This window comes from Vibrio sp. R-1, from assembly GCF_035615595.1.
Classification (GTDB): Bacteria; Pseudomonadota; Gammaproteobacteria; order Enterobacterales; family Vibrionaceae; genus Vibrio; species Vibrio cholerae.
In genome coordinates this window covers 1-57,671 of sequence record NZ_WPDC01000007.1, presented here as the reverse complement: position 1 = coordinate 57,671, position 57,671 = coordinate 1, and the positions used below count along the sequence as shown (strand labels likewise).

Below are 57,671 nucleotides of genomic sequence, written 5' to 3'. Positions count from 1 at the left end.
ACTCGCCATTAATATTCTACAACGTTATCCTGATATTTCACCAACAAATATCATAGGTCATAGTGATGTATCACCTGGTAGAAAAAGTGATCCTGGGGCTCTCTTTCCTTGGAAAGAACTCCATTTATCAGGAGTTGGAGCTTGGTATGACGAAGAAAGTAAAATCAAGTATTGTAAGCAATTTAAAAAAAATCTTCCCAATAAAAATGATATCCTCGAAAAACTAAAAACTTATGGTTATGACACAACCAAAGCAGAGGATAATCAAGTGTACCAACAATTGATTCGATCGTTCCAGTTACACTTTCGACCGGAGAATTATTCAGGAAATGTTGATGTAGAAACAGTAGCAATTCTTTACTCTCTTGTTGATAAATACAAATCCTAGGCAAATAATATATAGACCATTCTCTCATTTTATTATTAACAAGTAAGTGCGAGAAGGAATAAACACAGAAAAATCACTGACAAGACCGTAAATTAAATCGACATAAATGAAATGCAAGCGTCTTTAAATTAAACGGAGATAGAATCTTATTCTATCTCCGTTTAATTTTTTATATAAAAATGTTTATTTAAAAATCATCTTGAATAATTCGCTCAATATTTCTCTCGGCAAGAGCTGCAATCGTAAGAGATGGATTTGCTCCTCCTGTATTTCCAGGAAGTAACGAACCATCCATCACATATAGACCTGATACATTTTTCACTCGCCCGTAAAGATCCGTCGCTTTACCTATCTCCATACCGCCAACAGGATGAGCCCCCGTGAAAATAACATCATCAAAGCCTGGAGCGCCGAGACGCTGCCAATTTACTCTTGCCATCGTGTTGTTAACAGCTCTCACAGCATTCGTAGCATCAGCTTCCAAAGATTTCGGGTAATGCAATACTGCATCATCTTTATCAGCATCATAATAAAAATAACCACGATTCTTGAAATCAGCAGTAACAGCTAGCGTCATAGATACCCCAACATCAGCAATCGCTGCGTTCGCCCAATTCTCAGCGATCACCGGACTTTTTCCGTCTTGAGTAACATAGATTGCCGATGCAGAAGGAGAACCTTGTGGAAGTCCTTGAGGTAATCCAAACCAAGATTGACGAAATGCCATGCGATTCCCATTGTCTCCCCAGTTTTTGCCAACGTATTCGTTTAGATCTGAGAGAAAACCTTTCGCTTTGGCCCGTACTAATATTCTTGGTGTATGATATGCTCCAGCCGCCATAATGAGTTTGTCACAAGTGACGACTTTTTCTTTAATTACCTTACCATAGGGATCTAACTCAACTACATCGATCTCATAAATATCACCATTTTGGCGAATTTCATTCACTTGATGATTATGATGAACTGTTACATTTCCGGTCGCTTCTGCCATAGGAATATAATTCTGATCTAGACTATTCTTACACCCATTACTATTACCAAAGTTAGTCAAACCTATAGTAGCTGATGGAAGTGAATGACCATTCATTTCTTCTCTAATAATATCCCAATTCCAATTTCCATCAATTTTATAAGGCTTATACCCGGCTTTAACGGCCTCATTATCCCAATCACGTGAATGTTTGAAAGACGGACTATAATATATATCATCTGGCATATAACTGTAATGGAGAATGGACTGAACTCTAGGGTAATAGATATCAATCATTTCTTGATAAGATATTTCTGATGGAAAAAGGCGTTCGAAATATTTTTCTTTTGGGATTGCTTTTACGCCAGTATAGATAACAGAACCTCCACCGACTGCAGTTCCCAATAATATATCTGAACCACCTTTATAATTTTCTCCTTCACGATCAATGATATCTAGGACACCACAAAACTTATCTATACTACGTGAGTCAATTACATTAAAAAATGGCAGTCTATAAGTTAAAGCCGGAAACGTTGTTGAAGTGCGATGCCAAAACATCCTGCCATCTGCCAACATATCATGAGCAAATATTTTACGTTGTTTACTTAAAGGCCAACGGTTACCTCGCTCAAGAATCGCTGTTTGAATACCAGCTTCCCCTAACCTTAGAGCGCTCACTGCTCCTCCAAATCCACTACCGATAATAATCACTGGATAATGGTAATGAAGTCTAGGAGGTGGATTGAATAACTCTGGTATTAATATATTAAAATCCAATATCTTATTTATTGCTGTAGCATTAGACTTTGGAGAATATGGAGCTAAAGCTGTAGCCACAGACATATAGATTATGGATTTAACAAATGTACGTCTATTTATTTCCTGCATGTCTTTCACCATCTGATTTATTGGTAAACAAAAATTTCTCATCATAGGAAGTAAAATACTAAATTTATATACACATTGGAAAATCAATAAAAATTCAACAATGCACAATAAGTATTACATGCATAGAAAAAACAAAGTAAACGCAAGATTAAGAAACTTAAGAAATTCATTAGTAAGTTAATAAAAAATTCAAACTCCAAACCAATTGGTTAGTTTGAATATAAAAAACCTCAAAACAATAACAATTACTGCATAAAAAAGTCCGCAATTACGCGGACTTAGATATGATTTAGTGCCTGTTAGTGCCAGCCCCTTCTTAAAGGAGCATTATTCCCACTCAATGGTCGCTGGTGGCTTACCTGAGATGTCATACACTACGCGAGAAATGCCATTCACTTCGTTGATAATGCGGTTGGAAACTTTACCCAAGAACTCATAAGGTAGATGCGCCCAATGTGCGGTCATAAAGTCGATGGTTTCGACGGCGCGCAATGACACAACCCAATCGTACTTACGGCCATCGCCCATGACACCAACTGAACGCACTGGCAAGAACACAGTAAAGGCTTGAGAAACTTTGTTGTACAGATCCGCTGCGTGCAGCTCTTCAATAAAGATTGCATCTGCACGGCGCAGTAAATCACAGTACTCTTTCTTCACTTCACCCAGTACACGTACACCAAGGCCAGGGCCTGGGAATGGGTGGCGGTAAAGCATGTTGTAAGGTAAACCAAGCTCAAGGCCAATCTTGCGCACTTCATCTTTAAACAGTTCACGCAGTGGCTCAACCAAGCCCATTTTCATGTCATCCGGCAAACCGCCCACGTTGTGGTGCGATTTGATCACATGCGCTTTACCGGTTTTTGAAGCGGCAGATTCAATCACATCTGGATAGATGGTGCCTTGCGCCAACCATTTTGCGTTGCTGAGTTTTTTCGATTCTTCATCAAATACTTCAACAAACACACGGCCGATGGTTTTGCGTTTTGCTTCAGGCTCATCAATGCCTTCTAGCGCTTTTAGGAAGCGCTCTTCTGCATCGACTTTAATGATGTTGAGGCCAAATTTATCACCAAACATCTCCATCACTTGCTCGCCTTCGTTTAAACGAAGTAGCCCGTTATCCACAAACACACAAGTGAGCTTACTTCCAATCGCACGGTGTACCAGCATGGCAACCACAGAAGAATCCACGCCGCCAGAAAGACCAAGGATCACTTCATCGTCACCCACTTGTTCTTTGATGCGCGCAACCGCATCTTCGATGATGGATTCAGACGTCCACAGACGCTCACAGCCACACACGCCCAAAACAAAGTTCTCCAGCATCTGTAAACCGTTTTTGGTGTGTGTCACTTCGGGGTGGAACTGCACGCCGTAGTATTTCTTCTCTTCATTGGCCATCGCAGCGTATGGGCAGGTATCGGTCTCACCGATTTTCACGAAATCCGCTGGGATTTCGACCACTTTGTCACCGTGGCTCATCCAAACGTCTTGCGTGAGATCGAGATCTTTAAATAGCGCCGATTCGCCAGAAATTTTTACCTGAGCATAACCAAATTCACGCTCATTAGAAGTCGCAACACGGCCTCCTAACTGCTCAGCCATGGTCTGCATGCCGTAGCAAACACCAAAGACAGGCACACCACTGTCAAACACATATTGCGGGGCACGTGGTGAATTAGCTTCGGTCACGCTTTCAGGGCCACCCGAAAGAATAATGCCGTCCGGATTGAATTCGCGAATGTCTGCCTCTTCTACATCCCAGCTCCACAGCTCACAGTAAACACCGATTTCGCGCACGCGACGGGCTACTAGCTGGGTATATTGAGATCCGAAATCGAGGATCAGAATTCGTTGGTCATGAATATTCTTAGTCATTGTTTAGCAGTCTTATCAGCCGAGTATTAATACGGGGGATTCTTCAACGGAGGCGAGTCTACTCGCCTCACATTCACTCATCAAGCATTTAAGCAAACGTTTACGCTTAGCCCAGACGGTAGTTTGGTGCTTCTTTGGTGATCTGCACGTCATGTACGTGAGACTCTTTCATACCCGCACCAGAAATGCGTACAAATTGAGCTTTAGTACGCAGATCTTCTACTGTGGCTGAGCCAGTCAGCCCCATACAAGAGCGTAGGCCGCCCATTTGTTGATGGATGATCTCTTTCAGATGGCCTTTATAAGCGATACGACCTTCGATGCCTTCTGGAACCAGCTTGTCTGCCGCGTTATCGGTTTGGAAGTAACGATCTGATGAACCTTTTGACATCGCACCCAGTGAACCCATTCCACGGTAGGCTTTGTAAGAGCGGCCTTGGTAAAGGATCACTTCACCTGGGGCTTCTTCAGTACCAGCAAACATTGAGCCAACCATAACGCAAGAAGCACCCGCCGCAATCGCTTTCGAAATGTCGCCAGAGAAACGAATACCGCCATCAGCAATAACAGGAATACCGTACTCGTTAGCCACACCCGCTGCATCAGCAATAGCAGTAATTTGTGGAACGCCCACGCCTGTGACAATGCGCGTGGTACAGATTGAGCCAGGACCGATACCGACTTTCACTGCGCTTACGCCCGCTTCAATAAGTGCGCGCGCACCTTCAGCTGTCGCCACGTTACCACCGATGATTTCAAGGTGTGGATAAGCTGCGCGAGTTTCGCGAATACGCTGTAAAACCCCTTCGGAGTGGCCATGAGAAGAGTCGATCAGTAGAACGTCAACCCCGGCTTCAACCAGCGCTTTAACACGCTCTTCGTTACCCGGTGCTGCACCGACAGCGGCACCCACACGCAGACGGCCTTGCTCATCTTTACACGCATTAGGCTTGCTTTCGGCTTTATGGAAATCTTTCGCGGTGATCATGCCCTTGAGTTGGAACTCATCATTCACCACCAGAATTTTTTCAACACGCGCTTTGTGCATTTTTTCTTGCACTTCTGCACCCGTTGCACCTTCTTTGACTGTCGCAAGGCGCTCTTTTGGCGTCATCACAGCAGCCACGGATTTGGTGAGATCAGTAACGAAACGAACGTCACGGCCAGTGATAATACCAACCAGTTCATTGTTTTCAGTGACAACAGGGAAACCCGCAAAACCGTGGTAATGGGTAAGTTCCATAACATCAGCAATGGTTTGTTCTGGACGGACAGTGACAGGGTGAGTAACCACACCCGCTTCAAAGATTTTCACTTGGTGAACTTGAGCCGCTTGCTGTTCAATCGACATATTCTTGTGAATAAAGCCAATGCCGCCTTCTTGAGCCAGAGCGATCGCAAGACGTGCTTCCGTAACAGTATCCATAGACGCAGAAATCATAGGGATGTTCAGCGCAATATTTTTGGTTAACCGAGTGCGAAGATCGGCAGTGTTTGGAAGAACGGTGGAATGAGCAGGGACGAGTAAAACATCGTCAAAGGTTAGAGCTTCTTTTGCGATTCGTAGCATGTGCAATATCTCACAACAGGAGTGTTAACAACGGAAATCCACTTCATCGTTTCGCGTAACAAAGGGATTTATATTTGATATTGCGGACGGATTATACGCCCGAGGCAATCGGTTGACTACACATTTTTTCATTTTTTATTTGCATTTCACCCCTTGATATGTATTATATTGAGGCTAATTTCCATACCCACGTCTGAGGAATCAGCGTTGTCTTCTTCTCTCGCCAATCGAAATATCTACACTGTTTCCCGTTTAAATTCTGAAGTTCGTTTATTACTGGAAAATGAAATGGGGATCGTCTGGTTGGTGGGTGAAATTTCCAACTTCTCCGCTCCCGTCTCTGGTCATTGGTATCTCACTTTAAAAGACAGCCAAGCGCAGGTTAAATGCGCCATGTTCAAAGGCAATAACCGTCTGGTGAATTTCAAACCGCAAAATGGTCAGCAAGTATTAGTCAAAGCTCGACTTTCTCTTTACGAACCGCGCGGTGACTACCAAATTATTCTTGAAAGCATGCAACCGGAAGGGGATGGCCGTCTGCAGCAGCAGTTTGAACAACTGAAGATGCAGCTCGCCGCCGAAGGTTTGTTTGCTCAGACACGTAAAAAACCATTGCCGGAAAATCCACGCTGCGTGGGGATTATCACCTCACGGACTGGCGCGGCTTTGCACGATATTTTGCACGTGCTTAAGCGCCGTGACCCGAATCTGCCTGTAGTGATCTACCCCACTCTCGTACAAGGTGAAGAGGCAGCTATTCAAATCGCCCAAGCGATTGGTCGTGCGAATACACGCGCCGAGTGCGATGTGTTGATAGTCGGTCGTGGTGGTGGCTCTTTGGAAGATTTGTGGTGTTTTAACCATGAAATCGTGGCACGTACTATCGCTGCGAGTGAAATCCCAATTATCAGTGCAGTAGGCCATGAAATCGATGTGACGATCGCTGACTTTGTCGCCGATGTGCGTGCCCCTACCCCCTCTGCAGCGGCGGAATTGGTCAGCCGTGATCATCGCCATAAACAGCAAGCACTCCATCAATGGCAAGCCAAACTGGCTAGTGCCATGCGCCATTATTTGGCGCAGCAAGATACGCAATTTGCCCGTTTACAACACAAGCTTGATAAACAGCATCCTCAAGCTCGTTTAGAGCGCCAGCAGCAGCAACTTGATGAACTCAGCTTACGTCTTGAGCAAAAGATACAGCAACGTCTGGCAACTCAGCAGCAACGCAGGGATCGCTTAAGCCATAAGATCGAGCTCCATTCGCCCATTCACTTGATCCGCCAGCAGCGTTTTAATCTGATCCAACAAGAGCAGCGAATAACTCAGTCGATCCAACGCTATTTGATCCAATCACGCCATCAACTCGCTTTGTTGAGTGAAAAGTTGGATGCGGTCAGCCCTCTTGCAACCTTAGCCCGTGGCTATTCGGTGACACGTACCACACAAGGTGAGTTAGTGCGCCAAAGCGCGCAAGTGAAACCGGGTGACACTTTAGTCACCCAGTTAATGGATGGTGAGATTCTCTCTACTGTGAATTCCCGTTAAGCGGTTGGAAGACAAAACGGATTTTGGATTTCGATTTCAGCTCATTACACTGATTACAGAAATAATTCGCCGCACCACAAGCCTGTAGCTTTTCTAATTCACTGCCACACTCAGGGCAAAATCCGACTTTACGGTAATCTACCGTACAAGCGCTGCAGTGGTACTGACCTGTCCATTCTAATTCTTGGCCACATGTTGGACATGGGTTGTCCATAGCACTCTCCTTATCATTTTGCGTTGTGTCACATAATTCATCGAGATGGGATCCGACGCCATGATCTTTATCACGCCTACTCAGATCGATGCGACTTAATTAACCAATAACTGATACTCTTTTAAGCAGGATCCTAACCGGATCTTCTGCTCAAAAGGTTTTGATCAGCGATCTGCCATGAAAAGAACTTTTATATAACCACCCACCGAAAGCATAAGTTACATATTCTGCATTTCAATTTTAAAAAGAATAAAAATCTAAAAACAAAACCATTTAAGACTTAAGACAGAATATAGTGAAAAGATCACTAAAATTCTGAGGGCTGCGCGCAAGTGACTGCCTCAATATGCTGTTCATCGACTTGTTTCAGTGTCACTTGGATCGACTGAAAGGCGGTTAAACCCTTGCAGTGTGTGCCTCCACAAGGAATTCGTGCGATATTGGCTTCATGTAAGTCACATTCCCAATAACGTGAATCGGTCAAGGTTGAGCCCGTGCACTCAAGACGAATTGGGCTGGCTAAAGCTAGCCACTGCGCAAGCTGTTCATTAGTCTTTTGTTCTATAAAACTTAAATCTCTCAGCACATCATCACTATTTAAACCGCGCTTACGCAGTGTTTTCCCCAAACGATAGACATCGGTTGAACAATCAGGAGTAACATCACTTGAGATTTGGGCATAGCTGTTGAAGTCAAAATAACCCTGCGGGTCTTTACGCTCTGCATCTTTACGCCAATACCCCTGTGCTAAGACTTTATTGAGCGCTAAATAAGCTAAATGCCCTGCGCTATGACCTCGGCTTAAACTTGCTTGATATTGGGTATCGACTTGCAACTGAACCTTATCGCCCACTTGGCATGCGGCTATGACTTCGCCAAGACGATGAACGACCACAAAGAGCCAGCCGCTCTCTTCACGTTTTACGGGGATATCATTTCCAACGTACAAATGACCCGAGGCTTGTTCAATCGCCCCCACGACACAGTCAGTGACGGCATACTCACTACCTTGCCAAATTAAGATTCCACGGTCAGCAGGATGATCGGGCCAAATATGACTGACAGGGTGAAAAGGCGTACTGTAGGTGACAATATCCATTCCATTTTGATGAGTCTGAAGCAACATCACTTGAGTCTCTAGTGACGTAATTCCTTGTGGAAAGGTGACTTCTGTTGCGCAATAGGTCATGCATCTCTCTCCTTCAGAGACAAAAAAGCCCAAGTAAACTTGGGCTTTATAAATTATTTTCTGCGGTTTTTCACCATGCTCATCAATCGCTTACGTTGTCGCTCTTGTGAGAGGGTCATTTTATTCGTCTTACCTTCAAATGGGTTTTCGCTATTTTGGAACTGGATACGAATTGGTGTACCCATGATTTCTAGCGATTTACGGTAATAGTTCATCAAATAACGTTTGTATGAATCTGGCAGCTCGTTGACTTGGTTACCGTGGATAACGATGATCGGTGGGTTGTAACCACCCGCGTGTGCATATTTCAGTTTCACACGACGCCCACGCACCATAGGCGGCTGGTGATCATCGGTGGCCATTTTCATAATACGAGTCAGTACAGACGTTCCCACACGCGTGGTTGCAGAGCGATACGCTTCTTGCACCGATTCAAACAAGTGACCGACACCTGTGCCATGCAGTGCAGAAATAAAGTGGATGCGTGCAAAATCAACGAAACCCAGTCGACGGTCTAGCTCTTTCTTCACGTGTTCTTTGACGTCAAGACTCAAACCATCCCATTTATTCACCGCAATCACGATGGAGCGGCCAGAATTTAGAGCAAAACCAAGCAGGCTAAGATCTTGATCTGAGATGTTCTCACGCGCATCGACCACCAACAATACCACGTTAGCATCTTCAATCGCTTGTAAGGTTTTGACTACCGAGAACTTCTCAACGGTTTCATTGATACGCTTACGGCGACGCACGCCCGCAGTATCAATCAATACATATTCACGCTCATCACGTTTCATTGGGATGTAGATAGAGTCACGCGTGGTTCCCGGCATATCGTAAACCACTACTCGCTCTTCACCCAGAATGCGGTTAGTCAGTGTTGATTTACCCACGTTTGGACGACCTATGATCGCGAGTTTAATCGGCAAGTCTTGCAGGCGCTTGTATTCGGCTTCCGCTTCTTCTTCGCTGTACTCTAGCTGCTCTTCTTCTGGATCTTCTTCGTTGGTCAGATCTTCAAGTTGAGCTTGCTCAGATTCCATTTGCTCAGCAAACGGATTCAGCGCACGGTCAATCAATGCGCCCACACCACGGCCATGCGCGGCGGCGATTTGGTACATCTGATCCATACCGAGTTGCCAGAACTCCGCCGAAGCGGCATCCGCATCGATACCATCCACTTTGTTCACAACCAAAATTGCTGGCTTTTCAATACGGCGCAGATGCTGAGCAATCGCTTCATCTGCAACCGTCAGACCCGCGCGGCCATCCACCATAAACAGCACCACATCAGCTTCGTCAATCGCAGCGAGCGATTGCTGTGCCATTTTGGTCTCAACGCCTTCTTCAGAGCCATCGATACCGCCGGTATCGATCACGATAAATTCGTGCTCACCCAACTTAGCTTGACCGTATTTGCGATCACGCGTTAAGCCGGGAAAATCCGCGACTAATGCGTCCCGTGTGCGAGTGAGTCGATTAAACAGCGTCGATTTACCGACGTTTGGACGCCCAACAAGAGCAACAACAGGTACCATAACAACCTCTACAAACTTTCATTTATGTAGTTATAGGTAAACACTCTGTCACAAGCGCTAAATTTTTACCTATAACCACTTTCATTATCATCATTATGATGGTCAGTTTCTCTCCATCAATCTGATGCCACTGGCAATAAAACGGCTCCTAACTGTTTCCAGCCAGGAGCCGCGTGTGAATCATATCACAATTTACTGTTGAATCGTCAGCTTCTTTATCTGGCCATTACGAGTCACGATGACGTAACCGTCATTCAGCGCGAGCGGACCCACTGCAAAGCCGCTGTCATTAACCAGTTGCTGGGCAATAAATTCCCCGCTATTGCGATCAATCCAGTGCAGATAACCTTCCGCGTCACCGACCACCAAATAATCATCAATCATTTTTGGCGCAGTGAGCAAACGATGCTCTAACTGAGTATTACTCCAAAGCTCGGTACCGCTGCGGGTATCGACCGCTACCAGATGATCTTTATCGGTAACCAGATAAAGACGGCTACCATCCGTCGCCATGTCGGTGGCTGACGAGTAATTGCGTTTCCAGATTGGCTGGCCTGAACGTAAATCGATCGCGATCAATTGCCCGTTAAATCCAACCGTAAACAACGTGCCACCGATGACCAATGGGGAGGCATCCACATCGACAAGGCGATCAATCTCGGTTGCACCTTTTGGCTGACCGACAGGTTGTTGCCAAATCAGTTGACCACGTTCAGCAATTGCCGCCGCTAGACGACCACTTGGGGTCCCCCAAAATACACCACCCGCAACCGCTGTTGGACGGCTATCACCGCGCAGCGTGAGGTTAGGCACTTCCGTACTGATCGTCCATTTCTGCGCCCCATCTTCTTGGTTAAGCGCAATCAGAGCACCACGGCTGGTGTTCACGATAACGATGTTGTTATCTGCCGCGGGGGCGGCTAACACTTCGCCTTCAATCGCTGAAGCCCATAGCGGTTCGCCGGTCTCTGCGTCTAAAGCATTGACTACGCCATTTTCGCTACCAATGAATAATTTACCAAACGCTGCGGTAATACCACCGGACAAGCGTGCCGAGCCTTCAATCTCAAGATCCGTGCTCCAAATCACTTTACCGTTTTGCGGATCAAGTGCTTTTACTACCCCATCTCGACTCGCCACGAAGACTTTGTCGTAAGCATAATCAGGAGCCAGTTTTGAGAAATAGTGCCCAACACCATCGCCCACCGAAGCGCTCCACAGCGTTTTCGGCGTAAATTCGCTTTTGACGACAGGCAACGGCGCCATAATGACGTTTTCTTCTTCACTAGCACAACCCGCGAGCAGAGCTAACACACCCGCAGCGACCAGCACTTGATTGAACAGCTTCTTCATCAGGGAGTGCCCTTACTTCGCGAGATCATCCAGTTTCATTTGCAGAGTTTGGCTAGCATCCTCTGCCTGTTGCGCTTCGGTGTAAGCGGCATAAGCAGCTGCACTATCCCCTTTACGCATCAAGATATCACCGCGCAGCTCTGCCACTCGGCCAGCCCAAGATTTCTCTTGAATGCTGGTTAGCTGAGTTAATGCGTCATCAAATTGGCCTTGCTCAGCCTGTAAGCGAGCAACACGGAATGTCAGCAAAGGTTTCAGTGCAGCATCCTTGGTTGCTCCTTTTGCCCACTCCAATTGCGCTAACGCTTCATCCAGTTGACCCGCGTCCACTTGAGCTTTGGCTAACTGCATTGCAGCCAAAACTGCGTATTCGGTCTCTTTATTGGCATCAATAAAAGTTTGGATAGTGCCTTCTGATTCAATGCCTTTTGCCTGCAATGCATCCATCGCTTTGCTGTAGCTTTGCGATGCCGCTTCTTGCGCAGCAACCACAGAGTCTTGGTAGTAGCGCCAACCAAATAGGCCACCAAGGCCAATTACCGCGCCAAAGATCACCGCTTTGCCGTTCTCTTTCCACCAATCTTTGATCGCTTCAACTTGTTGTTCTTCAGTATCGTAGAGTTCCACTTCCTGTCCTCTTATTTAAAACGTGCTGCAGGAGAATTAGGCTAAATGTGCCAGTAGTTTAGCTACTTCAGCTTGGGCAACAGTATTCTGCTCGCCTCCCGCCAAATCTTTTACCACAACGGTTTGGGCTGCCACTTCATCTTCACCCAAAACCAAGGCAATCGCCGCGCCCACTTTATCCGCGCGTTTAAATTGCTTTTTAAAATTGCCGCCACCGAAGTGAGTCATCACACGTAGGCCGGGCACTTGCTCACGTAACTGTTCCGCAAGCTTCATTCCCGCCATCATGGTGCCTTCACCTGCAGTCACCATATACACATCTACGCTGCGACGGACATCCGTATTACCGAGTGTTTCCATCATCAGCACTAAACGCTCTAGGCCCATAGCGAAACCTACCGCAGGGGTTGGTTTACCGCCCAATTGCTCAACCAAGCCATCATAGCGGCCGCCGCCACAAACGGTACCTTGCGATCCCAGACTTTCGGTGATCCACTCAAAAACCGTGCGGTTGTAATAATCAAGGCCGCGAACTAAACGTTGGTTTACCGTGTATTCGATACCCGCCGCATCCAGAAGTTCACACAAGCCAGCAAAATGTTGTTTTGATTCAGCATCGAGATAATCAGAGAGCTGAGGGGCATCACCTAAAATCGCTTGTACATCAGGATTCTTCGAATCGAGCACACGCAACGGGTTGGTGTACATGCGGCGCTTGCAATCTTCATCCAGCACGTTTTGGTACTGCTCAAGATAGTCAATCAAAGCGGTGCGATAATTAGCGCGAGCTTCTAGAGAGCCAATCGAGTTGAGCTCTAAACGCACATGTTGTGCAATACCCAATTCGCGCCACAGACGTGCCGTCATCATGATCAGTTCAGCGTCGACATCGGGGCCATCTAGACCAAACACTTCAACACCACACTGATGGAATTGACGGTAACGACCTTTTTGCGGACGTTCGTGACGGAACATTGGTCCCATGTACCACAAACGTTGCTCTTGGTTGTACAGCAAACCATTTTCGATACCAGAGCGCACACAGCCCGCCGTACCTTCAGGGCGCAGTGTTAAGCTATCACCGTTGCGATCTTCAAAGGTGTACATCTCTTTTTCCACCACATCGGTCACTTCACCGATGGCGCGGCTAAATAGATGAGTCATCTCAACGATTGGCATACGAACTTCACTGTAACCGTAAGCGCTGATTACATTTTTCACCACGCCTTCCACTTTTTGCCAAAGTGGAGACTGGGTTGGGAGACAATCGTTCATGCCTCGGATTGCTTGAATAGTTTTTGCCACAATTCTTACCGTTATATCGTTGAGATTAATCTTGCTCTACTTGTTTGATATCGATGCGATTTTTTTCATCTAATCGTGCCGCTTTAGCGCGAATTCGCGCTTCCAGTTGAGCGACGAGATCATCGTTATCAAATCGCTCTTTTTGACGCACGCCATCTTCATAGAACGCACTTTTCTTATTACTGCCCGCTAATCCTAAATGAGAAACTTCCGCTTCACCTGGACCATTCACCACGCAGCCAATGATTGACACATCCATTGGTGTCAGCACGTCTTCTAGACGCTGCTCAAGGGCATTCACAGTACCAATCACATCAAACTCCTGACGTGAACAGCTTGGGCATGCAATAAAGTTAATGCCACGCGAACGAATGCGCAGCGATTTTAAAATATCAAAACCAACTTTGATCTCTTCTACCGGATCGGCCGCCAGCGAAATACGCAGCGTATCGCCAATACCTTCCGCAAGCAGCATACCTAGGCCTACAGCTGACTTAACTGAACCAGCACGCGCGCCACCCGCTTCAGTAATGCCAAGATGCAGAGGCTGATCAATCTTTTTCGCCAGCAATCGATAGGAGTCTACCGCGAGGAAAACATCAGAGGCTTTTACGCTGACTTTGAACTGATCAAAGTTGAGGCGATCTAAAATATCCACATGACGCATCGCCGATTCCACTAAGGCTTCTGGCGTCGGTTCACCGTATTTCAGTTGCAGTTCTTTTTCTAGCGAGCCGCCATTCACCCCGATTCGAATCGGAATGCCTTTATCGCGCGCGCAATCCACCACTGAGCGGATCCGCGCTTCGTTACCGATATTGCCCGGGTTGATGCGTAGACAATCCACACCGTATTCCGCCACTTTTAGCGCAATACGATAATCGAAGTGGATATCGGCCACTAAAGGCACAGAGACTTGTTGTTTGATCAGTTTGAACGCTTCGGCAGCTTCCATAGTCGGAACCGAAACACGCACAATGTCCGCCCCCACTTTTTCCAAAGACTTGATCTGCGCAACTGTGGCAGCCACGTCAGTGGTTCGGGTGTTGGTCATTGACTGTACGGCGATGGGCGCACCATCACCAATAGGAACGTCGCCCACATAGATACGTGTCGAGGGGCGACGTTTGATAGGAGACTCATGTTGCATAGACATTTTTCTAAGGTAAGGTCAATCTTGCTACTTTGCCGGAAGTATACCCAGAAAGGTCGACGGGTTCACTCGCTAATGTGATTGAAACGCCTTCTGGTGCACCCAACACCAATTTATAAGGGCGCTGGCCACTCAAACTCACACTCTGCCCTGCTTTTTTCACACCCGTTGACAGTGTTTTGCCAGTAGCATCTTTGACTTGAATCCAGCAATCGGCAGAAAAATTCATCACCAGCAGCGCGGAAGCGCTCTCAGTGGAAGAGCTTACAGGTTGACTAGGTGCACTAGGCGCCGCTTCAGTTTGAGTCACAGGCGCAGCTGCCGCTGGAGCTTGAGACTGAACTGGAGTTTGTCCTTGAAGCTGAGCAGGTGCTACTGGTGCCGCCGCCGTTTCTTCAACCACAGGTTTATCTGTCACCACATCAGCTTCATTCGGTGCTGGCGGAGTCAATTCACTGGCCTCACCAGAAAGAGACTCTTGTCTCATCGGTGCCTCTTCACTGGCTGGCGCCGCATCTTGTAGCTCATTGAGTGGAGGAACGGTTGCGAAGTCTTCATTGGCAAGACTGGTGTCATTGCTAGACTGAATATCCGAAATAGCACTCGGCGCAATGGTTGTTTTATCCGGGATTAAGCTGTTCTTCTGGCTATTTTGCCACCACCACAAGGTCGACATGCCGACGATAACCGCTAAGATCACCCAAGTGATCAGCATGATTCGGCTGTCGTGCAACTGACGCTTGGTCTTTTTCGAGAAGCTTTTCATATCCGGCTGCAGTTCTGGCTTTTGGCAATAGCTGTCATCAAAAGCACACAAGATCTCAGATTCACGAATACCCACCGCTTTGGCATACGAACGCAAATAACCGCGAGTAAAAGTGGCGACTTGACCATCTTCAAAACGGTTCTCTTCAATGCTTTGGATAATAGAAAGGCGTAATCTGAGGCGGTCAGCGATTTGGCGCTGAGTCAGCCCCAAATCTTCACGTTTTTGCTTGAGTAAAGTGCCGGGAGCAACTTTCTCGATAGCAGGTTGATTTACTTGCTCGGTCGTCTCAGTTTGGTTGTAATCTTGCTGTTCAGTATTCATCCGTAATTTCAATCTCTTAGTCAGGACTAAGCCGCTGGGCCATTCACTTTTATTTTTGATTATAGGTAGTAATGGAACAACTTGGCTTAATCGGTGCAATCGGTTAGCGCGTCGCTTGGGTATAGCTCAAATCAAGTTTGAGAAATTTGCCTCATTCTAATAGATATTGTTGACTAAACAATAAAGAAATGGCCAATAAATCACAGTTAGCTCAAGGTTTTTCTTTGATTTGACATTTAAACGCAGTGATTTGTTGCCATATTAGGCAAAAATAAAGCCAGAGAAACATCTCTGGCTTATCTTATAACATCAATTACAGTGTTTTCACTGGAATCGCTTGTCCATCAAATTGTTTAGCTTTGGTTCGTTTAGTGCGATCAATGACATCTCCCACCAACTGCCCACATGCCGCATCAATGTCATCACCACGAGTTTTACGAATGGTGACGGTATGCTCATATTGCATCAAGGTTTTTTGGAAACGGTCAATGCGTGAATTACTTGGCTTCTTGTAGGGTGAGCCCGGATAAGGGTTAAACGGGATCAGGTTAATTTTACAAGGCGTCCCTTTCAGTAATTCCGCCAACTCGTGAGCATGCTCTGTACCATCGTTCACATGATCCAGCAGCACATACTCAACGGTCACCTTACCGCGGTTAGCATTTGAGGATGCAATATAGCGACGCACCACCTCTAAAAACGCTTCGATATTCCAGCGATCGTTGATCGGCATGATTTCGCTACGCAGCTTGTCATTCGGCGCATGCAATGAGATAGCCAAAGCCACATCGATTTGGCCAATCATCTGCTCTAAACCAGAAACCACACCAGAGGTAGAAACGGTCACACGGCGCTTAGAAAGACCAAAACCGAGATCATCGAGCATGATCTCTAACGCTGGGATGAGGTTTTTCATGTTGAGCAAAGGCTCACCCATGCCCATCATCACCACGTTAGTGATAGGACGACGCCCAGTTTCTTTCTCTAGACCGATTTCACGTGCCGCACGCCAAACCTGACCAATGATTTCTGAAACGCGTAGGTTACGGTTAAAACCTTGCTGCGCCGTTGAGCAGAATTTGCATTCCAACGCACACCCTACTTGGGAAGACACACACAAGGTTGCGCGATCATCTTCTGGAATGTAAACCGTTTCCACATCCTGATCACCCACACGCATTGCCCACTTGATGGTGCCATCCGCCGAGTGTTGCGCTTCCGAGACATAAGGTGCACGGATCTCACACTTGGCTTTGAGCTTTTCACGCAGCTGCTTGTTGATGTTATTCATTTGATCGAAGTCATCACAACCAAAGTGATAAATCCACTTCATGACCTGCTCGGCACGAAACGCTTTCTCACCCAGTTCTTCGGCAAAAAACGTGCGCAAACCCTTGCGGTCAAAATCGAGTAGATTGATTTTTTCTGTGGTCATGGTGCCTCTCAGGAAGACGGAACAGTAATTAAGGGCGCGAATTGTACAGCCTTTATTCAGCAACAACAAGGGCTGCAAAACCGCGTCTTTTCTAAGGTGTTAATTCAAGACAGGTTATGTTTTGTGCAAAATTTAGGCTCCACACTGGGAGCCTAATTAATCTGTCTTAAAGACTATGGACGAGGGCAGATTTCTGATTCTGGAAAGAAAAATTCAATTTCACGAGCGGCGGATGCAGGGCTGTCGCTACCGTGTACTGAGTTGTAACGCATGCTCAGTGCATAATCGGCACGCAGAGTACCGCAGGCGGCTTCTTCTGGGTTAGTTTTCCCCATCAATTCACGGTAACGTGCAATTGCGTTTTCACCCTCTAAGACCTGCACCATGATCGGGCCAGAGGTCATAAATTCTTTCAGCGGTTCAAAAAACGGTTTGCCTTCATGCTCAGCGTAAAAGCCACTCGCTTGCTCTTCCGACAGGTGAACCATTTTCGCGGCAATGATCTGCAAACCGGCTTTTTCAATACGGTGGTAAATCTCACCAATCAAGTTACGCTTCACCGCATCCGGCTTAATGATCGAAAATGTTCTTTCTAGAGCCATAAAATTTCCTTTTGTTTATTGTGCTTATGTTATACCCAAGCGACTTGGCGTCGCAGATAGTCGGCAAGGGAGTTCACCTCCATCAGCATAGACACACTATGTGATTAGGATGAACGAACAGAGCCAACACCGCTGCAGCATCAAATTGGAAGGGTATACTCTTATTAATAAAAACAAGGCAGCTATACAAGCTGCCTTTAAATTTATGCTTGCTGCATCAAAATACGTGCGAGCATTTTCACGCCCATGCCCGTGGCTCCTGCAGCCCATTTATCGCTGGCTGACTTGCGATACGTGGCTGAACAATCGAAGTGTAACCAACCTTTTTGGTAGCCTTCCACGAAATAAGAAAGGAAGGCCGCTGCGGTGCTGGCTCCCGGCGTGTAATCGCCGTTACTAATGTTTGACAGATCCGCAAAGTTAGAAGGCAGCATTTCACGGTGGAACTCAGCTAAAGGCAGAGCCCACAGCGCTTCATTCTCTTCTTTTGCCGCAGCTAATGCTTGTTGGCTCAGCGACTCATCATAAGAAAGCAGTGCGTGGTAATCATTACCCAGCGCGTTTTTCGCCGCTCCGGTTAAGGTTGCACAGTCGATAATCAATTGCGGTTTCTGTTCACTGGCGTAGATAAGACCATCGGCCAGCACCAAACGGCCTTCCGCATCGGTGTTCATGATTTCAACGGTTTTGCCATTTTTGTAGGTGATGATGTCACCAAGCTTCAACGCACGGCCGGAAACCATGTTTTCCGCGCAGCATAGAATGAGTTTCACGCGCTTGTTGAAGCCGCGCATGATAGCCAAACCGAGCGCACCAGTGATCATGCCTGAGCCGCCCATGTCCGCTTTCATCGCTGACATCATGTTGGAAGGTTTTAAGCTGTAACCACCCGAGTCAAAAGTGATGCCTTTACCGACTAAACACGCGAATACCGGTGCATTTTCATCGCCCGTTGGGTTGTAGTCGAGTTGCAGCATCGCGGACGTACGCTCAGAGCCACGGCCTACAGCGTAAATCCCCTCCCACCCTTCAGTGAGCAGATCTTTGTCTTTGACGATACGGTAAGAAACATGGTCAGGCGCAAGCGATTTGATGAACTCTGCTGCCATGGTCGCCAATTGGCGTGGTGCAACTTCTTCCGCGCTTTTGTTGATGATATCGCGTGTCCAATCCGTCGCTTTAATGCGCGCTTCTAGCTCTACTTGTTCAGCAGCCGCTAACGCTTTCCACTCGACGGTATTGCGCTTTTTCGCATCACGGTAACCTTGATAGAAAGCCCAAATGCTCTCCAGTTCCCAACCTTCTCCAGCCAGGAATGCCGTGCGGATACCTTGATTATCTAACTTACGAGCTGCGCGTTGGATCGCGCTGAAATCTTGTGTTTGTTGCAGGTGAATGGTTGCACCTTGCTCTGCAAAAGAAATGAGCGCTTTCTCTCCCCACTGAGGCTGGGCAGCTTGAGTACTCAAAAATACAGACATCTGTGTAGACATGGTTTCTCCTTGTCTTAAATATTGGCTTTGCCTGTGCCATCTCATTAAATCGCCAAGATGTTAGCATTATGTCGAGGCAAAATGTCAACCGAATAAAAAAACGGACCAAATGGTCCGCATTTTTTGCTAAGAAGTGTTAACTCTGTGGGGTTTCTCCCCCGGCTAAACAAAGCAAGCGCCATATTGATTGACCACTCACTTCATTTTGCATGAGATGAATTACTCGAATTCATCCATCCAGCACAGAATGACGGCTTCAAGGATTTTTTCGTTGGAATGATTCGGATCATCGTCAAAATCTTCCAACTCCATGATCCAACGATGCAGATCGGTAAAACGTACGGTTTTGGGATCGACATCGGGAAACTTGTCACACAGCTCAATCGCGATATCGCGTGAATCTGTCCATTTCATGGTTAGCCTTCCTATTGGTTTTACCTCGGCTGCGACCGAGGCTAAGAATTAATGATCTTCGCTTGCGTGGTTTAGCGTGTATTTCGGGATCTCGACGACGAGATCTTCATCCGCCACTCGAGCCTGACAGCTGAGACGAGATTCTGGCTCCAGACCCCAAGCTTTATCCAGCATATCGTCTTCCAGCTCATCACTCTCTTCCAGTGAATCAAACCCTTCTCGAACGATACAGTGGCAAGTAGTACAAGCGCACGATTTCTCACACGCATGCTCAATAGCGATACCGTTTTTGAGTGCCACATCAAGAATCGTTTCCCCGGTTTGCGCTTCTAACACTGCGCCTTCCGGGCAAAGGGTTTCATGAGGCAAAACAATAATCTTTGGCATGTTGGTAATCTCTTCAAATCTCGTCAACGGAGTGGCCAGCCAGTGCGCTACGAATCGATTTATCCATTCGTCTTGACGCAAAATCCTGACTCGCTTTGTCTGTGTCTTTTATTCCTTGCTCAATGGCATCCGCATTATCGCCATTGCGCAGTTCAATCAAGCGCTCTATCGCCTGTAATAAAGTTTGGCGCTCTTGCTCGTTCAGCAGCTCATCACCATCCGCTTGCAGGGCTGAAACTAAGCCTTCAATCACGCGATCGGCTTCTACGCGCTGCTCTGCCAACGCACGCGCCAGCATATCCTCTTTAGCATAGGCCATGGAGTCTTTGAGCATCTGGGTGACTTCGTCATCGCTTAAACCATAAGATGGCTTAACCTGAATCTCTGCTTGTACACCGGTGCTTTTTTCCAAAGCCGTTACGGAAAGTAGACCATCCGCATCCACTTGATAAGTCACGCGAATGTGCGCAGCACCTGCCGCCATCGGCGGTATACCTTTGAGTGAGAAGCGTGCCAGAGAGCGACAGTCATCAACCATTTCTCGCTCACCTTGTACCACATGCACACTCATCGCCGTTTGCCCATCTTTGAAGGTGGTAAACTCTTGCGCGCGAGCAACAGGAATAGTGGTGTTGCGTGGGATGATTTTTTCGACCAAACCGCCCATGGTTTCAATCCCCAAAGAGAGAGGGATGACATCGAGCAGCAACATTTCTGCATCCGGCTTATTGCCGGCCAGAATGTCCGCCTGAATGGCCGCCCCAATCGCGACCACTTCATCCGGGTTAATGCTGGTCAGTGGCGTGCGGCCAAAAAACTCGCCCACTTGATTGCGCACAAACGGTGTGCGGGTTGAACCGCCCACCATCACGACTTCAAGCACCTCATCCGCTGCAACACCGGCATCTTTCAATGCGCGACGGCAAGCAAGCAGCGTCTTTTTCACCAATGGTGCAATCAGGTTTTCCAACTCTTCACGAGTAAGCGTACCTTGCCAGCCAAGCACATTCAGCTCAGCCGTCATGTGTTCTGTTAGATCGATCTTGGCTTGTGTCGCGGCGTTAATCAGCGCGCGCTGCTGCTCAGCGGTTAAGCTGGTGAGTCCGATTTGTGCTTGCAGGTGATCGGCGATCAGATGGTCAAAATCATCACCGCCCAGTGCAGAGTCACCACCGGTTGCGAGCACTTCAAACACGCCGCGTGAAAGGCGTAAAATCGAAATATCGAAGGTGCCGCCACCTAGATCGTACACCGCGATCACCCCTTCTTGGCCTGAGTCCAAACCATAAGCAATCGCCGCTGCTGTCGGCTCATTGAGTAAACGCAGCACATGCAAGCCCGCTAACGCCGCAGCATCTTTGGTGGCAACCCGCTGCGCATCATCAAAATACGCTGGTACTGTGATGACCACTCCCGCCAATTCGCCACCTAAGGTGGCGGTGGCACGTTCTGCCAAGGCTTTCAAAATATCGGCAGAGATTTGAATGGGATTTTTATCCCCTTGCGCGGTTTGCACAATCGGCAAACCTTTCTCACTCGCTTTAAAGCGGTAAGGCAGATGAGGATAACGCTGGTTGATGTCTTGCAGTGAACGTCCAAGCAGACGTTTTACCGAAATCACAGTGTTGTGCGGATCGGTTTCAGCTTGTTCACGAGCAGGATAGCCGACGCGAGTCGCATCAGCACCATAGTTCACCACTGAGGGGAGAATACTACGCCCTTGGCTATCGACGAGTGTGCTTGCGGTTCCGCTGCGCACAGAAGCGACCAGTGAATTCGTGGTGCCTAAATCAATACCCGCAGCCAACTTATGCTGGTGTGGTGCCGAACTTTGCCCCGGCTCTGCAATCTGAAGTAATGCCATCAGTTGTTCCTTTGAATCTTGAATTAGCCAAGCAGTTGGTCTTCGACTCGTTCTACTTCATTTTTGAGTTTGGCAATAAATTTGAGCTTTCTGATCTGATCAGCCGCCGCTAACCACTCACTTTGAGCTAATTGGCCTTGTAGCTGTGCGAGATAATGACGCTGCATCGCGGTTACCTTAGTGTCAAAAGCGACTAAGGCGGCCTCTGGATCTGCACAAGCCGTCATGGACTCTAGTTCTTCGCGTAGCTCCATCTGTTCCATCAGAAACATCGGATCTTGCAGCGTCTGCTGCTCAGCGTTCATCTCTATGCCTTGTAACGACAAAAGATATTCCGCGCGGCGGAGTGGATCTTTCAGTGTCTGATACGCATCGTTAATTTGCGCGGCTTGCTGCACTGCCATTAGGCGGTCACGCTCAGAAGCGGTAGCAAAATTATCCGGATGGAATCGTTTCTGCAACGCTCTGAACTGAGAAGAAAGAAGGCTACCATCCAGTTCAAACTGGATCGGCAGCCCAAATAATTCAAAATAATTCATCTTGATAGCGGTCCTGTGATCGAGAACAGTCTCGATGGTCAGTTACCGTTAAACGTTGAAGCTTTCACCACAACCACATTCGCTTTTGACATTTGGGTTGTTGAATTCAAAGCCTTCGTTTAACCCTTCTTTTTTGTAATCGAGTTGAGTGCCATCTAAATAGACCATGCTTTTGGTGTCAATGATCACCTTCACACCATGGCTTTCAAATACGTGGTCTTCTTCGTTGAGATCATCAACAAACTCGAGCACATACGCCATTCCCGAACACCCAGTTGTCTTGACACCAAGACGTAAACCGATGCCTTTTCCACGATTATCCAGAAAAGTTTTTACTCGGCTTGCTGCGGTTTCGCTAAGAGTGACGGCCATACTTCAACCTTATGATTTCAATAAATTAAAGGGTGGGAGCGCTCGACGCTCCCAAACGAATTAGTGTTGATGCTTTTTCTTGTAGTCCGCAACAGCGGCTTTGATGGCATCTTCGGCTAGGATTGAGCAGTGAATTTTCACCGGTGGCAATTCGAGCTCTTCGGCGATTTCACTGTTCTTGATCGCAGCCGCTTCATCAATGCTCTTGCCTTTCACCCACTCAGTCACTAGCGAGCTAGAAGCAATTGCGCTACCACAGCCGTAAGTTTTGAATTTTGCATCTTCGATGATGCCTTCTGGTGATACTTTGATCTGCAAACGCATTACATCACCACACGCAGGTGCGCCAACCATGCCGCTACCTACAGAAGGATCTTCTTTATCAAATGAACCAACGTTACGTGGGTTCTCGTAATGGTCAATGACCTTTTCGCTGTATGCCATGTTCGTTACCTCGAATCCTTTATAACCTTGGAATGATTAGTGGTGTGCCCACTCAACCGTGTTCAGATCTACGCCGTCTTTGTACATGTCCCAAAGTGGAGACATCGCACGCAGTTTATCCACTGCTACGCGGATCAGTTCGATCGCATAATCAATCTCTGCCTCGGTCGTGAAACGACCAAAAGAGAAGCGAATTGAGCTGTGTGCCAGTTCATCGTTAAGACCCAGAGCGCGCAATACGTAAGAAGGCTCAAGGCTGGCTGAAGTACATGCACTGCCTGACGATACGGCCAGATCTTTCAGTGCCATCAGCAGAGATTCACCTTCTACAAACGCAAAACTGACGTTGAGATTGTGTGGTACACGCTGCTCCAGATCACCGTTAATGGTCACGGCTTCCATATCTTTAATGCCATCAAGCAGACGATTACGCAGCTTCAGTGCGTGATCGTAATCTTGCTGCAGCTCTTCCTTCGCGATACGGAACGCTTCACCCATACCCACAATTTGGTGAGTCGGCAGAGTACCAGAACGGAAACCACGTTCATGACCACCACCGTGCATTTGTGCTTCAAGACGAATACGTGGTTTACGGCGTACATACAAAGCACCAATACCTTTCGGGCCGTAAGCTTTGTGCGCAGAAAGAGAAATCAGATCAACCTTCATCTCTTGGACATCCATCGCTACTTTACCCGCGGATTGCGCTGCATCAACATGGAACACCACTTTACGTGAACGGCACAGTTCGCCGATCGCTGCGATATCTTGCACCACGCCGATTTCGTTGTTTACGTGCATGATAGAAACCAAAATAGTGTCATCACGCATCGCGGCTTCAAGCTTAGCCAGATCTATCAAGCCATTGCTTTCTGGATCAAGATAAGTCACTTCAAAGCCTTCACGCTCCAATTGGCGCATGGTATCCAGTACCGCTTTGTGTTCGGTTTTGCTGGTGATGATGTGCTTGCCTTGCTTGTTATAGAAGTGAGCAACACCTTTGATCGCGAGGTTGTCAGATTCAGTAGCACCCGAAGTGAACACAATTTCACGTGGGTCTGCATTCAGCAGGGCTGCGATTTGCTCACGCGCAGTGTCTACCGCTTCTTCTGCCTGCCAGCCATAACGGTGCGAGCGCGAAGCTGGGTTACCGAAGGTACCATCCATCGTCATGTACTGAACCATTTTTTCAGCTACGCGCGGATCAACCGGGCATGTCGCTGAATAATCTAGATAAATAGGCAGTTTCATTTTCTACTCCAGTGTAAACCTTGCCGCTATGAGCGAACATTAATACCAAAAGGCGCAGCACCAATGGTGACTGTATTTGAGTTGTTTTGCGAAACCCTTTGGCTGACCGCAAGATGAAGATCTTGACGATCTGAAACTTCGAGAACTTCGTTATCCATCATCAGCTCACCGAGCGTGATGTTGTTGAGAAAATCCGTAATGCGTGAGCTGAGATCACGCCACAGTGTGTGAGTCAGGCAGCGAGTCCCACCCTGACAATCCCCTTTCCCGTTGCATTTGGTCGCATCGACCGATTCATCAACCGCGGCAATCACAGTACCAATAGAAATGGCGTATGAGTCCATTCCTAAGCGATAACCGCCGCCCGGACCGCGCACACTGGCGACTAAGCCCGCTTTACGTAACTTAGAAAAAAGCTGCTCTAAGTACGAGAGAGAAATGCCTTGGCGCTCAGAAATGTCCGCCAACGGTACTGGGTTTTGTTGCGAATGCAGAGCCACATCTAACATGGCTGTTACCGCATATCTTCCTTTAGATGTCAGTCTCATAATCACACCGTATCCACACTGTTTATGTGGCTGGAAGTTTTCCATACTTGACTCTTTTGGTCAAGTATTTATTTGACTAATTTAGTCAGGTATTTAACCCTGAGACTTATAAGCTTATTCTTTGCGTGAGATTGACTTTTGTACTGACGTTAAGATCCCACGCAAGATATTGATTTCTTGAGCTTCTGGCCGAGCGCGCGTAAACATGCGGCGCAGTTTATTCATCACCTGTCCCGGCTGCTGCGCAGAAATAAACTCGGTTTGCATTACCACTTGTTCAAGATGGGCATAAAAACGCTCCAACTCTTGATGACGCGGATACTCTTCCTGCAATGTGCTGCTTTGCAAGCTCTGCTGCAAAGCAAGATAGGCCATCCGCACTTCATAACTCAGCAGTTGAACCGCCATTGCTAAATTCAGTGAGCTGTATTCTGGATTCGCAGGCACGCATACGTGGTAGTGACACAGTTGCAGCTCTTCATTGGTCAAGCCAGTGCGTTCACGACCAAACACCATAGCCACACTATGTTGGTTGGCTTCACTGATGAGTTTTTCTCCGCACTCGCGTGGCTCAAGCATTGGCCATTCAAGGGTACGTGAACGCGCACTGGTGCCCACGACTAACCCACAATCGGCAACGGCGGCTTCCAGCGTTGGATAAATTTGCGCATTAAGTGCAATTTCACTTGCCCCCGCGGCTAACGCGATCGCTTGAGCATCAACCTGACACTGCGGATCGACCAGCACCATCTGGCTCAGCCCCATGACTTTCATCGCCCGAGCGGCCGAACCAATATTTCCAGAGTGAGTTGTGCCGACCAATACGACTTTCACGCGTTCTAACATCATTTACTAAAATGTACTCCAAACAAAGCCGCGGGATATTAACACAAACCTGACCAAAATGGTCAGACCCTTTACCTTGACGGGCAACTAAGCGCACAAAAAATAACCACTTCCTTTTTTGATTTGTTTTGGTATACTGCCGCCCGCTTTTTCGTTCTTTAACATCCGTTGGGAAACTCGTATGCATCCAATGCTAAATATCGCTATTCGCGCCGCGCGAAAAGCAGGTAACCATATTGCCAAATCTCTGGAAAACGCAGAGAAGATTCAAACTACTCAGAAAGGCAGCAACGACTTTGTGACTAACGTCGACAAAGAAGCAGAAGCGATTATCGTTTCAACCATCAAAAGCTCTTACCCTGAGCACTGCATCATTGCAGAAGAAGGCGGCCTTATCGAAGGTAAAGATAAGGAAGTGCAATGGATCATCGACCCACTGGATGGCACCACTAACTTTGTAAAAGGTTTCCCTCACTTTGCTGTTTCTATTGCGGTACGCTTTAGAGGCAAAACTGAAGTCGCTTGTGTTTACGACCCAATGACTAACGAACTGTTCACTGCCCAACGTGGTGCAGGTGCACAGCTCAACAACGCTCGTATTCGCGTTCAGCCAATCAAAGATCTGCAAGGCGCAGTTTTGGCCACCGCATTCCCATTCAAACAAAAACAGCACTCAGAATCTTTCATGAAGATCCTCTCTGCAATGTTTGTTGAATGTGCAGATTTCCGTCGTACTGGTTCAGCCGCACTGGATCTGTGCTACCTAGCGGCAAACCGCGTTGATGGCTACTTTGAGCTTGGCCTAAAACCTTGGGATATGGCTGCAGGTGAACTGATTGCTCGTGAAGCGGGTGCCATCGTGACTGACTTTGCTGGCGGCACCGATTACATGCAATCGGGCAACATCGTGGCATCAAGCCCACGTGGTGTGAAAGCGATTCTGCAGCACATCCGTGAAAACGGTAACAGCGCAATTTTGAAATAATATCTGCTCCGTCACAGCTGATATCGCCCTGCCATTATGGCAGGGCTTTTTTTTGTTCTATCAACCGATCGCCTACTGCTTCATGATCAATCAGGTCATAGCGAACCAAGCTTGATAAAAAAACCGCTGACTTAGCAGCGGTTTTTTGTTTATGGACAAGAGAGATGCCTACGGCATTTCATCCAACTCTGCGCCTTCTTTCTCCACTTGTGGAGGCAACAAGTGCTCACGGGTGATCCCGAGTTTCAGCGCCAGTGCTGATGCCACATAGATAGAAGAATAAGTACCAACAGTAATACCCAGCAACAAGGCCAGCGCAAAACCGTGGATCATTGCTCCTCCTTGAGTAAAGAGGGCAATCACCACAAACAAAGTGGTACCTGAAGTGATCAAAGTACGGCTCAAAGTTTGTGTAATTGAGCTATTCATGATCTCTGCGGGTTCTTCTTTGCGCATCTTACGGAAGTTTTCACGGATCCGGTCAAACACCACGATAGTATCGTTGAGTGAGTAACCCACAACCGTCAGCAATGCTGCAACAATCGTGAGATCAACTTCAATCTGTAAGATAGAGAAGATGCCTAAGGTAATGATGACGTCGTGCGCCAATGCCAGCACCGCACCTGCAGCCAAACGCCATTCAAAGCGTACTGACACGTAGAGCAAGATACACAGCAAAGAAACCAGAATCGCCAAGCCGCCCGCTTCAGTGAGCTCATCACCCACGTTCGGGCCAACGAATTCGATACGGCGCATTTCCACGTTGCCGCCGGTACCTTCTTTGATCGCCGCGAGGATCTGGTTACCCAACGCCTCACCCGCCATATCATCACGAGGACGTAGACGTACCATTACATCACGTGCAGAACCAAAGTTTTGCACGGTAGCATCACCAAAACCTTTCGCTTCAAGGGCGCTACGGATTTGCTCCAGATTGGCAGGCTGCTCAAAGCCCACTTCAATCAATGTACCGCCCGTGAAATCCAGCCCCCAGTTCAGCCATTTGGTAGACAGAGTAAAAATCGATGCGGCAATCATCACCAGCGACAAGGCGAAGGCGAATTTCGACCAACGCATAAAGTCGATCATTTTGTCTGCTTTTAGGATTTGAAACATAACTTACCCCAGCCTCAGATCGACAGTTTGTTGATACGTTTGCCGCCATACAGCAGGTTCACGATACAACGTGTACCCACAATCGCGGTAAACATAGAGGTTAAAATACCGATAGACAGCGTCACTGCGAAGCCTTTAATCGCCCCTGTACCAACGGCAAACAAAATGATAGCCGTAATTAAGGTGGTGATGTTGGCATCGGCAATGGTACTGAATGCGTTAGCGTAACCTTGATGAATCGCTTGCTGCGGATTTTTTCCTTCGCGTAGCTCTTCACGAATACGCTCGAAGATCAGTACGTTGGCATCGACCGCCATACCGACCGTCAACACGATACCAGCAATACCTGGCAAGGTCATGGTTGCGCCCGGGATCATCGACATCACACCAATGATCAACACGAGGTTCGCCATCAGTGCGATGTTAGCGATCATGCCAAACTTACGGTAGTAAAGAACCGTAAACAGCATTACCGCCACCATACCCCAAATACAGGCCTGAATACCCATATCGATATTCTGCTGACCCATTGATGGACCAATGGTGCGCTCTTCGACGATAGAAATTGGCGCAATCAAAGCACCGGCACGCAATAGCAGAGCAAGGTTATGCGCTTCTGCCGGTGAATCAATCCCAGTAATACGGAAGTTACGTCCCAATGCCGACTGAATCGTCGCTTGGTTAATCACTTCTTCATGCTTGGTCAGAATGACTTTACCTTCAGGAGAGCGCTTACCGCTGTCTTTGTATTCGGCAAACACCGTCGCCATCAGCTTGCCAATGTTCTTTTTCGAGAACGCTGACATCTTGTTGCCGCCTTCGCTATCGAGCGAAATGTTCACCTGTGGGCGACCATATTCGTCGGCGCTTGAGCTTGCATCGGTAATGCTTGAACCACCCAGAATCACGCGCTTTTTCAGCACCACAGGACGGCCATTACGATCGAACTTGATTTCGCTGCCAGCTGGCACACGTCCTGCTGCCGCAGCGGCAAGGTCGGCTTTATCGTCCACTTCACGAAATTCAAGGGTTGCGGTCGCGCCTAAGATTTCTTTAGCACGCGCGGTGTCTTGTACACCCGGCAGCTCTACCACGATACGTGTCGCACCTTGGCGTTGAACCAGAGGCTCAGCCACACCCAGTTCGTTCACCCGGTTACGCAAAATAGTGATGTTCTGCTCAACGGCGTAGTTGCGAATTTCCTGTAAGCGAGCTTCGGTAAACTTAGCCACGAGCACAAAACGGCCATCGGATTCTGAAGTCGTAAAGGTCATATCACGGTGTTTCGACTCCAGAAGCAGCTTAGTTTGCGCAAGCTGCTCGGCATCACGCAGGGTCACTTCAACCGCATCCGATAATGGACGGATCGCGCGGTAACGAATTTTCTCGTCACGCAGATCACTGCGGAAAGCTTCTTCTTGTTGGCTGACCAATTTTTCCATCGCGGCATCCATATCCACTTCCATCAGGAAGTGCACACCACCACGCAGATCAAGGCCAAGTTTCATTGGTGCAGCACCAATTGACTCTAGCCAATCTGGCGTTGAAGGAGCGAGGTTTAACGCGACGATTTTATCCTTACCTAACGCTTCACTGATGATATCTCGGGCGCTGATTTGCGTATCCGTATCATTGAAACGAACAAGGATTGAGCCATTTTCAAGAGCAATGGATTTTTGGGAGAGTTGCGCTTTATTGAGCGCATCGGTGACAGCATCCAGCGTTGACATATCAACAGAGGCGCCACGCGCCCCTGTTATTTGGATAGCTGGATCTTCACCGTAGATATTTGGAAGTGCATACAAGGCTGCAACGGCGATGGTTAACATCACCATCAGATACTTCCATAACGGATAACGGTTTAGCACAGCGAGGATCCTATGGCTGTTTTAAAGAGATTTCAGCGTACCTTTTGGCAGCACTGCAGTCACGAAGTCCTTCTTGATCACAACTTCGTTGTTGGTGTTCAACTCGATTGTGATGTAAGCGTTGTCTTCAGCAATCTTAGTGATACGACCGACTAGACCACCAGAGGTCAGCACTTCGTCACCTTTTGCCATCGCAGCCATCAGGTTTTTGTGTTCTTTGACACGCTTAGCTTGTGGACGGTAGATCATGAAATAGAAGATCACTGCGAACATCGCGAGCATGATGATCATTTCAAAACCGCCACCTTGTGGGGCACCTTCGCCTGCGGCATGTGCTACAGAAATTAAACTCATTGAGAAACGTCCTCTAAGTTATTGTTGTTTAATGTTGATTCTATTGGGATGCACAGGGGTGAATTCAAGCGGCTTACCACGCAAATCCAACCCAGTGCACGAAATCAGGCTTTGTCTTTTTGTAGTGGTGGCACTTCGCGGTTACGACGCGCGTAGAACTCGGCTACAAATTGGTCAAAACGGTCTTCATCAATCGCTTTACGAATGCTTTCCATCAAGCGTTGGTAGTAACGCAGGTTATGGATGGTATTCAAGCGTGCACCGAGGATTTCGTTACAGCGATCCAGATGATGCAGGTATGACTTCGAATAATTTTTGCAAGTGTAACAGTCGCAATGCGGATCCAGTGGTGTTGTATCGGTTTTATGTGCTGCATTACGGATCTTGATCACACCACCCGTCACAAACAGGTGACCGTTACGTGCGTTACGCGTTGGCATCACACAGTCAAACATGTCGATACCACGACGCACACCTTCCACCAAGTCTTCCGGTTTACCGACGCCCATCAGATAACGTGGCTTGTCTTCCGGCAGTTGTGGACAGGTATGTTCTAGTACACGATGCATGTCTTCTTTCGGCTCACCCACCGCAAGACCACCCACAGCATAACCATCAAAACCGATTTCCGTCAGGCCTTTTACCGATACATCACGCAAATCTTCATACACACCCCCCTGCACGATACCAAACAGGTTGTTCGGGTTTTCGAGCTTATCGAAGTGGTCACGTGAACGTTTTGCCCAACGCAGAGACATTTCCATCGATTTTTTCGCTTCATCGTGGGTCGCTGGGTATGGCGTACACTCGTCAAAAATCATCACGATGTCTGAACCCAAATCTTTTTGGATTTCCATCGATTTCTCGGCGTCCATAAAGATTTTGTCGCCGTTTACTGGGTTACGGAAATGCACGCCTTCTTCGGTGATCTTACGGATATCGCCTAAGCTGAATACCTGAAAACCGCCTGAATCAGTCAAGATAGGACCTTGCCAGTTCATGAAATCGTGCAAGTCACCGTGCATTTTCATCACTTCTTGGCCAGGGCGCAGCCAGAGATGGAAAGTGTTACCGAGCAGAATTTGTGCGCCAGTCTCTTTCACTTCTTCAGGGGTCATCCCTTTTACCGTGCCGTAAGTACCCACTGGCATAAACGCAGGGGTTTGCACTGTGCCGCGTTCAAAAATCAATTGACCACGACGGGCATTACCGTTTTTCTTTTTCAGTTCAAATTTTAATTTCACGAAGCCTCCAATGTCAGAGAAACAGTCTGACCATTTTTACCCACCTAATCGCACGAACTTACGCTATCAGCAGGTCGATAATTCAAGCCTTATTGCCAGCAACAAGGCTCTTTGCGGAGCGGTCGCGTTTCCCTGCGAAAAAGGTCTGCACCTTTTCTGGCTACTGCCAGCACTCGTTTTCGTTATCCCTTGCCACCTGAAGTGACTACTCCAAGTGATTAGGGATGATTACGCTTTAGTCATCTGCTTACGAATAAACATCGCATCGCCGTAACTAAAGAAGCGATATTGCTCTTTGACCGCATGTTCATAAGCGGCCATGGTGTGCTCATAACCTGCAAACGCACTCACCAGCATGATCAAGGTCGATTCAGGCAAGTGGAAATTGGTGATCAAGCAATCCACCAACTGGTATTGATACCCCGGGAAGATGAAGATTTCGGTATCACCAAAAAATGGCTTTAACTCGGTGCCTTTTTGCAGCGCGTCTTGCGCCGCACTTTCGAGTGAACGTACTGAGGTGGTACCCACAGCAACCACTCGACCACCACGCGCTTTGGTCGCCGCAATCGCATCCACCACTTCTTGTGGCACTTCAACGTATTCCGCATGCATATGGTGATCGTGAATATTTTCCACCCGCACAGGCTGGAAGGTCCCCGCGCCAACATGCAGTGTCACATACGCCAACTCAACGCCTTTGGCTTGGATCTGCTCAAGCAGCGCTTGGTCAAAATGCAAACCCGCCGTTGGGGCAGCTACCGCACCCGGCTTTTGGTTGTACACCGTTTGATAACGCTCTTTATCCGCTTCTTCATCAGGACGGTCGATGTAAGGTGGCAACGGCATGTGACCAATTTGATTGAGAATATCCAATACCACGGTTTCCGCAGTAAAACGGATTTCAAACAATGCATCGTGACGCGCCTGCATCACGGCATGAAACTCATCGTTCTCGCCTAAATAAAGTTCAGTACCCGGTTTGGGCGGTTTTGATGAACGAACGTGCGCTAAAATCGTGTGCTCATCGAGCATACGCTCTACCAACACTTCTAATTTGCCACCACTGGCTTTGCGCCCAAACATGCGTGCTGGGATCACTCGCGTGTTGTTAAACACCAGCAGATCTCCCGGTTCAACCAGTTCGAGGACATCTTTAAAGGTGCCATCCACCAGTTGACCACTGTTGCCGTCAAGCTGTAGCAAGCGGCTCGCGGTACGTTCTGCTTTTGGGTAGCGAGCAATCAGCTCGTCTGGGAGTTCAAAATGAAAATCTGAAACTTGCATGGCTCTTTCTTGATTAAGTGATCAGTATCGTCGCCCGATTTCGCGGCGCGCCAGTATATACCTAAGTGCGCTCAAGATACAGGAATGCTGCGTGGTGATACACCTCTGGCAAGGTAACCTTTTGTAAAGAGCCATCAGGTTCGCCAGCGGATTCAACAATCCGCATATTTCGGTTTCACTTCGCAGAAGTTGCTGGCCAATCACACTATAGTTAAATAAGAAAGCGTTAATGGGAAAAGGGGTTAGAGACCCCGGCTCCGATGGTTCTCTGCGCAGAAAGGAGTTGGCTATGATCAAAGTTGAAGACATGATGACGCGTCACCCGCACACCTTATTGCGGACTCACACGCTCAACGATGCGAAACATCTTATGGAGGCGCTGGATATCCGCCACGTGCCGATTGTGGATGCGAATAAAAAGTTGCTGGGTATCGTCAGCCAACGCGATTTGTTGGCGGCTCAGGAATCCAGCTTACAGCGCAGTGCCCAAGGCGATTCTCTCGCCTTCGAAACTCCGCTGTTTGAGGTGATGCACACCGATGTTACGAGCGTCGCGCCGCAAGCGGGGCTCAAAGAAAGCGCAATTTACATGCAAAAACACAAAATTGGCTGTTTGCCTGTCGTCGCCAAAGATGTGTTAGTTGGGATCATTACCGACAGTGATTTCGTGACAATTGCGATCAATCTGCTCGAACTTCAGGAAGAGAGTGAACCCGATGAGTTGGATGAGGAGCAGTAAGCCAAGCTATCACCCGATTCATTCTCGGCTCGGCCAAATGATTTGCAGCGGCAGTGATATGTAGGAATGGGCTCGCCATACTCAAACAGAGTAAACGCTCACCCTAAAAAAGGCGGCCATTCGGCCGCCAAGGTTCGCACAGAATGGTGGATTATCGATTAGTGAAATTGATCTTCTTCGGTTGAGCCGGTCAGGGCCGTCACCGAACTGTTGCCGCCTTGAATGGTGTTGGTCATCTTATCGAAGTAACCCGTCCCCACTTCTTGTTGGTGCGCCACGAAGGTATAACCTTTGGATGCTGCTTCAAATTCGCGACGCTGTACCATTTCGACATAGTGACGCATACCTTCGCCTTGCGCGTAAGCGTGCGCTAACTCAAACATGTTGAACCACATGTTGTGAATACCCGCTAACGTGATGAACTGGTACTTGTAACCCATGTCCGACAGCGCTTGCTGGAAATGGGCGATGGTTTTCGCATCGAGATTCTTTTCCCAGTTGAACGAAGGTGAGCAGTTGTAAGCCAACAGTTGATCTGGGTATTGTGCATGAATCGCTTCAGCAAATTTACGCGCTTCTTCCAGATCCGGCTTCGCGGTTTCACACCACACCAAATCTGCGTAAGGTGCGTAAGCCAAGCCGCGAGAAATCGCTTGGTCAATGCCCGCGCGTACACGGTAGAAACCTTCGGAAGTACGCTCACCGGTCACGAAATCGGCATCGTACGGATCGCTGTCTGAAGTGAGCAAATCGGCGGCGTTAGCATCGGTGCGAGCAATCACTAACGTAGTCGTGCCTGCAACATCGGCAGCCAAACGTGCTGCAATCAGTTTTTGCACCGCCTCTTGAGTCGGTACCAATACTTTGCCGCCCATGTGGCCACATTTTTTCACCGAAGCCAATTGGTCTTCAAAGTGAACGCCAGCAGCGCCCGCTTCAATCATAGATTTCATCAACTCATAAGCGTTGAGTACGCCACCAAAACCGGCTTCCGCATCCGCGACGATTGGCAGGAAGTAATCAATTCCGCCTTCATCTTGTGGTGATTTGCCGTTTGACCACTGAATCTGGTCAGCGCGACGAAACGCATTATTGATGCGGCGTACCACTGAAGGTACTGAATCCACTGGATAGAGAGATTGGTCAGGATACATGGTGCCTGCGGTGTTGTTATCCGCCGCCACTTGCCAGCCAGAGAGATAAATCGCTTCAATGCCCGCCTTGGCTTGTTGCACCGCTTGGCCGCCAGTGAGTGCGCCCAAACAGTTCACATACCCTTTTTTCGCTGAACCATTCACCAGTTCCCACAGTTTGTCTGCACCACGTTGGGCGATGGTATTGGCAGGTACAACCGAGCCGCGCAAACTCACCACTTCTTCAGCGGTGTAAGTGCGTTTCACATTTTTCCAGCGTGGGTTGGTTGCCCAATCTTTTTCTAGTGCTTCAATTTGTTGGCGACGAGTCAGTGTCATAATCTATCCCTCTTGTATATTGGTTGCCTGTTGGCAGCTCGATTCCTTGTTCGATCAGTACTGCGCTCGCTGATCGTAAAGTGGTTTCACGTTACTGGTGTTTTTTCACCTTACTGGTGTTATAGAGGCCTACGGCAAGTAGTCGTAGCCCGGTATGGTTAAGAAATTCGGTAGCTCTTGACTGGTCGTTAAGCGCTCCATCAATTCGGCCGCTTCAGTAAAACGCCCTTGTGCAAAACGGGACTCACCCACTTCGCTTTTCACCACCTCAATCTCTTGTTTGAGGTAGTCGCGAAACAGTTCGTTCGTGACCACTTGCCCGTTATCTAACGTTTTGCCGTGTTGGATCCATTGCCAAATCGAAGCGCGTGAAATCTCCGCTGTCGCCGCATCTTCCATCAAGCCGTAGATCGGCACACAACCGTTACCAGAAATCCATGCTTCGATGTATTGCAACGCAACGCGAATGTTGTGGCGCATGCCATGCTCGGAGCGTGGCCCGTCGCAAGGTGCCAATAGATCGGCCGCGGTTATCGGAGCATCGGCCATTCGGCTTACATTAAGTTGGTTTTTGCGCTCACCAAGCACCTCGTTAAACACCGCCATTGCGGTATCCGCTAAACCGGGGTGTGCGACCCAAGTACCATCGTGGCCATTGGTCGCTTCAAGCATTTTGTCGCCGCGAATTTTTTGTAGCACTTGCTCATTGAGCGCAGGATCTTTGGCTGGAATAAACGCCGCCATCCCGCCCATCGCAAACGCGCCGCGTTTATGACAGGTGTAAATCAACAAACGGGAATACGCATTGAGGAAAGGCTTATCCATGGTCACCACTTGGCGATCCGGCAATACGCGGTCGGGATGCTTTTTCAAGGTTTTGATGTAGCTGAAAATATAATCCCAGCGCCCACAGTTCAGACCGACAATGTGCTCTTTGAGTGAGAAGAGGATCTCATCCATCTGAAATACCGCAGGCAGAGTTTCAATCAACACCGTTGCTTTGATGGTGCCAGTGTCTAAGCCAAAATAATCTTCCGTGAAATGGAACACGTCACTCCACCACTGCGCCTCTTGATAAGCTTGCAGCTTAGGTAGGTAGAAATAAGGGCCACTGCCTTTTTTCAACAGTGCGCGATGGTTGTTGTAAAAATAGAGCGCAAAATCGAACAGTGAACCGGGAATCGCCAAGCCGTTGTAAGTGACATGTTTTTCTTTGAGATGCAGACCGCGCACGCGGCAGATAAGCACCGCTGGGTTGGCATTGAGCTCATAACGCTTGCCATTTTCTGGATTGGTATAGCTTATGCTGCCCAGAATCGCATCACGCAGATTGATCTGACCATCCAATACCTTGTCCCACGCGGGCGACATCGAATCTTCAAAGTCAGCCATAAAGACTTTCACATTCGCGTTGAGGGCATTAATCACCATTTTGCGATCGGTTGGCCCCGTGATCTCTACGCGGCGATCTTGCAGATCGTCTGGAATGCCGAGAATCTTCCAGCTTCCTTCACGGATATCTTTGGTTTCGGCAAGAAAATCAGGTAGCTGGCCTTGGTCGATAAGCGTTTGTTTTTGTTCACGCAAGTTCAGAAATTCATCAACTCGCGGCGCAAAGCGCTCACAGAGTTGCTGTAAAAAAGTTTGGGCTTCGACAGGGAAAATCGCTTGATGTTCGGGTGAAAGGGTACCCACCACAGCAAGCTTGCCTTCGGTGATTTTGGTTTCCGTGGTGTGTTGGGTTAATTCAGCAGTATTGATTGACATAAATTCCTTCCTTGAAACACTCACCAAGAACATTTGTAACTTTAAAACTACAAATTTTCATTATTCAGTTGGCTTATCCGTTGTGATTTAAAGTCACTTAAATTGCGCACTTTTGCAAGACTCCGGGCACTAGACATAAGTCTTAACAACGCCAATAAACCTTAACCCACAAAGCACCAACAAGAAAGAGCAAAAGTTAACCCAAGGTTAAATTCGAAGTTTTATTCGGTTGCCACCCCCACACAATTCACACACCAAAATCCGTAAGTTATTACGTAATTTAATTACACAAAAATTAACATTGAAAATAGCACTTAAACAAGCGTTTAAATTTATCCTTACGGTATAAAAGGTCGGAATGACTGGCTTAGAGCGGAACCCATCGTCTGTAATTAAAACAGCGTTACGGTCAGGATATGTAAAATTCACATTGTGAATATTTACAATTTTATGAAAGCCCCACCAATTTTGACTTGTGAAATTTCACAATTAAAAAATTACTAACCACATAAAATGCTAAAAAGCGCATCGTTGACAATGCGCTTTCACTAGTCCATAGCGGAATTATCACTACGACCAATCGCTATAACAGTTCAGCCACTATCTCAGCTAACTGGCGAAAAGTGTGAATTCGGGAAGAACTTGGACGCCACACTAGGCCGATTTCTCGGTAAGCTTTTTGTCCAGGAGGGTCGATCACCACCAGATTTTGGTTATCCAGCAAACCGTGATCGATGGCCATTTGCGGAATAAAAGTCGTACCTAATCCATTGGCCACCATTTGCACTAAGGTATGCAAACTGGTCGCGGTAAATGGATTAATCTTCTCTTTATCGGTGAGCTTACAAGCCGATACGGCATGTTCAGTTAAACAGTGCTCGTTTTCGAGTAAAAACACCGATTCATCGGGTAGATCTGCGTAGCGGATCGGCACGCGGATCTGATTAACTTGGTTACGGCTGATCACCATACGAAACGGATCTTGCCCCACCACATAGCTCTCCATATTGCCAATATCGACGGGTAAGGCGAGGATCAACACATCCAGTTCACCACTGCGCAAGGCGGAGAGCAGATTTGCCGTGGTATCTTCACGCAACAATAAGTGCAATTTGGGGTAACGCTGGTTAATCTCTTGGACTAAATCACACAACAAAAACGGCGCAATGGTTGGAATGCACCCCAAACGCAATTGCCCTTCCATGGTGTCACCTTGGCACAACTTGCCAAGCTCGACTAAATCTTGCCCCTTGGCGAGCAATTCTCGCCCCTGCTTGACCACCAACTCTCCGACCCGAGTAAATACCAGAGGGCTTTTCTTATCTTGCTTTTCATACAAGGAGCAGCCGATCAACTCTTCAAGGTTTTGAATGCCTTTACTTAAGGTCGATTGACTGACAAAGCAACGCTCAGCCGCCTCACTAAAATGGCGGGTTTCATAAAGTGTCACCAAATAAGATAACTGCTTGAGGCTTGGCCATTTATTCATACATCTTCCATCCTCTCATCAAAAACCGCGCTAAAAACATCATGGTACCTAGGCACTACTGACCTCACCGAGACTTATCGCTTTTTTCGATTAACTTAATCTAATTAATTCATTTTTTACTTTGTCTACTTTGTACTATATTTCTCCTCGTTATTCACGGACTGAATTATGAACTCAACGCACATAGTTCAGTACTTACAAAATTGCTTAGGAGCAAAAAAATGGTACTAGTTGGTCGCAAAGCCCCTGATTTTACTGCAGCTGCTGTTCTTGGTAACGGTGAAATCGTTGATAACTTCAACTTCGCAGAATTTACAAAAGGTAAGAAAGCGGTTGTTTTCTTCTACCCACTAGACTTCACTTTCGTTTGCCCATCTGAACTGATTGCATTCGACAACCGTTACGAAGACTTCCTTGCTAAAGGTGTAGAAGTGATTGGTGTTTCTATCGACTCTCAGTTCTCTCACAACGCATGGCGTAACACTGCTGTTGAAAACGGCGGTATCGGTCAAGTGAAATACCCACTGGTTGCAGACGTTAAACACGAAATCTGTAAAGCTTACGATGTTGAGCACCCAGAAGCTGGCGTGGCTTTCCGTGGTTCATTCCTGATCGACGAAGAAGGCATGGTTCGTCACCAAGTAGTGAACGATCTGCCACTGGGTCGTAACATCGACGAAATGCTACGTATGGTTGACGCACTGAACTTCCACCAAACTCACGGTGAAGTGTGCCCAGCACAATGGGAAGCAGGCAAAGCAGGTATGGAAGCATCTCCAAAAGGCGTTGCAGCATTCCTGTCTCAATACTCAGCTGACCTAAAATAAGACTCTTAACCCCGCGCTCAACACGGGTGGTTGGAAATAATAAAGCGAAAACGCTACGCCAATCAGTTAAGAAGTAAAGTCATCAAAAGCCCAAAGCACTGCTTTGGGCTTTTTCTATTCTTCATTTCACCGAATCTGTCCCACACTTAAACGAGATGACTTGCTATGTAGTGGCCGCTAAGCAGCAGGAATGGGATATCCCTCCTGCAGCTTCAAGTAGGAAGGGTATAAATGGGTAATTCGGGTCTTAAACTTTACCCCTATTCTTGCGCATTCTGCGCGATGTCTGCTGCTATGATACTGCCATTTCCTTTATCCAACCGGAGTTAACCTGATGAAATATCAAGTTGAAGTCTGTATCGACAATATTGAATCCCTGCATAACGCCATCGCGGGAGGCGCAACCCGTATTGAGCTTTGTTCATCCCTTGCACTAGGTGGATTAACCCCTAGCGCCGGGTTGATGTACAGCGCAGGTAGAGTGTCACCGATTCCGGTTTACGCCATGATAAGACCAAGAGAAGGGGATTTTTTCTATCACGATGATGAACTCAGCATCATGGCGCAGGACATTCGTACGGCGCATCAAGCAAACTTACAAGGCGTGGTACTAGGGTTACTCAATGCCGATGGCACGATTGATGTGAAACGCAGCAAACCTTTAATCGAACTTGCTCACTCCCTCGGGTTAGGTGTGACGTTTCACCGCGCATTTGACCACTGTGTAAACCCTGAACACGCGTTAGAAGAGATCATTGCGCTCGGTTGTGAACGCATTTTGACCTCAGGCTTGGCGCGCAACGCTTATCTTGGTATTGAACGTTTAGCACAACTGGTCAAACAGAGTGCTGGGCGCATTTCAATCATGGCAGGCGCTGGGGTTAATGCGCAGAATGTGGCTGAAATTGCGTTAGCCACCGGGGTCAATGAGCTGCATTTATCCGCAAAAACCACGCGTCCGAGCGAGATGCTGTTTATTCGCTCGGAGAGCAAAATGGGCGCGGCGGACTGTGATGATTTTATTATCCCGGTGACCAGCCGCGATGCGTTACAGCAAACCGTACACGCTCTGGCGGCACTCAATTCTGTCCTACATTAATAATGTATATCCAAACGACTTGGCGTTGCAGGTAGGCGGCAAGTGAGTTCATCCCCATGAGCATAGATAAACGATGTGATTGGGGTGAACGAACGTAGCCAACACCGCTGCAGCTTCAAGTAGGAAGGGGAAAATACGATCATCCGCCACGGAACTTCGCCGCTCTCACTGCTATGCTTAACCTAGCAAAGGAGAGAATGCGATGGCGAAATTGGATAAGAAAGTCTACGAGCGTGAATTAGAGCTGCTGCAAATTGAGCTAGTCAAACTGCAAGAGTGGGTGAAACAAGAAAAGCTCAAGCTAGTGGTCATTTTTGAAGGACGCGATGCCGCGGGAAAAGGTGGAGTGATCAAAACCATCACCGAGAAACTCAATCCGCGGGTCTGCCGTGTGGCCGCCCTCCCCGCCCCCACCGAAAAAGAGAAAACCCAATGGTATTTTCAGCGCTACGTCGCCCATCTTCCGGCCGGTGGTGAAATTGTCTTGTTTGACCGCAGTTGGTACAACCGCGCGGGAGTCGAAAAGGTGATGGGCTTTTGCAGCGATGAAGAGTATCAAGAATTTCTGCGCTCTTGCCCTGAATTTGAACGCATGCTGCAACGTTCTGGGATCATCTTACTCAAATACTGGTTTTCAGTATCCGATGAAGAGCAAGAGCGGCGCTTTATCGAGCGGATTAATACGCCACTCAAACGCTGGAAATTCAGTCCAATGGATCTCGAGTCTCGTCAGCGCTGGGCAGCCTATTCGAGAGCTAAAGATGAGATGTTTGCTTACACCGATACCAAACACTGCCCGTGGTGGGTGGTGCCTTCGGATGACAAAAAGCGCGCTCGCCTCAACTGCATCAGCCACCTACTCAGTAGTGTTGAGTATCAAGAGATTGAGCATGCACCGATCTCTCTGCCGGAAATCAATAAGCAAGGTTACGTACGGCCCCCCATCGAAGACCAAACCTTTGTTCCACAGCGCTACTAATCCTCTACCTACAAACTCCGTCAATTTGCTGCTCAACGGCAAGTTGACGGACAGCGCCGCTTACAAACTCGGCTTTTTTAGCACATCGTCGATCCCTTGATCGCCAAGATGGCGCACATCCTTACCTTTCACAAAGTAGATGATGTATTCGCAGATGTTTTGACAGCGATCGCCAACTCGCTCAATCGCACGCGCCGACCAAATGACTTGCAGAATATGTGGAATGTTTTTCGGATCTTCCATCATGTAGGTCATCAACTGACGTACGACCGCTTCGTACTCTTTATCCAACCTATCATCTTGTTTATAGATTTCCGCTGCGGCTTCTACATCCATCCGAGCAAACGCATCAAGCACTTGATGCAACATGGCAATCGCTTGGCGACACAAAGGTTCAAGTGAAACTTGGAATTGGTGCTGTTTGGCCGGTGGACGTTCGATGGCGATATAAGCCATCTTAGTCGCAGAATCGCCAATCCGTTCCAGATCGGTAATGGTTTTGATGATCGCCATAATAAGGCGCAAATCTTTAGCGGTCGGCTGACGCTTGGCAATGATTCGCGTACACGCCTCATCAATCGAGACTTCCATCGCATTGACTTTGTGATCGTCGGCAATCACACGACGCGCCAGTTTTTCATCATCTTCATGCAAGGCCTGCATGGCTAAGGTCAACTGCTGCTCGACTAAGCCGCCCATCGTTAATACTTGGCTACGAATGGACTCCAATTCCACATTAAACTGACCTGAAATATGTCGACCGAACTGCATGGCATATCCTTACTAAACTGGCTGAAAAAGGGCTTAACCGTATCGCCCCGTAATGTAGTCTTCGGTTTGCTTTTTCAATGGTGACGTGAAAATAGAGTCAGTATCTGCGTACTCGATCAACTTTCCCATATGGATAAAGGCGGTGTGATCGCTCACGCGCGCCGCTTGCTGCATGTTGTGAGTGACGATAACCACGGTATATTTGGTTTTAAGATCGTGGATCAGCTCTTCAATGGTCAAGGTCGAAATAGGATCAAGCGCTGAGGTTGGCTCATCAAGAAGCAAGACTTCAGGTTCAATCGCAATCGCACGGGCAATCACCAAACGTTGTTGCTGCCCGCCCGATAAACCAAACGCATTTTCGTGCAAACGATGTTTGACTTCATCCCACAACGCCGCCGCACGCAGAGATTGCTCCGCCGCATCATCTAACGCACGGCTATTTTTAATCCCCTGCAAACGCAGTCCATACACCACGTTTTCATAAATCGATTTAGGAAAGGGATTCGGGCGCTGAAACACCATCCCGACTCGGCGGCGCAGCGTTGGCACATCCACATCCGGATGATAGATGTTTTTGCCATGCAATTTCACCTCACCTTCAACACGTGTTCCTTCCACCAGATCGTTCATCCGGTTAATGCAGCGCAAAAGCGTCGATTTACCACAGCCGGAGGGGCCGATAAACGCCGTAACCTGACCTTTGGGGATACGCATGGAAATATCACTCAAGGCGCGACTTTGCTGGTAATACAGGCTTAAGTGCTCAATCGAAATCGCCGTCTGCTGATCGGTAAGATTATTCACGTCCAGCGGCGGTACATAGTAGCCCAAAGTAGGATTGGCGGAGTACATAACTAGTCTTGCCCCAAAGTTCGGTATTTTTCGCGTAAGTTATTACGAATACTGATCGCAGTTAAGTTGAGCGCCACAATCACAGTGACCAATAAAAATGAAGTGGCGTACACCAGTGGTCGTGCTGCTTCAATATTGTTGGTTTGAAAACCGATATCGTAAATGTGAAAACCTAAATGCATAAATTTGCGTTCAAGATGGATGAAGGGAAATTCCCCATCCACAGGCAAACTGGAAGCCAATTTCACCGCACCGACCAGCATCAGCGGAGCCACTTCACCGGCTGCGCGGGCGATCGCCAAAATCAATCCGGTGATGATCGCAGGGCTTGCCATCGGTAGCACAATGCGCCAAATGGTTTCAAACTGGGTAGCACCTAGTGCTAATGATCCATGGCGCACCGAAATCGGGATGCGCGAAAGCCCTTCTTCCGTCGCCACAATCACCACAGGCAGCGTCAACACGGCCAAAGTCAGAGCAGACCACAGCAGCCCAGGTGTCCCGAAGGTCGGAGTGGGCAAACGCTCAGCATAAAAAAGGTTATCAACCGAAGCGCCTATGGTGTAAACAAAAAAGCCGAGGCCAAACACCCCATATACGATGGAAGGTACCCCCGCTAAGTTGATCACCGCGACTCGAATCATCCGAGTAAATGCGCCCTCTTGCGCGTATTCATGCAGATAGATAGCCGCAATCACGCCTAAAGGCATGACAATGATCGACATGATGATCACCAGAAACACCGTTCCAAAAATGGCCGGAAACACGCCCCCTTCCGAGTTTGACTCCCGTGGTGATTCCGATAAAAAGCGCCACGCTTGCTTGCCCCACTCCGCGAGTTTTTGGGCAAAATTCATATCATTGGGATACCAGAAATCCAAGATTTCACTCAGCGGGACGGAGACGGTCTCTCCTTGCATATCAACAAGATATAAAAATTGCTTTTCTAACGGTGCTCGGAGCGCATCTAACTCAGTTTGAACCAGTGCGAGCTCTTTCTCTAAACGGCTTTTGCTTAACACGTAGTGTTGTAAAAACTCATCACTGAGCTCGTTATTCAATTGCTTACGGCGTTTTTCCAAGCGTAATTTTTCTAACTGGCTACTGATCACCCGCACTTGCTGTTCAACCATCGTATCCACTTGATCGCGAATGATTTCTGCCTCTAACAATGCTTGACGCAGATGGCGCTCTAGCGGCAGATCCAGCTCGCCAGTCGTAGAATCGAAGCGAAGCGGTTTACCAAACAGTTGCCCGCCTCGGCTGCGCTCAATCACCGCCCAACCTTGTGGCGCGCCTTTAAATTCAGTTTCAAACTCAAGTAAAGCAATAAAATCAGACCCATATAGATCTCGATTAGCGACTTTGATATTGAGCCGTGTCGCCAACCCTGCCGCTTCAACTTTTTCTGGTAGCGGTAAATTCATCTCTTTTAAATGGCTAACCGGTACACTTTCACGAGCGTATAGCTGACCCACCACGGTTTTTCCATCGGGGGTTTGCCATTGTAGCAAAGGCGCTGGCCAGAAATAGGTTAAGCCACGCCAACCAATCACCAGTAATAGGCCAAGTACAGCAATCAAGCTGACGCTGACGGCTCCTCCTGTCAGCCAGATCCACGGAGCACCGGATTTAAACCAATTCAACATATTGCTCCATCATAAAGAACGGTATTTTTCTCGTAGCCGTTGACGTACCCATTCCGCTAGGGAATTCACCGCAAACGTAAAAGTCAGCAGCAGCAGCGCGGCCAAAAATAGGATACGAAAATGGGCGCTTTGCACTTCCGATTCCGGCAGTTCAACGGCAATCGTCGCCGATAAGGTTCGCATGCCTTCAAAAATATTCCAATCCAACAACGGGGTATTGCCCGTGGCCATCAGCAGTATCATGGTCTCACCAACGGCACGCCCGAGCCCCATCATGATCGCCGAAAATATCCCAGGGCTTGCCGTAAGCAGCACCACATAAATCAAGGTCTGCCATGGTGTCGCCCCCAGCGCCAAAGAGCCATCTGACAGATGTTTCGGCACTGAGAAAATCGCATCTTCCGCAATGGTAAAAATGGTTGGGATCACCGCAAACCCCATCGCAAAACCAACAACAAGCGCATTGCGCTGATCGTAACCGATACCGTGCTGCGCTAAATACACGCGCAGATCACCCGCAAATAGAGCGTTTTCCAGCTCACCACTGTAAGACAGAATCAGGGCTGATATACCAATCAACACAGGGATTAAAATCAGCGCATGCCAACCACTGGGGATACGGCGCAGCCAAGCTTTGGGTAAGCGCGACCAAATGAACCCGAGCACTATGGTTGAAGGCGGTAACAAAATCATCAGCGCCAATACTGCGGGCAAATGGCTCTCCACAAACGGTGCAAACCATAGCCCCGCAAGAAAACCGATAATCACCGTGGGTAGGGCTTCCATCAATTCAATGGTCGGTTTCACCACGCGCCGCATCGAAGGCGTCATAAAATAGGCGGTATAAATCGCCCCTAAGACCGCAATCGGCATCGCAAACAACATGGCAAAGGCAGCGGCTTTTAAGGTGCCAAAAGCAATCGGCACTAAACTAAACTTAGCCTCAAAATCGTCCGTTGCTGCAGTGGATTGCCAAACAAACTCTGGCTCTGGGTAACTTTCGTACCACACTTTTTGCCATAACGCAGAAAAGGAGACTTCAGGGTTTCGGTTTTCCACCTGCGCTAACCGAATTTTCCCTTGGTCATAACTCGCCAAATACGCTTGATTCTCTGACATCGCAACCAACTGTGGCGCTTGTTGATAAGCACGCTCAAACAGCACCAACTTTTCACTCGTGGTGTAATGGCTTTGCAAAGTGCCATTGCGATAGAAGCTGTAGAAACCTTTCGTGTTGGTGTCGGGCAACAAAAACTGCACTTCTGAGGCGAGCTTAAAATTGCGGATATGGGTTAAATGACGCTGACCATCGCGCAGCACATCAAACCATTGTGACACCAGACCATCTTCGTGCACCGCCAGTAAAGAGAACGCCCCTGATAACAAATAGAGTTGCGTGACTTGATGACGGCTATCGCCTTCACTGAGATCGACGATTTCGCGGATCTGATAACCCTGCTTATCCAGTAATGCGACGACAAGCTCAGATCGGGTGCGCAAATACAGGGTCTTACCATCTGGGGTCAGCAATAACTGGCTGAGATCGCTGAACGGCACACTCAAACTCAGACGGCTACTCTCTTGTTGCGTCGCGCGATCCAAACGCAAAATCTGGATCTGCTGCGCGTTATCGTACGTGGCAAAAATAAGCGCTTCCGCAGTTAAGGCAAAAGCGAATTGTTGCAGAGTCAGCTCACTTAAGCGGAACGCTTCCGGCAAGGCTAAACGTTCCAAGCTCGGGGTGAATTCACGCCCCTGCGCTGTCATTGAATGGGAGAGCTGCGGATGCACAACGGCCACTTGGTTATCCTGACCTACCAAGGCAAACCAACCTTGAGCAGCGGGTGTTTGTGCCCACAATACAGGCGTAAAGCCTAACGATTGGGTCTGGATAGGTTGATCGCTGGCGGAACGTAATGACCAAAACTGCCCAACGCCATCATTTGACATCAAAAACGCATTTTCACCGTAAGCACCAACTGCCATAAACAGCGGAGTTGGTATCGAGATCGGCTTAACCACAGTATCGCCACGCCATTTCGCATCGCCAAACAGTGGCACCACAACCATGGCTAAATAGATAAAAATCAGTACCAAAGCCCCCAACACACTGACGCCACCACAAGTCACTGCAAAACGCACCACACGGTCTTTCACTAACCGCGCGCGATCACGTTCTTTCAATGAAAATGGCTGTCTGACCATGCTTGGGATTACCTATAGTTTTGGGGAGTGTCATAATATTGCGGTTGGGTGACAATTATATTACAGCTCACAATAAATTACTGAAATCAAAACAACTCTATGACACTAAAGGCACTGCAATAAAAGTGTCACAAAAATCACTTAGTTTGCAGCTCTTTAATGATGAAAACGTCAACTCAAAACGGCATAAGGTAAAGTATGAGTGCGGATAAGCTGTGCATCGACAAGGAACTCAGTTGGCTCTCATTTAACGAGCGCGTACTACAAGAAGCGGCGGATAAAACCGTACCGCTGATTGAGCGGATTCGTTTTCTGGGAATATTTTCCAATAATCTCGATGAGTTTTATAAGGTGAGATTTGCTGACGTAAAACGACAAATCTTGATCAATCGAGAACGGGGGGGTAATGATATCTCCAAACACCTCCTCTCACGCATGCAAAGCAAAGCCCTCAAACTCAACCAAGACTTCGATAACCTCTACAACGAATTGATTTTAGAAATGGCCAGACGGCGCATTTTCTTAGTCAACGAAACGCAACTCGATGAAATCCAACTCAAGTGGGTGAAAAAGTATTTCCACAAAGAAGTGCTGCCGCATGTGACCCCTATCATGCTGCGTGATGACATTGATGTAATGCAGTTTTTAAAAGACGAATACGCTTACATTGCGGTCGAAATGCGCAGTGGCGATGAATTTAAATACGCGCTGATCGAGATTCCAACCGACCAACTGCCACGCTTTGTGATGCTACCTGAGCAAAAAGGCAAACAGCGCAAAACCATTATTCTGCTCGATAACATTATTCGTCTCTGTCTGGATGAGATTTTCCGCGGTTTTTACGACTACGATGCACTCAACGGTTACGCGATGAAAATGACCCGCGATGCCGAGTACGATTTGCGCCACGAAGTCGAATACAGCTTGCTCGAGCAGATGTCAGAAGGCTTAAGCCAGCGCTTAACCGCCCTTCCGGTACGCTTTGTGTATGAGCGTGAAATGCCCGAAGCCATGCTCAAATTCTTATGCTACAAGCTGAAAATTTCCCACTACGACAGCTTGATCCCCGGTGGACGTTACCACAATTTTAAAGACTTTATTTCTTTCCCCAATGTCGGCCGAGATTATTTAGAAAACAAACCCTTGCCTCCGATGACTTGTGCTGACTTTGAAGGCTATGCCAATGCTTTTGATGCGATTCGCGCGCAAGATATTTTACTGCACTACCCTTATCACAGCTTTGAGCACATCACGGAACTTGTGCGCCAAGCCTCTTTTGACCCGAAAGTCGTCAGCATCAAAATCAACATTTACCGCGTAGCCAAAGACTCCAAATTGATGAACTCGCTGGTCGATGCGGTGCACAACGGCAAACGTGTGGTGGTGGTGGTTGAGCTGCAAGCTCGTTTTGATGAAGAGGCCAATATCGAGTGGTCACGCATTCTGACCGATGCGGGCGTACACGTTATTTTCGGTGTGCCGGGAATGAAGATTCACGCCAAGCTCCTGCTTATTACCCGTAAAGAAGGGGATGAATTCGTTCGTTACGCGCACATTGGTACCGGCAACTTCCACGAACGTACGGCGCGCATTTACACCGACTTTGCCTTGCTCACCGCCAACCAAGAGCTCGCCGCTGAAGTCCGTGCCGTATTTGGTTACATCGAAAATCCATTCCGCCCCGTCAAGTTTAACCACCTGATCGTATCGCCGCGTAACTCACGTACCCAAATTTATCGTTTACTGGATAGTGAAATCGCCAACGCCAAGGCGGGTAAAAAAGCCGCCATCACCCTTAAAGTGAACAATCTCGTTGATAAGGGATTGATCAATAAGCTGTATGGTGCAAGTGCCGCTGGAGTCAAAATCCGCATGATCATCCGCGGTATGTGCTCTTTAGTCCCCGGAGTGGAAGGCGTCAGTGACAATATTGAGATCATCAGTATTATTGACCGCTTCCTCGAACACCCTCGCGTGTTAGTGGTACATAATGATGGCAATCCACAGGTCTTTATCTCATCGGCAGACTGGATGGAGCGCAATATAGATCACCGAATTGAGGTCATGGCTCCAATTCGTGACGAACGACTCAAACAGCGTATCATTGATATCCTTAATATTCAGTTCATTGATACGGTCAAAGCGCGTCGCATCGACAAAGAGATGAGCAATCAGTACGTAGAGCGCGGTAATCGCAGAAAAGTACGCTCTCAGATTGCCATTTACGACTATCTTAAGAATGTCGAGAAGCAGACTCGTAAAGCAAAAGGGCAACAAGAAACGAATGACAACAGTAGTCAGTAACGCAAGAGAAATCGCTGCTATTGATCTGGGTTCGAACAGTTTTCATATGGTGGTCGCCAAGGTGGTCGATCAAGATCTCCAATTGATTAGCCGCCATAAGCAGCGTGTTCGTCTTGCTGCGGGCTTGGATGAACAAAAAAATCTCGATGAAGAGTCGATCCAACGTGGCTTAGAGTGTTTGGCGATGTTCGCGGAACGATTGCAAGGCTTTGAGCCACGTAATGTACGTATTGCTGCAACCCACACTCTGCGCCAAGCCAGAAATGCCAATCTGTTTATTCAACGCGCTCTCGACGTGTTGCCTTTTCCAATTGAAATCATTCCGGGCTCTGAAGAAGCCCGGTTGATTTATCTGGGGGTTGCCCATACCCAACCCCAAGCGGATTCTATGCTGGTAGTGGATATTGGCGGCGGCAGCACGGAAATGATCATCGGCAAAGGCTTTGAAGCAGAACTGCTCAACAGTAAGCAGATGGGCTGCGTCAACTTTACCGAGCGTTACTTTGCCAACGGCAAGCTATCACGTAAAAACTTTGCCCAAGCGATTGTCGCCAGTGAGCAAAAATTAGAATCCATTGCCAGCAAATACCGTAAGAAAGGTTGGCAAATGGCGTTTGGTTCTTCCGGTACCATCAAAGCGATTCATGAAGTGTTAATCGGGCAAGGTCATGAAGATGGACTCATCACCTTTGAGCGCCTGAGCAAGTTAATTGAAAAACTCTGCGAATGGGACAGCATTGATGATTTACAACTGCCCGGCTTAACCGATGATCGTAAACCCGTGTTTGCGGCGGGCGTTGCCATTCTTTCCGCGATCTTTCATGGTTTAAACATCAAAGAGATGCATTTTTCGGATGGTGCTTTGCGCGAAGGTCTGCTGTATGAGATGGAAGATCGCTTCAAGTATTCCGATATCCGTTTGCGCACCACTGAAAATCTGGCCGCCAAACATCTGGTCGATTTAGAGCATGCCGCCAAAGTCAAAGGTCACGCGCGTGAATTCTTGGCGCAAGTCGCCAATGAGTTGGGATTACCAGAAGGTAGTGAGCTGTGTGACCTGCTCGAATGGGGCGCTCTGCTACATGAAGTGGGGCTGAGCATTAACTTACAAGGTTTTCATCGTCACTCCGCGTATATTTTGCGTCATAACAACATGGCAGGTTTCAACAGCGAACAACAACTCGTGCTCTCCAATTTGGCACGTTTCCAACGTAAATCGCTGAAATTGAATGAGCTGGATGACTTTAGTCTGTTTAAGAAAAAACACATTATTGGCTTAATTCGAGTCCTACGACTGGCGATTGTGGTTAATGGGCAACGCAACGACGACCCTTTACCACCATTGACCCTATCCGCCAAAGATGATGAGTGGCGATTGGAGTGTGAACAGCCAGATTGGCTGGAAAACAATAAGTTGTTGCATGCTGACTTACAAACAGAGCAAGAATACTGGCGTGAAGTCGGCTGGCAACTGCTGTTTTAAGCCAGCCTACTCACTGCAATTCGATGAAAAACGCCCAACTCAAGTTGGGCGTTTTTCATTTCATCACTCAGTCGATGATCGGCTTAATGCCAACTTTGGCTAACTCTTGCTCTGCCACCAGCGCAGTGATGGGCAAATAGCCATCTTTCGCAACCAAGGCCTGTCCCTGCCGTGAAAACATAAAGCGAATAAATTCGCGCTCAATCGGCGACAAATCTCGGTTAGGATTTTTATTCACATACACATACAAATAGCGCGATAACGGGTAGGCTCCCGACAGAATATTGGCTTGAGTTGGCTCAACATAGTCATTCCCTTCACGCGCAATCGGCAGCAGCTTCACCCCAGAAACACGATAACCCACCCCTGAATAACCGAGCGTATTGATTGAAGAGGCAACCGACTGCACCACCGAAGCCGAGCCCGGCTGCTCATTGACTCGGTTCTGGAAATCCCCTTGGCACAGCGCGTTTTGCTTAAAATAGCCATAGGTACCGGATACCGAGTTGCGACCAAACAGTTGAATATTGCGCTTTGCCCAATCATAAGGCAGACCAAGCTGAGACCAAGTGACAATCGGCTGAGTGGCACCACAGCGCAATGTGGCGGAAAAAATCGCATCCAGTTGCTGGAAATTCAGCCCTTTAATCGGATTATCTCGATGCACAAAAATCCCGACCGCATCAATCGCCACACGCAATGCCGTTGGCTTGTAGCCGTGCATCGCTTCAAACGCGGCAATTTCACTGCTGCGCATTGGGCGGCTCATCGGGCCAAACTGCGCCGTGCTTTCTGATAATGCTGGCGGCGCAGTTGCCGAACCCGAGGCTTGCACTTGCGCATTGACTGCAGGGTAATAGGCTTGAAACTCCTCCACCCACAGCGTAGTCATGCCCGCCAGCGTATCCGAACCGACGGACAATAGGCTGCCCGAAATACCGCTGACTTTTTCATAGTGTGGCAGCGCTTCATCCAACGCCCAAGCGGTGGATGAAACCAAAACCAATGAACTCAACCAACCAACGCGACTTAGCATGCGGCTCATCCTTTCGCCACCAACCGCTTAGGTAAAACAAACGAAAACTTACTGCCGACACCGACTTTACTGTAGATATCCAAATGCGTGTCATGGTGTGCAAGCGCGTGTTTCACGATCGCGAGTCCCAAACCACTACCGCCCGTATCACGAGAGCGGGCTTTATCGACGCGATAGAAACGCTCCGTTAAACGGTGTAAATGTTGCGGCTCGATCCCCTCTCCTTTATCTTCCACTTCGAGGCAAGCGCCTTTGCCAGTGCGATACCAACGCACATCAATTTGCGCGCCCGGCGGGGTATATTTAACCGCGTTATACACCAGATTCGAAATCGCGCTGCGCAGCTGATCTTCATCCGCCAGCACCTTAAGGCTCTTATCCACCTCAAAATGCAGCTTATGCTGCGCCTCACCACTGAGGCTCACTGCTTCTTTTTCTAACACTTCCAACATGGCTGGCACATCGACCACTTGATCGAGTTCGACCATCGGTGATGCTTCTATTTTCGAGAGCGTCAGCAGTTGGTTCACCAAGCTATTCATCCGGTTGAGCTGCTCGGTCATCACACCATGGGCTTTACTCCACATCGGGCCCGCGAGCACATCCGGATCTTCTGTCATTTCCAGATAGCCTTGCAGCACCGTCATCGGTGTACGCAGTTCATGGGAAACGTTAGCAAAGAAATTACGGCGCATGCCTTCAAGCTGTTTAAGCTGAGTGACATCACGCACCACCATCAGGTGTTCACCTTCGGTGTACGGCACTATCCGCAGTTCCAGCATGCGATCGCTATTGAGCGGCGAACGCATTTCGAGCGGATCAGTAAAATCATCTTTTTTGAGGTATTTGATAAAGTCCGGCGTACGCAGCAGGTTCGAGATAGGCTGCCCAGCATCGTCAGGCCAACGAAAACCCAGCAAATGCTGCGCAAGGCGGTTACACCAGACGATATTGCCTTCGCTGCGAAACACCACCACCGCATCTGGGAGCGATTCCGCACCATTACGGAAACGGCGAATAAGATTGGTCAGTTCTTTGCGTTTTTTACGATGGCGCTGCTGCAAGCGATAAATGCCATTGAACAGCGACTCCCAATTTCCCGTTCCAGAAGGTGGGGTGAGACGTTTTTCATCCCACAACCAAGCTGAAAGGCGAATTTGATGATTCAAATGCCAGAAAAGCTGCAAAGCCGTCGCTGCCAACAGCAGCCACGGCATACTTCCGAAAATCCATCCCACCACAATCCATGGCAAGTAAAAAAAAGCCAGCTCCCAAGCCAGCTTTTTCCATGTTAAACGTTCAACCATACTGATTTGTTCTACACCCTCTTAGGCTTTGGTTGAAAAACGATACCCCGCGCCGCGCACCGTCTGGATCAGCTTATCATGTCCAGCGTCTTCTAAGGCTTTACGTAGACGACGAATGTGGACGTCTACCGTGCGATCTTCCACATACACGTTGGTGCCCCAAACATTATTGAGTAGCTGCTCGCGGCTATACACACGCTCTTGGTGTGTCATGAAGAAGTGTAACATCTTGAACTCAGTCGGTCCCATATCCAACGGCTGATCGTTAGCGGTCACACGGTGTGAGACCGGATCTAACTTCAAACCTTGAACATCAATCACATCCTCCAACGCCGTCGGAGTGACACGGCGGATCACCGCTTTTAAACGGGCAACCAACTCTTTAGGTGAAAACGGTTTGGTAATGTAATCATCCGCGCCCACTTCTAAGCCGCGAACTTTATCTTCTTCTTCACCACGGGCGGTGAGCATCACCACAGGAATGTTGCGCGTCATCTCTTCGCGCTTCATATGCTTGATGAGGTTGATGCCACTACCACCAGGCAACATCCAGTCAAGCAGGACGAGATCAGGAAAAGGCTCAGCCAGCTTACTCATCGCCGAATCATAATCTTCAGCCTCAACCGCCTGATAGCCCTTTTGTTCAAGCACGAAACACAACATTTCACGAATCGGTGCTTCGTCTTCAACAACCAGAATCCTTCTAGACATAATTGATTAACCTTTGTTTTTCACCAACGCCATGCATTATGGGAAATGTTTATGACACTTTTGTGACCTTTGCAAACAAATTTTCATATAAGGTTCAGGCGAAATTCATATATTCAAACCTCTTAAGCAAAGCAAAGTAACAACTGGAAGATGTGCCTCTTTTTTGCATTCGGGGTAAGACTTTCTCAGCATCTTCCCCTATCATGTCTGGCTTTCTAACCAAGGGAAAACAACAATGTGGTTTAAAAACTGTATGGTGTATCGCGTTAATCGCGAGGTTAACTTCAATGCCGATCAGCTGGAAAAACAGCTGGCCGAATTTCGTTTTACGCCTTGCGGCAGTCAAGATAAACAGAAGTTTGGCTGGGTTTCCGCACTGGGTAAACACGGCGACATGATGACCCACGTCAGTGAAAACCGCATTTTAGTCTGTGCGAAACGTGAAGAAAAAATGCTCCCCGCTTCGGTGATCAAAGATTCGCTCAATGCCAAAGTCGAAGCGATGGAAGCCGAAGAAGGCCGCCCACTGAAGAAAAAAGAAAAAGACGCGCTGAAAGAAGACATCGTCATCGATTTACTGCCACGCGCCTTCAGCAAAAGCCAACTCACGTTTGTGTTGATCATGCCAACCGAAGGATTAATTCTAGTCGATGCAGGCAGCTACAAAAAAGCCGAAGATGTGCTCGCGCTACTGCGTAAAACCATGGGCAGCTTGCCAGTGGTGCCTGCTATTCCTGAAATAGCGGTCGAAACGACGCTGACGCAATGGGTGAAAGATGGCAATCTGCCCCAAGGCTTTAGCCTGATGGAAGAAGCGGAGCTCAAATCGTTACTCGATGATGGCGCCACCATTCGCTGCAAAAAACAAGAGCTGAGCAGCGATGAAATCCTGAGCCACATTCAAGCCAATAAAGTGGTCACCAAGCTGGCGATCAACTGGCAAGACCGAATTCGTTTTGTCCTTGCGGAAGATTGCAGCATCAAGCGCCTAGCGTACAGCGATGAACTTAAAGAGCAGAATGATGATATCCCACGTGAAGATCGCGCAGCCCGTCTGGATGCCGATTTCTCCCTGCTGTGCGGAGAAATGTCGGTTTTCCTGCCGGATCTATTCAATGCATTAGGTGGCCTGCCTCACCCTGAAGCCTAATCGTGGACTCAATATCACCACCTCGGCGTAAATGAGGTGGTGAGAGTTTCACTATGCAGAGTAGGGTTTTTGACGTAAAATTTGCGCCCTTTCCAATACCATCAGGTGGTATTGGCCTGACTTGAGATCAGATTGTAAGAGAAGCAAGCAATGACAACGCCAAAAACCTTTGTTCCAGAACTCCTTTCACCTGCTGGTAGCCTGAAGAATATGCGCTACGCTTTTGCCTACGGGGCAGATGCGGTATATGCCGGCCAACCTCGTTACAGCCTGCGCGTGCGTAACAATGAGTTCAACCACGAAAACCTACAAATCGGCATTAATGAAGCCCATGCACTGGGTAAAAAATTCTATGTGGTGTGTAACATTCAGCCACACAACTCTAAGCTGAAAACTTTCATCCGTGACCTTAAGCCGGTGATTGATATGGGGCCAGATGCGCTCATCATGTCTGACCCTGGCCTTATCATGATGGTTCGTGAAGAATTCCCGCACATGCCGATCCACCTGTCGGTACAAGCGAATGCGGTGAACTGGGCAACCGTGAAATTCTGGGCTTCACAAGGCGTTGAGCGTGTGATTGTTTCTCGTGAGCTCTCTTTAGAAGAAATCGAAGAGATCCGCGAAAAATGCCCGAATACCGAAATTGAAGTGTTCGTGCATGGCGCTCTATGTATGGCTTATTCCGGTCGTTGCTTGCTGTCTGGTTACATCAACAAGCGCGATCCAAACCAAGGTACTTGCACTAACGCATGCCGTTGGGAATACAAAGTTGAAGCAGCAAAAGAAGATGAAGCAGGTCAGATCGTTGAACAGTTTGACCCTAATGCTGCGCAAGCCATCGAAGTTCAAAATGAACGTCCAGACACCACCATTGGGGCCGGCAAACCGATTGATGATGTCGTACTGCTTTCTGAGAGCCATCGTCCTGATGAGAAAATGGCCGCCTTTGAAGATGAGCACGGCACCTACATCATGAACTCCAAAGATCTGCGTGCAGTACAGCATGTTGAGCGCCTAACTCAAATGGGTGTGCACTCACTGAAAATCGAAGGCCGTACCAAATCTTTCTACTACTGCGCACGTACCGCGCAAGTGTACCGTAAAGCGATTGATGATGCGGTAGCGGGCAAGCCATTCGATGATAGCCTGATGACTACCCTAGAAAGCTTGGCGCACCGTGGCTATACCGAAGGTTTCTTACGTCGCCATACGCACGATGCTTACCAAAACTACGACTACGGCTACTCGGTTTCCGACACTCAACAGTTTGTGGGTGAATTTACCGGTAAACGCCGCGGCGCAATGGCCGAAGTGGAAGTAAAAAACAAATTTATACTTGGCGATAGCCTTGAGCTGATGACGCCAAAAGGCAATGTCATCTTCACTTTAGAAGCGATGGAAAACCGCAAAGGTGAAGCAACAGATGATGCCAAAGGCAACGGTCACTTTGTTTACATTCCAGTTCCGGAAGAATTGGATCTCAGCTACGCACTACTGATGCGTAACCTAGTACAAGGGCAGGATACCCGTAATCCAACAGGCAAGTAATTATGGCGCTACTGATTACCGCCAAATGCACCAACTGTGATATGTGTGAGCCAGAGTGCCCAAACAGTGCGATTTCAATGGGTGATAAGATCTATGAGATCAATCCCGATTTATGCACTGAATGTAAAGGGCATTATGACAAACCGACGTGTCAGTCGGTTTGTCCCATCAGCAACTGCATCATCACCGATCCTGCCCATCGCGAAACCGAAGAGCAACTACTCGAAAAGTTCGTGGTAATTCAGGGGCTCGCGTAAATCGAAAATCCCAGCCAAGTGCTGGGATTCTTTATTACTTCAGAGCTAATCCTTTACGCTGCAAATAGCTGAGCATAAATGGCCGAGACTCTTCAGAAAGCTTAGCGGTAATTTGTTCAGACCATCCCTGCTGTTTAGGATTACCGGAACGTTTTTGGTAATACTCAACCATGGTACGGTCATATTCTGCGACATCCTCTTTATTCAAAGGCTGGTAGTGGTTTTCATGCAAGATCACCTTCGGAGCCAAGCGCGGTTTTAACTCTGGCTCCTGAGCTGGGTGCCCTAAACACATACCAAACAATACCGCGGTATAAGGCGGCAAGTTAAGCAAAGCATCGACTTCATTCGGTGAATTACGTAAACCACCAATATAGACACCACCTAACCCCATCGACTCTGCCGCTAACAAACAGTTTTGCGCCATAATCCCCGCATCCACAGCACCGATTAGAGTGAGCTCCATGAATTCAGGTTTTACATTCGGGTTCAATGCATAGTGCCGCTGATAATCAATGCAAAACACTAAGAACTCAGCCGCACTCACCACATAAGCTTGATTGCCAGCAAGCTTTGCTAATTGCTCACGCATACTGCCATCGGTCACTCGAATCACCGAGATCACTTGCAGTAAGCTGGATGACGAAGCTGCAATACCAGAAGCAATGATCGTCTCAAGTTGCGTTGCTGAAATAGGCTCTTGGGTAAAAGCACGAATAGAACGATGGCTAAGTATGGTATCAATAACAGGATTCATGCGGTCTCCTCAGAAGTGTTGTCCATCAAGATAATAAGCGGTGCGTTGCAAAGGTATAAACACTACAGCAACATGAGAATCAGCACCGAGCAACTGACGCATCTGATCAGTAATCACCTGTGCAACCTGATCCTGAGTTTGCTGTTCTCTTCCAAACCACAACACTTCCACCATGGGATAAACCTCTCCTTCGGCGAAATACTGGGTATTAATCAATTCAAAAGTAAAAGCATTTCGAGAAGTACTGAGTAGAGAGGAAAGCTCATTGAGTAAGGTGGGGACTAGCGATTCAACGATATGCGCTTCTACTGCGCGAAAACGTAAATGAGGCATAACTGATTTTCTCCTTTTTTGCCATCATAACAGCCAGCATGGAGAGGTGCGAGTCATACAAAAAACAAAGGATAAACCATTGTTCTAAAGGCTCAAGAAGCAGAATAAGAGAGTTAGAAGAATTGAATAACCAAGATAACGGCACTTTTATCCAGAAAGCA

The 57,671-nt window shown here is 47.9% G+C and carries 53 protein-coding genes (1 of these 53 running past the window's edge); 12 read left to right on the top strand and 41 right to left on the bottom strand.

The window, feature by feature from the left end:
* Positions 1–388: the 3' portion of an N-acetylmuramoyl-L-alanine amidase gene (locus tag GOU96_RS02830; RefSeq protein ID WP_042987954.1), read on the top strand. It extends 377 nt beyond the left edge of the window; only the last 388 of its 765 coding nucleotides appear in the window; its start codon lies beyond the left edge, outside the window; it ends in the stop codon at positions 386–388.
* A 187-nt stretch (positions 389–575) separates the two neighbouring features.
* On the opposite strand, the gene GOU96_RS02825 is transcribed toward GOU96_RS02830, so the two are convergent.
* The 3 genes from GOU96_RS02825 to guaB all read right to left on the bottom strand — a co-directional run bounded on the left by GOU96_RS02825 (position 576) and on the right by guaB (position 5,703).
* On the bottom strand, positions 576–2,252 hold the full coding sequence (locus GOU96_RS02825) for a GMC oxidoreductase (protein WP_001156195.1): 1,677 nt from the start codon (positions 2,250–2,252) through the stop codon (positions 576–578).
* Between the two features lie 327 nt (positions 2,253–2,579).
* On the bottom strand, positions 2,580–4,133 hold the full coding sequence (guaA, locus tag GOU96_RS02820) for a glutamine-hydrolyzing GMP synthase (RefSeq protein ID WP_042987952.1): 1,554 nt from the start codon (positions 4,131–4,133) through the stop codon (positions 2,580–2,582).
* Positions 4,134–4,239: 106 nt separating this feature from the next.
* The gene (guaB, locus tag GOU96_RS02815) at positions 4,240–5,703 is read right to left on the bottom strand and encodes an IMP dehydrogenase (RefSeq protein ID WP_000944162.1); all 1,464 of its coding nucleotides are present in this window, start codon (positions 5,701–5,703) and stop codon (positions 4,240–4,242) included.
* Between the two features lie 207 nt (positions 5,704–5,910).
* Between guaB and xseA the strand changes: the two genes are divergently transcribed.
* Positions 5,911–7,251, top strand: a complete 1,341-nt coding sequence (gene xseA, locus GOU96_RS02810) for an exodeoxyribonuclease VII large subunit (RefSeq protein WP_095482247.1) — start codon at positions 5,911–5,913, stop codon at positions 7,249–7,251.
* Here the strand turns inward: xseA and GOU96_RS02805 are convergent.
* From GOU96_RS02805 to trmJ, 20 genes are all read right to left on the bottom strand, one after another.
* Entirely contained in the window at positions 7,232–7,465 is a 234-nt protein-coding gene (locus GOU96_RS02805; RefSeq protein ID WP_000369855.1) for a zinc ribbon domain-containing protein, read from the bottom strand. The genes xseA and GOU96_RS02805 overlap by 20 nt on opposite strands.
* A gap of 307 nt (positions 7,466–7,772) precedes the next feature.
* Positions 7,773–8,654: an alanyl-tRNA editing protein gene (locus tag GOU96_RS02800; RefSeq protein ID WP_162811367.1), complete on the bottom strand. Its 882-nt coding sequence runs from the start codon at positions 8,652–8,654 to the stop codon at positions 7,773–7,775.
* A 53-nt stretch (positions 8,655–8,707) separates the two neighbouring features.
* On the bottom strand, positions 8,708–10,192 hold the full coding sequence (gene der, locus GOU96_RS02795) for a ribosome biogenesis GTPase Der (protein ID WP_000249401.1): 1,485 nt from the start codon (positions 10,190–10,192) through the stop codon (positions 8,708–8,710).
* Between the two features lie 192 nt (positions 10,193–10,384).
* Entirely contained in the window at positions 10,385–11,545 is a 1,161-nt protein-coding gene (gene bamB / locus GOU96_RS02790; protein ID WP_113591189.1) for an outer membrane protein assembly factor BamB, read from the bottom strand.
* Positions 11,546–11,557: 12 nt separating this feature from the next.
* Positions 11,558–12,172, bottom strand: a complete 615-nt coding sequence (locus GOU96_RS02785) for a YfgM family protein (RefSeq protein WP_000424767.1) — start codon at positions 12,170–12,172, stop codon at positions 11,558–11,560.
* A 36-nt stretch (positions 12,173–12,208) separates the two neighbouring features.
* A complete protein-coding gene (gene hisS, locus GOU96_RS02780; RefSeq protein WP_001140461.1) occupies positions 12,209–13,477 on the bottom strand; it encodes a histidine--tRNA ligase in 1,269 nt (422 codons plus the stop codon).
* Positions 13,478–13,502: 25 nt separating this feature from the next.
* Positions 13,503–14,627: a flavodoxin-dependent (E)-4-hydroxy-3-methylbut-2-enyl-diphosphate synthase gene (ispG, locus tag GOU96_RS02775; RefSeq protein ID WP_267780754.1), complete on the bottom strand. Its 1,125-nt coding sequence runs from the start codon at positions 14,625–14,627 to the stop codon at positions 13,503–13,505.
* 10 nt (positions 14,628–14,637) lie between these two features.
* Positions 14,638–15,720 (bottom strand): cytoskeleton protein RodZ, encoded by a 1,083-nt coding sequence (gene rodZ, locus GOU96_RS02770; RefSeq protein ID WP_267780756.1) that lies wholly within the window; start codon positions 15,718–15,720, stop codon positions 14,638–14,640.
* 313 nt (positions 15,721–16,033) lie between these two features.
* On the bottom strand, positions 16,034–17,155 hold the full coding sequence (locus GOU96_RS02765; protein WP_000206068.1) for a bifunctional tRNA (adenosine(37)-C2)-methyltransferase TrmG/ribosomal RNA large subunit methyltransferase RlmN: 1,122 nt from the start codon (positions 17,153–17,155) through the stop codon (positions 16,034–16,036).
* A 173-nt stretch (positions 17,156–17,328) separates the two neighbouring features.
* Positions 17,329–17,757, bottom strand: a complete 429-nt coding sequence (gene ndk / locus GOU96_RS02760; protein ID WP_001162850.1) for a nucleoside-diphosphate kinase — start codon at positions 17,755–17,757, stop codon at positions 17,329–17,331.
* 203 nt (positions 17,758–17,960) lie between these two features.
* Positions 17,961–19,250 (bottom strand): aminopeptidase PepB, encoded by a 1,290-nt coding sequence (pepB, locus tag GOU96_RS02755; protein WP_053034903.1) that lies wholly within the window; start codon positions 19,248–19,250, stop codon positions 17,961–17,963.
* Positions 19,251–19,469: 219 nt separating this feature from the next.
* Complete coding sequence (gene iscX, locus GOU96_RS02750; RefSeq protein ID WP_000872174.1) at positions 19,470–19,664, bottom strand: Fe-S cluster assembly protein IscX; 195 nt, start codon at positions 19,662–19,664, stop codon at positions 19,470–19,472.
* Positions 19,665–19,712: 48 nt separating this feature from the next.
* A complete protein-coding gene (fdx, locus tag GOU96_RS02745) occupies positions 19,713–20,051 on the bottom strand; it encodes an ISC system 2Fe-2S type ferredoxin (protein ID WP_001124187.1) in 339 nt (112 codons plus the stop codon).
* Positions 20,052–20,064: 13 nt separating this feature from the next.
* The gene (gene hscA / locus GOU96_RS02740; RefSeq protein ID WP_134986921.1) at positions 20,065–21,915 is read right to left on the bottom strand and encodes a Fe-S protein assembly chaperone HscA; all 1,851 of its coding nucleotides are present in this window, start codon (positions 21,913–21,915) and stop codon (positions 20,065–20,067) included.
* Positions 21,916–21,938: 23 nt separating this feature from the next.
* Positions 21,939–22,454 (bottom strand): co-chaperone HscB, encoded by a 516-nt coding sequence (gene hscB / locus GOU96_RS02735; RefSeq protein WP_267780761.1) that lies wholly within the window; start codon positions 22,452–22,454, stop codon positions 21,939–21,941.
* A gap of 48 nt (positions 22,455–22,502) precedes the next feature.
* Complete coding sequence (gene iscA / locus GOU96_RS02730) at positions 22,503–22,826, bottom strand: iron-sulfur cluster assembly protein IscA (protein ID WP_000301571.1); 324 nt, start codon at positions 22,824–22,826, stop codon at positions 22,503–22,505.
* A 60-nt stretch (positions 22,827–22,886) separates the two neighbouring features.
* A complete protein-coding gene (gene iscU / locus GOU96_RS02725) occupies positions 22,887–23,270 on the bottom strand; it encodes a Fe-S cluster assembly scaffold IscU (RefSeq protein ID WP_000331703.1) in 384 nt (127 codons plus the stop codon).
* A gap of 36 nt (positions 23,271–23,306) precedes the next feature.
* The gene (locus GOU96_RS02720; RefSeq protein WP_042987947.1) at positions 23,307–24,521 is read right to left on the bottom strand and encodes an IscS subfamily cysteine desulfurase; all 1,215 of its coding nucleotides are present in this window, start codon (positions 24,519–24,521) and stop codon (positions 23,307–23,309) included.
* Between the two features lie 26 nt (positions 24,522–24,547).
* Positions 24,548–25,069, bottom strand: coding sequence for a Fe-S cluster assembly transcriptional regulator IscR (iscR, locus tag GOU96_RS02715; RefSeq protein WP_001918301.1), 522 nt, complete (start codon positions 25,067–25,069; stop codon positions 24,548–24,550).
* A 114-nt stretch (positions 25,070–25,183) separates the two neighbouring features.
* On the bottom strand, positions 25,184–25,915 hold the full coding sequence (gene trmJ / locus GOU96_RS02710; protein ID WP_042987959.1) for a tRNA (cytosine(32)/uridine(32)-2'-O)-methyltransferase TrmJ: 732 nt from the start codon (positions 25,913–25,915) through the stop codon (positions 25,184–25,186).
* Between the two features lie 181 nt (positions 25,916–26,096).
* Here trmJ and suhB point away from each other — a divergent pair, with 181 nt between their 5' ends.
* Complete coding sequence (suhB, locus tag GOU96_RS02705) at positions 26,097–26,900, top strand: inositol-1-monophosphatase (RefSeq protein WP_000553435.1); 804 nt, start codon at positions 26,097–26,099, stop codon at positions 26,898–26,900.
* A 168-nt stretch (positions 26,901–27,068) separates the two neighbouring features.
* Here suhB and secF read toward each other — a convergent pair whose 3' ends face one another.
* The 5 genes from secF to queA all read right to left on the bottom strand — a co-directional run bounded on the left by secF (position 27,069) and on the right by queA (position 32,769).
* Complete coding sequence (secF, locus tag GOU96_RS02700; RefSeq protein ID WP_000486403.1) at positions 27,069–28,016, bottom strand: protein translocase subunit SecF; 948 nt, start codon at positions 28,014–28,016, stop codon at positions 27,069–27,071.
* Positions 28,017–28,030: 14 nt separating this feature from the next.
* Positions 28,031–29,884: a protein translocase subunit SecD gene (gene secD / locus GOU96_RS02695; RefSeq protein WP_080390331.1), complete on the bottom strand. Its 1,854-nt coding sequence runs from the start codon at positions 29,882–29,884 to the stop codon at positions 28,031–28,033.
* A 21-nt stretch (positions 29,885–29,905) separates the two neighbouring features.
* Entirely contained in the window at positions 29,906–30,238 is a 333-nt protein-coding gene (gene yajC, locus GOU96_RS02690) for a preprotein translocase subunit YajC (protein ID WP_000053137.1), read from the bottom strand.
* A 104-nt stretch (positions 30,239–30,342) separates the two neighbouring features.
* Positions 30,343–31,482 (bottom strand): tRNA guanosine(34) transglycosylase Tgt, encoded by a 1,140-nt coding sequence (gene tgt / locus GOU96_RS02685; RefSeq protein WP_000768200.1) that lies wholly within the window; start codon positions 31,480–31,482, stop codon positions 30,343–30,345.
* Between the two features lie 228 nt (positions 31,483–31,710).
* Complete coding sequence (queA, locus tag GOU96_RS02680) at positions 31,711–32,769, bottom strand: tRNA preQ1(34) S-adenosylmethionine ribosyltransferase-isomerase QueA (RefSeq protein ID WP_001913881.1); 1,059 nt, start codon at positions 32,767–32,769, stop codon at positions 31,711–31,713.
* A gap of 289 nt (positions 32,770–33,058) precedes the next feature.
* Here queA and GOU96_RS02675 point away from each other — a divergent pair, with 289 nt between their 5' ends.
* Positions 33,059–33,508 carry a CBS domain-containing protein gene (locus tag GOU96_RS02675; protein ID WP_000598452.1) on the top strand — a complete coding sequence of 150 codons (450 nt, stop codon included), beginning with the start codon at positions 33,059–33,061 and terminating at the stop codon, positions 33,506–33,508.
* Positions 33,509–33,666: 158 nt separating this feature from the next.
* On the opposite strand, the gene aceA is transcribed toward GOU96_RS02675, so the two are convergent.
* From aceA to GOU96_RS02660, 3 genes are all read right to left on the bottom strand, one after another.
* Positions 33,667–34,980 (bottom strand): isocitrate lyase, encoded by a 1,314-nt coding sequence (gene aceA, locus GOU96_RS02670; protein WP_000176892.1) that lies wholly within the window; start codon positions 34,978–34,980, stop codon positions 33,667–33,669.
* A gap of 129 nt (positions 34,981–35,109) precedes the next feature.
* The gene (gene aceB / locus GOU96_RS02665) at positions 35,110–36,747 is read right to left on the bottom strand and encodes a malate synthase A (protein WP_267780766.1); all 1,638 of its coding nucleotides are present in this window, start codon (positions 36,745–36,747) and stop codon (positions 35,110–35,112) included.
* 583 nt (positions 36,748–37,330) lie between these two features.
* Complete coding sequence (locus GOU96_RS02660) at positions 37,331–38,236, bottom strand: hydrogen peroxide-inducible genes activator (RefSeq protein WP_001045922.1); 906 nt, start codon at positions 38,234–38,236, stop codon at positions 37,331–37,333.
* Between the two features lie 221 nt (positions 38,237–38,457).
* Here GOU96_RS02660 and GOU96_RS02655 point away from each other — a divergent pair, with 221 nt between their 5' ends.
* The 3 genes from GOU96_RS02655 to ppk2 all read left to right on the top strand — a co-directional run bounded on the left by GOU96_RS02655 (position 38,458) and on the right by ppk2 (position 41,141).
* The gene (locus GOU96_RS02655; protein ID WP_000244647.1) at positions 38,458–39,063 is read left to right on the top strand and encodes a peroxiredoxin C; all 606 of its coding nucleotides are present in this window, start codon (positions 38,458–38,460) and stop codon (positions 39,061–39,063) included.
* 334 nt (positions 39,064–39,397) lie between these two features.
* Complete coding sequence (locus GOU96_RS02650) at positions 39,398–40,162, top strand: copper homeostasis protein CutC (protein WP_000877213.1); 765 nt, start codon at positions 39,398–39,400, stop codon at positions 40,160–40,162.
* A 202-nt stretch (positions 40,163–40,364) separates the two neighbouring features.
* Positions 40,365–41,141, top strand: coding sequence for a polyphosphate kinase 2 (gene ppk2, locus GOU96_RS02645; RefSeq protein ID WP_001086041.1), 777 nt, complete (start codon positions 40,365–40,367; stop codon positions 41,139–41,141).
* Positions 41,142–41,201: 60 nt separating this feature from the next.
* On the opposite strand, the gene phoU is transcribed toward ppk2, so the two are convergent.
* From phoU to GOU96_RS02625, 4 genes are read right to left on the bottom strand one after another with little or no spacing between them, the layout of a single operon-like run.
* Positions 41,202–41,912: a phosphate signaling complex protein PhoU gene (phoU, locus tag GOU96_RS02640; RefSeq protein WP_001159461.1), complete on the bottom strand. Its 711-nt coding sequence runs from the start codon at positions 41,910–41,912 to the stop codon at positions 41,202–41,204.
* A gap of 33 nt (positions 41,913–41,945) precedes the next feature.
* Positions 41,946–42,767 carry a phosphate ABC transporter ATP-binding protein PstB gene (gene pstB / locus GOU96_RS02635; RefSeq protein ID WP_000286625.1) on the bottom strand — a complete coding sequence of 274 codons (822 nt, stop codon included), beginning with the start codon at positions 42,765–42,767 and terminating at the stop codon, positions 41,946–41,948.
* A 2-nt stretch (positions 42,768–42,769) separates the two neighbouring features.
* A complete protein-coding gene (gene pstA, locus GOU96_RS02630) occupies positions 42,770–44,416 on the bottom strand; it encodes a phosphate ABC transporter permease PstA (RefSeq protein ID WP_267780768.1) in 1,647 nt (548 codons plus the stop codon).
* A gap of 9 nt (positions 44,417–44,425) precedes the next feature.
* Positions 44,426–46,621, bottom strand: a complete 2,196-nt coding sequence (locus GOU96_RS02625) for an ABC transporter permease subunit (RefSeq protein WP_267780770.1) — start codon at positions 46,619–46,621, stop codon at positions 44,426–44,428.
* A 198-nt stretch (positions 46,622–46,819) separates the two neighbouring features.
* Between GOU96_RS02625 and ppk1 the strand changes: the two genes are divergently transcribed.
* A complete protein-coding gene (gene ppk1 / locus GOU96_RS02620) occupies positions 46,820–48,925 on the top strand; it encodes a polyphosphate kinase 1 (RefSeq protein ID WP_267780772.1) in 2,106 nt (701 codons plus the stop codon).
* Positions 48,906–50,408 carry an exopolyphosphatase gene (gene ppx / locus GOU96_RS02615; RefSeq protein ID WP_000214489.1) on the top strand — a complete coding sequence of 501 codons (1,503 nt, stop codon included), beginning with the start codon at positions 48,906–48,908 and terminating at the stop codon, positions 50,406–50,408. Before ppk1 ends, ppx begins: the two co-directional genes overlap by 20 nt.
* Positions 50,409–50,475: 67 nt before the next feature.
* Here the strand turns inward: ppx and GOU96_RS02610 are convergent, their stop codons facing one another.
* From GOU96_RS02610 to phoB, 3 genes are read right to left on the bottom strand one after another with little or no spacing between them, the layout of a single operon-like run.
* Positions 50,476–51,444: a PstS family phosphate ABC transporter substrate-binding protein gene (locus GOU96_RS02610; RefSeq protein ID WP_000952782.1), complete on the bottom strand. Its 969-nt coding sequence runs from the start codon at positions 51,442–51,444 to the stop codon at positions 50,476–50,478.
* 5 nt (positions 51,445–51,449) lie between these two features.
* On the bottom strand, positions 51,450–52,751 hold the full coding sequence (gene phoR / locus GOU96_RS02605; RefSeq protein ID WP_000230244.1) for a phosphate regulon sensor histidine kinase PhoR: 1,302 nt from the start codon (positions 52,749–52,751) through the stop codon (positions 51,450–51,452).
* Between the two features lie 21 nt (positions 52,752–52,772).
* Positions 52,773–53,462 carry a phosphate regulon transcriptional regulator PhoB gene (gene phoB / locus GOU96_RS02600; RefSeq protein WP_000091117.1) on the bottom strand — a complete coding sequence of 230 codons (690 nt, stop codon included), beginning with the start codon at positions 53,460–53,462 and terminating at the stop codon, positions 52,773–52,775.
* A 235-nt stretch (positions 53,463–53,697) separates the two neighbouring features.
* On the opposite strand from phoB, the gene rdgC reads away from it, so the two are divergent.
* The 3 genes from rdgC (at position 53,698) to GOU96_RS02585 (ending at position 56,420) form a co-directional block, all read left to right on the top strand.
* Positions 53,698–54,612, top strand: a complete 915-nt coding sequence (gene rdgC / locus GOU96_RS02595; protein ID WP_000264258.1) for a recombination-associated protein RdgC — start codon at positions 53,698–53,700, stop codon at positions 54,610–54,612.
* 150 nt (positions 54,613–54,762) lie between these two features.
* Positions 54,763–56,163 (top strand): tRNA 5-hydroxyuridine modification protein YegQ, encoded by a 1,401-nt coding sequence (gene yegQ, locus GOU96_RS02590; RefSeq protein ID WP_000211022.1) that lies wholly within the window; start codon positions 54,763–54,765, stop codon positions 56,161–56,163.
* Between the two features lie 2 nt (positions 56,164–56,165).
* A complete protein-coding gene (locus GOU96_RS02585) occupies positions 56,166–56,420 on the top strand; it encodes a YfhL family 4Fe-4S dicluster ferredoxin (RefSeq protein ID WP_001196281.1) in 255 nt (84 codons plus the stop codon).
* A 34-nt stretch (positions 56,421–56,454) separates the two neighbouring features.
* Here GOU96_RS02585 and nfsA read toward each other — a convergent pair whose 3' ends face one another.
* The 3 genes from nfsA to GOU96_RS02570 form a co-directional block, all read right to left on the bottom strand.
* Complete coding sequence (gene nfsA / locus GOU96_RS02580; RefSeq protein WP_094392778.1) at positions 56,455–57,177, bottom strand: oxygen-insensitive NADPH nitroreductase; 723 nt, start codon at positions 57,175–57,177, stop codon at positions 56,455–56,457.
* Positions 57,178–57,186: 9 nt separating this feature from the next.
* Positions 57,187–57,510, bottom strand: coding sequence for a DUF1904 domain-containing protein (locus GOU96_RS02575; RefSeq protein ID WP_094392777.1), 324 nt, complete (start codon positions 57,508–57,510; stop codon positions 57,187–57,189).
* Positions 57,467–57,671 (bottom strand): hypothetical protein (locus GOU96_RS02570; protein ID WP_267780776.1); only part of this gene is annotated, 205 nt, incomplete at its 5' end. The genes GOU96_RS02570 and GOU96_RS02575, both read right to left, overlap by 44 nt.

Excerpts from the sequence above, each read along its gene's own strand:
- GOU96_RS02575 (WP_094392777.1), bottom strand. The coding sequence starts at position 57,510 with ATGCCTCATTTACGTTTTCGCGCAGTAGAAGCGCATATCGTTGAATCG.
- GOU96_RS02805 (WP_000369855.1), bottom strand. The coding sequence starts at position 7,465 with ATGGACAACCCATGTCCAACATGTGGCCAAGAATTAGAATGGACAGGT.
- pepB (WP_053034903.1), bottom strand. The coding sequence starts at position 19,250 with ATGTCTACACAGATGTCTGTATTTTTGAGTACTCAAGCTGCCCAGCCT.
- yegQ (WP_000211022.1), top strand. The coding sequence starts at position 54,763 with ATGACAACGCCAAAAACCTTTGTTCCAGAACTCCTTTCACCTGCTGGT.
- GOU96_RS02765 (WP_000206068.1), bottom strand. The coding sequence starts at position 17,155 with ATGACCACAGAAAAAATCAATCTACTCGATTTTGACCGCAAGGGTTTG.
- phoU (WP_001159461.1), bottom strand. The coding sequence starts at position 41,912 with ATGCAGTTCGGTCGACATATTTCAGGTCAGTTTAATGTGGAATTGGAG.
- guaB (WP_000944162.1), bottom strand. The coding sequence starts at position 5,703 with ATGCTACGAATCGCAAAAGAAGCTCTAACCTTTGACGATGTTTTACTC.
- fdx (WP_001124187.1), bottom strand. The coding sequence starts at position 20,051 with ATGCCAAAGATTATTGTTTTGCCTCATGAAACCCTTTGCCCGGAAGGC.
- aceA (WP_000176892.1), bottom strand. The coding sequence starts at position 34,980 with ATGACACTGACTCGTCGCCAACAAATTGAAGCACTAGAAAAAGATTGG.
- phoR (WP_000230244.1), bottom strand. The coding sequence starts at position 52,751 with ATGGTTGAACGTTTAACATGGAAAAAGCTGGCTTGGGAGCTGGCTTTT.
- phoB (WP_000091117.1), bottom strand. The coding sequence starts at position 53,462 with ATGTCTAGAAGGATTCTGGTTGTTGAAGACGAAGCACCGATTCGTGAA.
- ndk (WP_001162850.1), bottom strand. The coding sequence starts at position 17,757 with ATGGCTCTAGAAAGAACATTTTCGATCATTAAGCCGGATGCGGTGAAG.
- iscA (WP_000301571.1), bottom strand. The coding sequence starts at position 22,826 with ATGGCCGTCACTCTTAGCGAAACCGCAGCAAGCCGAGTAAAAACTTTT.
- GOU96_RS02660 (WP_001045922.1), bottom strand. The coding sequence starts at position 38,236 with ATGAATAAATGGCCAAGCCTCAAGCAGTTATCTTATTTGGTGACACTT.
- GOU96_RS02585 (WP_001196281.1), top strand. The coding sequence starts at position 56,166 with ATGGCGCTACTGATTACCGCCAAATGCACCAACTGTGATATGTGTGAG.
- GOU96_RS02650 (WP_000877213.1), top strand. The coding sequence starts at position 39,398 with ATGAAATATCAAGTTGAAGTCTGTATCGACAATATTGAATCCCTGCAT.
- rdgC (WP_000264258.1), top strand. The coding sequence starts at position 53,698 with ATGTGGTTTAAAAACTGTATGGTGTATCGCGTTAATCGCGAGGTTAAC.
- hscB (WP_267780761.1), bottom strand. The coding sequence starts at position 22,454 with ATGAATTATTTTGAATTATTTGGGCTGCCGATCCAGTTTGAACTGGAT.
- GOU96_RS02825 (WP_001156195.1), bottom strand. The coding sequence starts at position 2,252 with ATGCAGGAAATAAATAGACGTACATTTGTTAAATCCATAATCTATATG.
- GOU96_RS02800 (WP_162811367.1), bottom strand. The coding sequence starts at position 8,654 with ATGACCTATTGCGCAACAGAAGTCACCTTTCCACAAGGAATTACGTCA.
- queA (WP_001913881.1), bottom strand. The coding sequence starts at position 32,769 with ATGCAAGTTTCAGATTTTCATTTTGAACTCCCAGACGAGCTGATTGCT.
- iscU (WP_000331703.1), bottom strand. The coding sequence starts at position 23,270 with ATGGCATACAGCGAAAAGGTCATTGACCATTACGAGAACCCACGTAAC.
- secF (WP_000486403.1), bottom strand. The coding sequence starts at position 28,016 with ATGTTTCAAATCCTAAAAGCAGACAAAATGATCGACTTTATGCGTTGG.
- GOU96_RS02625 (WP_267780770.1), bottom strand. The coding sequence starts at position 46,621 with ATGGTCAGACAGCCATTTTCATTGAAAGAACGTGATCGCGCGCGGTTA.
- rodZ (WP_267780756.1), bottom strand. The coding sequence starts at position 15,720 with ATGAATACTGAACAGCAAGATTACAACCAAACTGAGACGACCGAGCAA.
- GOU96_RS02610 (WP_000952782.1), bottom strand. The coding sequence starts at position 51,444 with ATGCTAAGTCGCGTTGGTTGGTTGAGTTCATTGGTTTTGGTTTCATCC.
- yajC (WP_000053137.1), bottom strand. The coding sequence starts at position 30,238 with ATGAGTTTAATTTCTGTAGCACATGCCGCAGGCGAAGGTGCCCCACAA.
- guaA (WP_042987952.1), bottom strand. The coding sequence starts at position 4,133 with ATGACTAAGAATATTCATGACCAACGAATTCTGATCCTCGATTTCGGA.
- suhB (WP_000553435.1), top strand. The coding sequence starts at position 26,097 with ATGCATCCAATGCTAAATATCGCTATTCGCGCCGCGCGAAAAGCAGGT.
- ispG (WP_267780754.1), bottom strand. The coding sequence starts at position 14,627 with ATGCAACATGAGTCTCCTATCAAACGTCGCCCCTCGACACGTATCTAT.
- GOU96_RS02720 (WP_042987947.1), bottom strand. The coding sequence starts at position 24,521 with ATGAAACTGCCTATTTATCTAGATTATTCAGCGACATGCCCGGTTGAT.
- GOU96_RS02655 (WP_000244647.1), top strand. The coding sequence starts at position 38,458 with ATGGTACTAGTTGGTCGCAAAGCCCCTGATTTTACTGCAGCTGCTGTT.
- bamB (WP_113591189.1), bottom strand. The coding sequence starts at position 11,545 with ATGAAGAAGCTGTTCAATCAAGTGCTGGTCGCTGCGGGTGTGTTAGCT.
- iscX (WP_000872174.1), bottom strand. The coding sequence starts at position 19,664 with ATGAAATGGACAGATTCACGCGATATCGCGATTGAGCTGTGTGACAAG.
- iscR (WP_001918301.1), bottom strand. The coding sequence starts at position 25,069 with ATGAGACTGACATCTAAAGGAAGATATGCGGTAACAGCCATGTTAGAT.
- pstB (WP_000286625.1), bottom strand. The coding sequence starts at position 42,767 with ATGTACTCCGCCAATCCTACTTTGGGCTACTATGTACCGCCGCTGGAC.
- aceB (WP_267780766.1), bottom strand. The coding sequence starts at position 36,747 with ATGTCAATCAATACTGCTGAATTAACCCAACACACCACGGAAACCAAA.
- ppk2 (WP_001086041.1), top strand. The coding sequence starts at position 40,365 with ATGGCGAAATTGGATAAGAAAGTCTACGAGCGTGAATTAGAGCTGCTG.
- trmJ (WP_042987959.1), bottom strand. The coding sequence starts at position 25,915 with ATGTTAGAACGCGTGAAAGTCGTATTGGTCGGCACAACTCACTCTGGA.
- pstA (WP_267780768.1), bottom strand. The coding sequence starts at position 44,416 with ATGTTGAATTGGTTTAAATCCGGTGCTCCGTGGATCTGGCTGACAGGA.
- hscA (WP_134986921.1), bottom strand. The coding sequence starts at position 21,915 with ATGGCATTACTTCAGATTGCAGAGCCGGGGCAAAGTTCGGCACCACAC.
- ppk1 (WP_267780772.1), top strand. The coding sequence starts at position 46,820 with ATGAGTGCGGATAAGCTGTGCATCGACAAGGAACTCAGTTGGCTCTCA.
- ppx (WP_000214489.1), top strand. The coding sequence starts at position 48,906 with ATGACAACAGTAGTCAGTAACGCAAGAGAAATCGCTGCTATTGATCTG.
- nfsA (WP_094392778.1), bottom strand. The coding sequence starts at position 57,177 with ATGAATCCTGTTATTGATACCATACTTAGCCATCGTTCTATTCGTGCT.
- GOU96_RS02675 (WP_000598452.1), top strand. The coding sequence starts at position 33,059 with ATGATCAAAGTTGAAGACATGATGACGCGTCACCCGCACACCTTATTG.
- der (WP_000249401.1), bottom strand. The coding sequence starts at position 10,192 with ATGGTACCTGTTGTTGCTCTTGTTGGGCGTCCAAACGTCGGTAAATCG.